This window comes from Pseudomonas pohangensis (assembly GCF_900105995.1).
Lineage (GTDB): Bacteria > Pseudomonadota > Gammaproteobacteria > Pseudomonadales > Pseudomonadaceae > Aquipseudomonas > Aquipseudomonas pohangensis.
Genome location: NZ_LT629785.1, coordinates 2160251 through 2217921 on the forward strand (window position 1 = coordinate 2160251; position 57671 = coordinate 2217921).

General features: G+C 58.9%; 50 protein-coding genes and 4 tRNA genes (1 of these 54 cut by a window edge). 36 read left to right on the plus strand and 18 right to left on the minus strand.

The genetic code is table 11. The features are described 5' to 3' along the window. Nucleotides 1–47 precede the first annotated feature (47 nt). On the minus strand, nt 48–827 hold the full coding sequence (locus tag BLT89_RS10145; RefSeq protein WP_090194700.1) for a hypothetical protein: 780 nt from the start codon (nt 825–827) through the stop codon (nt 48–50). Between the two features lie 380 nt (nt 828–1207). Between BLT89_RS10145 and BLT89_RS10150 the strand changes: the two genes are divergently transcribed. After that, entirely contained in the window at nt 1208–2035 is an 828-nt protein-coding gene (locus BLT89_RS10150; protein WP_090194701.1) for an SDR family NAD(P)-dependent oxidoreductase, read from the plus strand. Nucleotides 2036–2063: 28 nt separating this feature from the next. On the opposite strand, the gene gloA is transcribed toward BLT89_RS10150, so the two are convergent. Then, a complete protein-coding gene (gloA, locus tag BLT89_RS10155) occupies nt 2064–2456 on the minus strand; it encodes a lactoylglutathione lyase (RefSeq protein ID WP_090194702.1) in 393 nt (130 codons plus the stop codon). Between the two features lie 226 nt (nt 2457–2682). Between gloA and nifJ the strand changes: the two genes are divergently transcribed. The 4 genes from nifJ (at nt 2683) to BLT89_RS10175 (ending at nt 10005) form a co-directional block, all read left to right on the plus strand. Further along, on the plus strand, nt 2683–6297 hold the full coding sequence (gene nifJ, locus BLT89_RS10160; RefSeq protein ID WP_090194704.1) for a pyruvate:ferredoxin (flavodoxin) oxidoreductase: 3615 nt from the start codon (nt 2683–2685) through the stop codon (nt 6295–6297). Further along, nucleotides 6290–7300: a dihydroorotate dehydrogenase-like protein gene (locus BLT89_RS10165; RefSeq protein ID WP_090194705.1), complete on the plus strand. Its 1011-nt coding sequence runs from the start codon at nt 6290–6292 to the stop codon at nt 7298–7300. Before nifJ ends, BLT89_RS10165 begins: the two co-directional genes overlap by 8 nt. Nucleotides 7301–7521: 221 nt before the next feature. After that, a complete protein-coding gene (locus BLT89_RS10170) occupies nt 7522–9663 on the plus strand; it encodes an AarF/UbiB family protein (RefSeq protein ID WP_157718846.1) in 2142 nt (713 codons plus the stop codon). A gap of 132 nt (nt 9664–9795) precedes the next feature. Further along, nucleotides 9796–10005 carry a YgdI/YgdR family lipoprotein gene (locus BLT89_RS10175; RefSeq protein ID WP_090194708.1) on the plus strand — a complete coding sequence of 70 codons (210 nt, stop codon included), beginning with the start codon at nt 9796–9798 and terminating at the stop codon, nt 10003–10005. Nucleotides 10006–10086: 81 nt separating this feature from the next. Here BLT89_RS10175 and BLT89_RS10180 read toward each other — a convergent pair whose 3' ends face one another. Then, nucleotides 10087–11304 carry an argininosuccinate synthase gene (locus BLT89_RS10180; protein WP_090194710.1) on the minus strand — a complete coding sequence of 406 codons (1218 nt, stop codon included), beginning with the start codon at nt 11302–11304 and terminating at the stop codon, nt 10087–10089. Between the two features lie 239 nt (nt 11305–11543). Between BLT89_RS10180 and pyrC the strand changes: the two genes are divergently transcribed. The 4 genes from pyrC to bfr all read left to right on the plus strand — a co-directional run bounded on the left by pyrC (nt 11544) and on the right by bfr (nt 14376). Further along, on the plus strand, nt 11544–12590 hold the full coding sequence (gene pyrC, locus BLT89_RS10185; protein WP_090194712.1) for a dihydroorotase: 1047 nt from the start codon (nt 11544–11546) through the stop codon (nt 12588–12590). Continuing rightward, a complete protein-coding gene (gene rnt / locus BLT89_RS10190; protein WP_090194713.1) occupies nt 12587–13261 on the plus strand; it encodes a ribonuclease T in 675 nt (224 codons plus the stop codon). Before pyrC ends, rnt begins: the two co-directional genes overlap by 4 nt. Nucleotides 13262–13618: 357 nt before the next feature. Then, nucleotides 13619–13834: a bacterioferritin-associated ferredoxin gene (locus tag BLT89_RS10195; protein WP_090194715.1), complete on the plus strand. Its 216-nt coding sequence runs from the start codon at nt 13619–13621 to the stop codon at nt 13832–13834. 71 nt (nt 13835–13905) lie between these two features. After that, nucleotides 13906–14376, plus strand: coding sequence for a bacterioferritin (gene bfr, locus BLT89_RS10200; RefSeq protein ID WP_090198917.1), 471 nt, complete (start codon nt 13906–13908; stop codon nt 14374–14376). A gap of 60 nt (nt 14377–14436) precedes the next feature. Here bfr and grxD read toward each other — a convergent pair whose 3' ends face one another. Together grxD and BLT89_RS10210 are read right to left on the minus strand one after the other, a co-directional pair. Beyond that, nucleotides 14437–14763 carry a Grx4 family monothiol glutaredoxin gene (gene grxD / locus BLT89_RS10205; RefSeq protein WP_090194716.1) on the minus strand — a complete coding sequence of 109 codons (327 nt, stop codon included), beginning with the start codon at nt 14761–14763 and terminating at the stop codon, nt 14437–14439. Nucleotides 14764–15592: 829 nt separating this feature from the next. Continuing rightward, on the minus strand, nt 15593–17701 hold the full coding sequence (locus BLT89_RS10210; protein ID WP_090194718.1) for a molybdopterin oxidoreductase family protein: 2109 nt from the start codon (nt 17699–17701) through the stop codon (nt 15593–15595). A 320-nt stretch (nt 17702–18021) separates the two neighbouring features. Here BLT89_RS10210 and argF point away from each other — a divergent pair, with 320 nt between their 5' ends. Both argF and BLT89_RS10220 read left to right on the plus strand, forming a co-directional pair. Continuing rightward, nucleotides 18022–18939, plus strand: a complete 918-nt coding sequence (argF, locus tag BLT89_RS10215) for an ornithine carbamoyltransferase (protein WP_090194719.1) — start codon at nt 18022–18024, stop codon at nt 18937–18939. Next, entirely contained in the window at nt 18936–20018 is a 1083-nt protein-coding gene (locus BLT89_RS10220) for an ABC transporter ATP-binding protein (RefSeq protein ID WP_090194721.1), read from the plus strand. The genes argF and BLT89_RS10220 overlap by 4 nt, the downstream gene beginning before the upstream one ends. Here BLT89_RS10220 and BLT89_RS10225 read toward each other — a convergent pair. The 4 genes from BLT89_RS10225 to ybaK all read right to left on the minus strand — a co-directional run bounded on the left by BLT89_RS10225 (nt 20007) and on the right by ybaK (nt 23597). Further along, the gene (locus tag BLT89_RS10225; protein WP_090194722.1) at nt 20007–20807 is read right to left on the minus strand and encodes a PhzF family phenazine biosynthesis protein; all 801 of its coding nucleotides are present in this window, start codon (nt 20805–20807) and stop codon (nt 20007–20009) included. The two genes, BLT89_RS10220 and BLT89_RS10225, sit on opposite strands and share 12 nt — an antisense overlap. A gap of 215 nt (nt 20808–21022) precedes the next feature. Further along, entirely contained in the window at nt 21023–21394 is a 372-nt protein-coding gene (locus BLT89_RS10230) for a YkgJ family cysteine cluster protein (RefSeq protein ID WP_090194723.1), read from the minus strand. A gap of 154 nt (nt 21395–21548) precedes the next feature. Then, entirely contained in the window at nt 21549–23036 is a 1488-nt protein-coding gene (glpK, locus tag BLT89_RS10235) for a glycerol kinase GlpK (protein ID WP_090194725.1), read from the minus strand. Between the two features lie 90 nt (nt 23037–23126). Continuing rightward, complete coding sequence (gene ybaK, locus BLT89_RS10240; RefSeq protein WP_090194727.1) at nt 23127–23597, minus strand: Cys-tRNA(Pro) deacylase; 471 nt, start codon at nt 23595–23597, stop codon at nt 23127–23129. 66 nt (nt 23598–23663) lie between these two features. On the opposite strand from ybaK, the gene glpD reads away from it, so the two are divergent. The 4 genes from glpD to BLT89_RS10260 all read left to right on the plus strand — a co-directional run bounded on the left by glpD (nt 23664) and on the right by BLT89_RS10260 (nt 29252). Continuing rightward, nucleotides 23664–25172, plus strand: a complete 1509-nt coding sequence (glpD, locus tag BLT89_RS10245; protein WP_090194728.1) for a glycerol-3-phosphate dehydrogenase — start codon at nt 23664–23666, stop codon at nt 25170–25172. Nucleotides 25173–25313: 141 nt separating this feature from the next. Beyond that, complete coding sequence (locus BLT89_RS10250) at nt 25314–26690, plus strand: L-serine ammonia-lyase (protein ID WP_090194730.1); 1377 nt, start codon at nt 25314–25316, stop codon at nt 26688–26690. 316 nt (nt 26691–27006) lie between these two features. Continuing rightward, a complete protein-coding gene (locus tag BLT89_RS10255; protein ID WP_090194732.1) occupies nt 27007–28209 on the plus strand; it encodes an iron-containing alcohol dehydrogenase in 1203 nt (400 codons plus the stop codon). Nucleotides 28210–28526: 317 nt separating this feature from the next. Beyond that, nucleotides 28527–29252: a GNAT family N-acetyltransferase gene (locus BLT89_RS10260; protein WP_090194733.1), complete on the plus strand. Its 726-nt coding sequence runs from the start codon at nt 28527–28529 to the stop codon at nt 29250–29252. Between the two features lie 788 nt (nt 29253–30040). On the opposite strand, the gene metE is transcribed toward BLT89_RS10260, so the two are convergent. Next, nucleotides 30041–32356 (minus strand): 5-methyltetrahydropteroyltriglutamate--homocysteine S-methyltransferase, encoded by a 2316-nt coding sequence (gene metE / locus BLT89_RS10265; protein WP_090194734.1) that lies wholly within the window; start codon nt 32354–32356, stop codon nt 30041–30043. A 236-nt stretch (nt 32357–32592) separates the two neighbouring features. On the opposite strand from metE, the gene metR reads away from it, so the two are divergent. The 4 genes from metR to BLT89_RS10285 all read left to right on the plus strand — a co-directional run bounded on the left by metR (nt 32593) and on the right by BLT89_RS10285 (nt 36793). Further along, the gene (gene metR / locus BLT89_RS10270) at nt 32593–33510 is read left to right on the plus strand and encodes a transcriptional regulator MetR (protein WP_090194736.1); all 918 of its coding nucleotides are present in this window, start codon (nt 32593–32595) and stop codon (nt 33508–33510) included. A gap of 99 nt (nt 33511–33609) precedes the next feature. Continuing rightward, a complete protein-coding gene (locus BLT89_RS10275; protein ID WP_090194737.1) occupies nt 33610–33897 on the plus strand; it encodes an encapsulin-associated ferritin-like protein in 288 nt (95 codons plus the stop codon). A 160-nt stretch (nt 33898–34057) separates the two neighbouring features. Next, the gene (locus BLT89_RS10280; RefSeq protein ID WP_090194739.1) at nt 34058–34591 is read left to right on the plus strand and encodes a DinB family protein; all 534 of its coding nucleotides are present in this window, start codon (nt 34058–34060) and stop codon (nt 34589–34591) included. A 72-nt stretch (nt 34592–34663) separates the two neighbouring features. Further along, entirely contained in the window at nt 34664–36793 is a 2130-nt protein-coding gene (locus tag BLT89_RS10285) for an acylase (protein WP_090194741.1), read from the plus strand. A gap of 120 nt (nt 36794–36913) precedes the next feature. Here BLT89_RS10285 and BLT89_RS10290 read toward each other — a convergent pair whose 3' ends face one another. Beyond that, nucleotides 36914–37882: an integron integrase gene (locus tag BLT89_RS10290; protein WP_090194743.1), complete on the minus strand. Its 969-nt coding sequence runs from the start codon at nt 37880–37882 to the stop codon at nt 36914–36916. 200 nt (nt 37883–38082) lie between these two features. On the opposite strand from BLT89_RS10290, the gene BLT89_RS10295 reads away from it, so the two are divergent. The 12 genes from BLT89_RS10295 (at nt 38083) to BLT89_RS10335 (ending at nt 47940) form a co-directional block, all read left to right on the plus strand. After that, complete coding sequence (locus BLT89_RS10295; RefSeq protein ID WP_090194744.1) at nt 38083–39141, plus strand: alcohol dehydrogenase family protein; 1059 nt, start codon at nt 38083–38085, stop codon at nt 39139–39141. A gap of 485 nt (nt 39142–39626) precedes the next feature. Further along, complete coding sequence (locus BLT89_RS17650) at nt 39627–40085, plus strand: hypothetical protein (protein ID WP_157718847.1); 459 nt, start codon at nt 39627–39629, stop codon at nt 40083–40085. Nucleotides 40086–40216: 131 nt separating this feature from the next. Next, nucleotides 40217–40615 carry a GFA family protein gene (locus BLT89_RS10305; protein ID WP_090194746.1) on the plus strand — a complete coding sequence of 133 codons (399 nt, stop codon included), beginning with the start codon at nt 40217–40219 and terminating at the stop codon, nt 40613–40615. A 134-nt stretch (nt 40616–40749) separates the two neighbouring features. Further along, nucleotides 40750–41226 (plus strand): hypothetical protein, encoded by a 477-nt coding sequence (locus tag BLT89_RS17655; RefSeq protein ID WP_157718848.1) that lies wholly within the window; start codon nt 40750–40752, stop codon nt 41224–41226. 99 nt (nt 41227–41325) lie between these two features. Further along, nucleotides 41326–41778 carry a bleomycin resistance protein gene (locus BLT89_RS10310; RefSeq protein WP_197673502.1) on the plus strand — a complete coding sequence of 151 codons (453 nt, stop codon included), beginning with the start codon at nt 41326–41328 and terminating at the stop codon, nt 41776–41778. A 149-nt stretch (nt 41779–41927) separates the two neighbouring features. Continuing rightward, nucleotides 41928–42425, plus strand: a complete 498-nt coding sequence (locus BLT89_RS10315) for a hypothetical protein (RefSeq protein ID WP_090194747.1) — start codon at nt 41928–41930, stop codon at nt 42423–42425. Between the two features lie 195 nt (nt 42426–42620). Continuing rightward, nucleotides 42621–43046 (plus strand): hypothetical protein, encoded by a 426-nt coding sequence (locus BLT89_RS17660; RefSeq protein ID WP_157718849.1) that lies wholly within the window; start codon nt 42621–42623, stop codon nt 43044–43046. Nucleotides 43047–44448: 1402 nt separating this feature from the next. Beyond that, on the plus strand, nt 44449–44862 hold the full coding sequence (locus BLT89_RS10320) for a hypothetical protein (protein ID WP_090194749.1): 414 nt from the start codon (nt 44449–44451) through the stop codon (nt 44860–44862). An 87-nt stretch (nt 44863–44949) separates the two neighbouring features. Then, complete coding sequence (locus BLT89_RS10325; RefSeq protein WP_090194751.1) at nt 44950–46338, plus strand: ApeA N-terminal domain 1-containing protein; 1389 nt, start codon at nt 44950–44952, stop codon at nt 46336–46338. A 100-nt stretch (nt 46339–46438) separates the two neighbouring features. After that, nucleotides 46439–46735: a hypothetical protein gene (locus tag BLT89_RS10330; RefSeq protein WP_231975008.1), complete on the plus strand. Its 297-nt coding sequence runs from the start codon at nt 46439–46441 to the stop codon at nt 46733–46735. A 94-nt stretch (nt 46736–46829) separates the two neighbouring features. Further along, complete coding sequence (locus BLT89_RS17665) at nt 46830–47363, plus strand: hypothetical protein (protein WP_157718850.1); 534 nt, start codon at nt 46830–46832, stop codon at nt 47361–47363. Nucleotides 47364–47487: 124 nt separating this feature from the next. Next, nucleotides 47488–47940, plus strand: a complete 453-nt coding sequence (locus tag BLT89_RS10335) for a GNAT family N-acetyltransferase (protein WP_231975009.1) — start codon at nt 47488–47490, stop codon at nt 47938–47940. A 156-nt stretch (nt 47941–48096) separates the two neighbouring features. Here the strand turns inward: BLT89_RS10335 and BLT89_RS10340 are convergent, their stop codons facing one another. Both BLT89_RS10340 and BLT89_RS10345 read right to left on the minus strand, forming a co-directional pair. Next, nucleotides 48097–49755 carry an acetolactate synthase large subunit gene (locus tag BLT89_RS10340; protein WP_090194754.1) on the minus strand — a complete coding sequence of 553 codons (1659 nt, stop codon included), beginning with the start codon at nt 49753–49755 and terminating at the stop codon, nt 48097–48099. Between the two features lie 39 nt (nt 49756–49794). Beyond that, nucleotides 49795–51408 (minus strand): FAD-dependent oxidoreductase, encoded by a 1614-nt coding sequence (locus tag BLT89_RS10345; protein WP_231975010.1) that lies wholly within the window; start codon nt 51406–51408, stop codon nt 49795–49797. A 130-nt stretch (nt 51409–51538) separates the two neighbouring features. On the opposite strand from BLT89_RS10345, the gene BLT89_RS10350 reads away from it, so the two are divergent. The 5 genes from BLT89_RS10350 to blaOXA all read left to right on the plus strand — a co-directional run bounded on the left by BLT89_RS10350 (nt 51539) and on the right by blaOXA (nt 55659). Further along, nucleotides 51539–52588: an AraC family transcriptional regulator gene (locus tag BLT89_RS10350; protein WP_231975011.1), complete on the plus strand. Its 1050-nt coding sequence runs from the start codon at nt 51539–51541 to the stop codon at nt 52586–52588. Between the two features lie 71 nt (nt 52589–52659). Continuing rightward, on the plus strand, nt 52660–53187 hold the full coding sequence (locus BLT89_RS10355; RefSeq protein WP_090194758.1) for a GNAT family N-acetyltransferase: 528 nt from the start codon (nt 52660–52662) through the stop codon (nt 53185–53187). Further along, nucleotides 53184–53516, plus strand: coding sequence for a hypothetical protein (locus tag BLT89_RS10360; RefSeq protein ID WP_090194760.1), 333 nt, complete (start codon nt 53184–53186; stop codon nt 53514–53516). Before BLT89_RS10355 ends, BLT89_RS10360 begins: the two co-directional genes overlap by 4 nt. 129 nt (nt 53517–53645) lie before the next feature. Then, on the plus strand, nt 53646–54842 hold the full coding sequence (locus tag BLT89_RS10365) for a BaiN/RdsA family NAD(P)/FAD-dependent oxidoreductase (protein ID WP_090194761.1): 1197 nt from the start codon (nt 53646–53648) through the stop codon (nt 54840–54842). A gap of 43 nt (nt 54843–54885) precedes the next feature. Next, nucleotides 54886–55659 (plus strand): class D beta-lactamase, encoded by a 774-nt coding sequence (gene blaOXA, locus BLT89_RS10370; RefSeq protein WP_090194763.1) that lies wholly within the window; start codon nt 54886–54888, stop codon nt 55657–55659. Between the two features lie 109 nt (nt 55660–55768). Here blaOXA and BLT89_RS10375 read toward each other — a convergent pair. From BLT89_RS10375 to gltX, 5 genes are all read right to left on the minus strand, one after another. Next, nucleotides 55769–55844, minus strand: a tRNA-Glu gene (locus BLT89_RS10375). A gap of 48 nt (nt 55845–55892) precedes the next feature. Continuing rightward, nucleotides 55893–55968, minus strand: a tRNA-Ala gene (locus tag BLT89_RS10380). 49 nt (nt 55969–56017) lie between these two features. Continuing rightward, nucleotides 56018–56093, minus strand: a tRNA-Glu gene (locus BLT89_RS10385). 52 nt (nt 56094–56145) lie between these two features. Next, nucleotides 56146–56221 (minus strand) — tRNA-Ala (locus BLT89_RS10390). 107 nt (nt 56222–56328) lie between these two features. Then, nucleotides 56329–57671, minus strand: partial view of a glutamate--tRNA ligase gene (gene gltX, locus BLT89_RS10395; RefSeq protein ID WP_090194764.1) — the 3' portion only. The gene runs 139 nt beyond the window's last position; 1343 of the gene's 1482 nt are visible here — the last part of the coding sequence; its start codon lies beyond the right edge, outside the window; the stop codon is at nt 56329–56331.

The following is a 57671-nucleotide window of genomic DNA, read 5'->3' on the forward strand; positions in this document are numbered from 1 at the left end:
TCTGGCCAGTCGTTTCAATAACTGGCCAGATTCAGTTGCAAGAGCAATCAGCGATCCTGCGGATTCTCCGGATCAAGCCCCTGAGCCTCGATGGCAAGCTCGGTGCCCAGGTCATTCAGGTCAATCACCGTGCGGGTCATGTAGAACTCGGCACCACCGTTGGGCCGGCCTTTGGACTGCAGCAATTGCTTGCGCACGAAGCGGTAGTTTTTATAGGCCGGCTCGAGATAGTCAGCGTTTTGCGGACGCCTCTCCAGCAGCACCTTGAAATTTTCATCAATTTTCTTGTCCAGCATCGGCAATTGAGCCGGGTCGATACTAAAAGGCGCTTTCTCGGCTTCATCCAGCGGATAACGGCGTAGCTGATAGTCCATCAACAGGCTGGAGATGTCCTCGCCCTGATCGTTGAGCAATGTAACCGGCGATGGCGTCAAGGCCTCTTCTGCCTTGTATTGCTCACTCACTGCTGCCTGTATCTGCTTGTTCAGCTGCAGAATGCGCAGGACGCTCTCCGGGAAGATTTCCGAGTCGCGACGCTTGGTTTTCTCCAGTTTTTTGAAAATGGTGTTCATTTCCTCGTAGGCATCACGCATGGCCGGCGGGTTATCCACCTGGGTGATTTTGGTATCCATCACCACCAGCGCGCCGAAAGCGGCGGTCAGGCTTCGCTCATCCGGCGTACGATCCTTGGGGTTGAAGTAAACCATCGCACTGGCAGCAAACAGGTTGCTGTTGGTCCTGATCTCATTCAGGTGCTGAATGTTCGAAAGGTCCGCACGTGCAAAGGAACAGCAGAAGGCGAGAATCAGAAATAGCGCTGAGCGCATAACGCGTAGCTCCCAATTTTGTTCTAGTTATTTGGTTACCCAGATACCCCGAAGGGCGTTCCCCCTGAGAAAGCGGGTTTGGTGCCCAAGAATAAAGCCGTCAAGCTTGAAGCGCTACCCCCATTAACAATTGGCGCCAATCAAGTGACGGAATGCATCCGGAAGACAAGCGCAAACTGCTTGTAACCGGCGCCTTTATCCGTCGACCGGCTTTCTCGAGGTTGGTTCTTATGCCACCCCGGGTGCACTGCAACGGCACGCACAGCCGTGCCTTCCAGTTCAAGACCTGGGCATTCAGCCGGATAAATGCGCAAGCCTTAGCACAATACCTTCAAAGCGTATATTGTAAGTGCCTACAGTTTTTTCCAGGAGCAGCAACCTTGGCCATTCCCCAATTGCAAGGCAAACAGGTTCTCATCACCGGCGCCGCCTCCGGCATCGGCCGTGCCTCGGTACTGGCCTTTGCCCGCCAGGGTGCCAACATCATTGCCAGCGATCTGCACCTGGACTCCCTGCAGGGCCTGCAGCAGGAAGTACAGGCCCTTGGCGTCGACTGCCTGATCTACGCAGTTGATGTCAGTGACAACAACGCCATGGCCGCTTTTGCCAAAGAAGTGCAGCAGCAGGTTGGCGCTCCGGATGTGCTGTTCAACAATGCCGGTATTGCCTATATGGGCAAGTTCCTCGACAGCGGGCTGGAGCAGTGGCAGCGCATCATCAACGTCAACCTGATGGGTGTGGTACACGGTTGCTACCATTTCCTCCCGTTGATGCTGGCCGCCGGCGGGCCACGCCAGGTGGTCAATGTGTCGTCCACCGCCAGCTATGCCCCGTCACCATCCATGGCTTCCTATGCGGCGTCCAAATTCGCCGTTGCCGGCTTCTGCGATGTGCTGCGCATGGAGTTGCACGGCAGCCAGATCGGCGTCACCGATGTCTGCCCAGGGGTAATCAACACCGCGATCACCGCCAGCGGTGCTGCGCCTTCCATGCAGGGCGAGCAAATCCAGCGCCTGCAGGCCTATTACATCAAGGAAGGCTGTTCGCCGGACGTGGTAGCCAATGACGTGGTCAATGCCGTCATGGCCGGCAAGACCCTGGTCCTGACTGGCCCCTACTCGCGCCTGCTCTACCATCTCAAGCGGGTCTCGCGGCGCCTGCTGTTCAGGCTCACGGTGAAAACCGCACCGAAGCTGGGCTACCTCTGAAAAAGCCGGCGGGTGCTGAAGCAGCGGCCTAGTCGCTGCGTTTGGCCGACAACAGTTCGATCTTGTAACCGTCCGGGTCTTCGACAAAGGCCAGGATGGTACTGCCGTGTTTCATCGGCCCCGGCTCCCGGGTGATCTTGCCACCCAACTGGCGAATGCCTTCACAGGCCTTGTAGACATCCTCGACTTCCAGGGCGACGTGCCCATAGCCGGTGCCCTGCTCGTACTGATCGACACCCCAGTTGTAGGTCAGTTCGAGCACGCTGTTGTGTGCCTCGTCGCCATAGCCGACAAATGCCAGAGTGAACTGACCGTCCGGATAGTCATTGCGGCGCAGCAGGGTCATGCCCAGCACCTCGGTATAAAAGGCGATGGAACGGTCCATATCGCCGACGCGCAGCATGGTGTGCAGGATTCGCATGGGGCACCTCGAAAGTTCGTGAGCAGTCCCGCATTGTGCCGCCTGCCAGCACGATTAGCCATTTCCGCAGCCAGCACCACGCTGAAATTGACCCATGTCAGGCTTTGCCCAGTTAGCTGACCGACAAAGGATTCCAGCGGAAAAATCGCCCTAGAATCGAATGACAAATTCTCCTTCGGCCAACCTTGTGCGTGGTTGAACCGGTGCTTTCACTGCAGGAACTGTCATGAACCCGATGCTCACCATCGACGGCAACGAAGCGGTCGCCAACGTGGCGTTTCGCCTCTCCGAAGTCATTGCGATCTACCCGATCACGCCCTCTTCGGGCATGGGTGAACTCTCTGACGAGTGGGCCGCCCGGGGCAGGACCAATCTCTGGGGCAGCGTGCCGCGAGTGGTCGAACTGCAATCCGAAGGCGGTGCTGCCGGTACCGTGCATGGTGCCTTGCAGGGCGGTGCGCTGGCGACCACCTTCACCGCCTCCCAGGGCCTGCTGCTGATGATCCCGAACATGTACAAGATCGCCGGCGAGCTGACGCCAACGGTGTTTCATGTGGCGGCCCGCTCGGTAGCCAGCCATGCGCTGTCGATCTTCTGTGACCATTCCGATGTCATGGCCACCCGCGCCACCGGCTTTGCCCTGCTGGCCTCCAACTCGGTGCAGGAAGCCCAGGATATGGCCGCCATCGGCACCGCCGCCTCGCTAGCCGGACGCATCCCGCTACTGCACTTCTTCGACGGTTTCCGCACCTCCCACGAGGTAGCCAAGATCCATCCGCTGACCGACGAGGTGCTGCAACAACTGATTCCGCTGCAGCTGCTGGCAGAGCAGCGCCAGCGCGGCCTGTCGCCGGAACGGCCGGTGGTGCGCGGCACCTCGCAGAATCCGGATGTGTTCTTTCAGGCCCGTGAAGCACAAAACCCCTGGTTCGATGCGTTTCCCGGCATAGTGCAGCAGACCATGGATCGCTTCGGCGAACTCACCGGCCGCCATTACCGCTTGTTCGACTATGCCGGTGCAGCGGATGCCGGGCGGGTCATCGTGCTGCTGGGTTCGGGGGCGGAAACCGTCGAGGAAACCGTCGAACATCTGAACCGCCTGGGGGAAAAAGTCGGTGTGCTCAAGGTCCGCCTGTTCCGCCCGCTGGACCCGCTGGCACTGGTCGCCGCCCTGCCGGCCAGTTGCCGCAGCATTGCCGTGCTGGATCGCTGCAAGGAGCCGGGCGCTGCCGGCGAACCCCTGTACAAGGATGTGCTGACCGCACTGGCCGAGGATGCCGGCAGCGCGCAGCCGCACTTTGCCCGCCTGCCGCGGGTGACCGGTGGCCGCTACGGGCTCGGCTCCAAGGAATTCAGTCCGCCGATGGTCATGGCCACCTTCGCCGCGCTGGCCGACCCGCACAGCCAGCGGCGCTTCACCCTCGGCATCCACGACGATCTGACCGGCCTGTCACTGCCGTTTGATCCGGATCTGCGCACCGATGCTTCGAAACAGGCCTTCTGCGCGGTGTTCTATGGCCTCGGCTCGGACGGCACGGTGTCGGCCAACAAGAATTCGATCAAGATCATCGGCGACGAAACCGAACTGCATGCCCAGGGCTTCTTCGTCTATGACTCGAAGAAGGCCGGCGCCATGACCGTTTCGCACCTGCGCTTCGGCCCGCAACCGATTCATTCGGCCTACCTCACCGGTAACGGCGATGCGCGCTTTGTCGCCTGCCACCAGCCGAACTTTATCGACAGCCATGACCTGTTGGCCCATGCCGCGCCGGGCGCCGTGTTCCTGCTCAACAGCAGCCTGCCGACCGCACAAGTGTGGGCCAGCCTGCCACCAGCCATGCAACAGCAGATGCTCGACAAGCAGATCCGCTTCTTTGTTATCGACGCCTACCGGGTGGCGCAGGACGCCGGCATGGGCCGGCGCATCAACACGGTGATGCAGACCTGTTTCTTCGCCATTTCCGGCATCCTGCCGCAGGACCAGGCGCTTGCCGCAATCAAGCATGCCGTGGAAAAAACCTACGGGCGCAAGGGCCGGCGCATCGCCGAACTGAACTACCGGGCCATTGACCAGGCCCTGGGCAACCTGCAGCAGGTCGAATTGCCGCAAACCCTGGAGCAAGCACCATCGGCAACGGCGGAGATCCCGCTGCTGGATGTCACCGACTTCGTCCGTGAGCTGACCCTGCCGATGATCGCCGGCCACGGTGACCGCCTGCCGGTGTCGCTGTTCCCCGCCGATGGCACCTGGCCAAGCGGTACCGCAAAGTACGAGAAACGCAATCTGGCGCTGCAGATACCGGTGCTGGAAACCGACCTGTGTACCCAGTGCGGCAAGTGCGTGTTCGTCTGTCCGCATGCGGCGATTCGCGCCAAGGTCTACCCGGCCGAGCTGGCGCAACAGGCTCCGGCCAGCTTCAAGTCCATGGCCACGCGCAGCAAGGATTACCCGCCGGGCCTGCTGATGAGCTACCAGGTGGCACCGGAAGATTGCACCGGCTGCACCCTGTGCGTGGATGTCTGCCCGATCCGCGACAAGTCGAATGTCTCGCGCAAGGCGCTGAACATGGCCGACCAGCCCCCCTTGCGCGAGCAGGAAGCGGCCAACTGGCAATTCTTCCTCGGCTTGCCCGAGTACGACCGCCGGCAGCTCAAGCACAGCACCATTCCCGGCTCGATGCTGCTCGAGCCGCTGTTCGAGTTCTCCGGTGCCTGTGTCGGCTGCGGTGAAACCCCCTACATCCGCCTGGCCACCCAGCTGTTCGGCGAACGCATGCTGGTCGCCAATGCCACCGGCTGCTCGTCGATCTATGGCGGCAACCTGCCCACCACCCCCTACAGCAAGAATGCCGAGGGCCGGGGGCCGGCGTGGAACAACTCGCTGTTCGAAGACAACGCCGAGTTCGGCCTCGGCCTGCGTCTGGCCAGCAGCCAGCTGGCCACCGCTGCGACTACCCAGCTGCAGGCAATGGCCGGACAAATCGACGCCAGCCTGGTGGATGCGCTGTTGGGTGCCGACCAAAGCGACGAGGCCGGTATCCAGGAGCAACGCGAACGGGTTGCCAGTCTCAAGGCACGCCTGGCCGAACTCGCCACACCGGCCGCACAAGCCCTGGCGGCCTGTGCCGACAGCCTGATCCGGCGCAGTGTTTGGATCATCGGCGGCGACGGCTGGGCCTATGACATCGGCTTCGGCGGCCTTGATCATGTACTGAGCAGCGGCGAAGACGTGAATATCCTGGTGCTGGATACCGAGGTCTACTCCAATACCGGCGGCCAGAATTCCAAGGCCACACCACTGGGTGCCGTGGCCAAGTTTGCCGCCGGCGGCAAGCCCAATCACAAGAAGGACCTGGCGCGCATCGCCATGGACTACGAGAACGTCTACGTCGCCCAGGTCGCTTACGGGGCCAAGGATACCCATACCCTGCGCGCCTTCCTCGATGCCGAAAGCTATCCCGGAGTATCGATCATCATTGCCTACAGCCCGTGTATCGCCCACGGCATCGATCTGGCGCACAATCTCAGCCAGCAGGATCTGGCGGTAAAAACCGGTCACTGGCCGCTGCTGCGCTACGACCCGCGCCGACGCGAACGCGGCCTCAACCCGCTGACGGTCGACAGCGCCGCACCGAGCCTGCCGTTCCATGCGTTTGCCGGCAACGAAGCGCGCTTCAGCGTGCTCGAACGCCAGCACCCCGAGGCCGCCGCGCACTTCATGGCAGAGTCCGGGCGGGCGGCGCGCCTGCGCCATCAGGAATACGTTGATCTGGCCGGGCTGGCCCTGCCCGAATCCGTACTGGATGCGCCCGGCCCAACCGAGGGAGAAGAACATGCCTGATTTATCCACCAGCTATCTCGGACTGCAGCTGAAAAATCCGCTGGTGCCCTCCTCCAGCCCGCTCAGCTACAAGCTTGACGCCTTGCTGCATCTGGAGGACGCCGGCGCGGCGGCAATTGTCATGCACTCGCTGTTCGAGGAGGACGTACGCAACGAAGAGCAGATGCTCGATCGCTTTCTGATCAACCCCGATGCGTTTGGCGAGTCCTCCGGGCACTTGCCGCGACACGCCAACTACCAGAGCAAACTCGACGCCTACCTGGAGCAGATCAGCCTGCTCAAGCAGCGCCTGTCCATCCCGCTGGTGGCCAGCCTGAATGGCACTACAACCGGTGGCTGGCTGCAGCTGGGCAAGGAAATCCAGGATGCCGGCGCCGATGCGCTGGAGCTCAACAGCTGGTTCGTGCCTACCGACCCGCATATCAGCAGCAGCGCCCAGGAAGAACAGTATCTGGCGCTGCTGCGCGAGCTGAAGGCGGTGGTGTGCATTCCCGTGTGCATGAAGCTGAGCCCGTTCTTCAGCTCCCTGCCGCACTTCGTCTGTCAGGCGGAAGCGGCCGGTGCTGCCGGCGTATCGCTGTTCAACCGGTTTTTCCAGCCGGATATCGACCTCGAACACCTGCGCATCATTGATCATGCCCAGCTGACCAGCTCTGCCGATACCATGCTGGCGATGCGCTGGATCGCCATCCTGCGTGGCCGCAGCGGTCTCAGTCTGGCCGCCACCGGCGGCGTGCACCAGCCGGCAGACGCGCTGAAGATGCTGCTTGCCGGCGCCGACGTGGTGCATATGGCCAGCGCCCTGCTGCAACGCGGCCCACAGGCCCTGCGCGAGGTACTCGAGGGTATGCATGACTGGATGGAACAGCATGAGTACGACTCGGTCGGGCAGCTCAAGGGCGCCATGAGCCAGCAAAACCTGCCGGATCCGGGCGGGTTTGCGCGGGCAGCCTATCTGAATGCGCTGAACTCCTTCAGCCCGCCGGCCGGAGTGCGCTATTAGGGCGCAGCAAGCGCCCGGGTCGCACAGCGCTGTCTCTCTCAGCACGCTGCCGGCCTGCCCGGCGGCGGCAGCGCAACGCACCCCGAAAGAGTCGCCCAAGGCCGCCAGCTGCGGCTGCGCGAGCAACCGTCGGCTCGTATCTACTGCCGATTTATCAACAAGATAGCTGCACTTTGCGGAATTTCGGGCCAGACCCTACAGACCGACAAACGGACTGATCAGTGGCCCTTACTTTTATCCGCCGCATGGGTGAAAATGCGCGCCCTTCTGGTTTTACCGGCGCCAATCTGCTGCTTGGCTCTGCCTGTCACTTCCCGGATACCCTGATGCCCCGTGCCCCCAAGCCCACCCCTGTAGAATCATCGCTGAGCTTTGGAGAGTTGCTTCCCGCCCTGAAAGACCGCACCCAGTGGGCGCTGCGCTCTACCGGCGAGCTGACGGTTGGCCTGGCGCGCATCATCAAGTCTCTCGGCCCGCTGATCGACCTGCTCAACAGCAACGAGGACATCAACGAAGCCCAGCTGCATGCCGTACTCGACAACCTGTTCGACAGCATTGCCCAGCACCCGCTGGTGGGCCAGCTACGGGTGCTCACCGAACGCATGCGCGAACGGCGCATGTTGCCCAACGAAAGCACCACCGAAGACCTGATCCGTTTTCTCGTCGACCAGGTGCACAAGCGCAGCCTGATCAACATTCCCAAGGAAGTTACCGAGGAATTCTGGCGTTTCTTCGACGAACTGATGAGCGAGCCGGAGTTGCGCGGCCTCGGCGAAGTCAGTCTGGACGTGGTGCGCATCCTGGTCAGTGCCTATGAGCCCTTGCTGGTATCGCTGATCAACCAGCTCAAGGCCCTGCGCAAGGTCAACGACCGCAAGCTGCGCGACATTGCCCTGAGCGCCCGCGTGGTGCGCGATGACCTGCTGATCTTCCGCCGGCAGATCCGTGCCCTGCGTTTTGTCCGGCAGTTCTTCGAAGTCGATCCGGAAGACCTCCAGGGCCAGGCCGAAGTGGTTGCGCAGATGGTCCGCGAGTTCGGCCCGCTGTTTATCAAGATGGCCCAGGTAGCGGCCTCCAATTCGGACTTCCTGCCGCAGGAAATGGCTGATGCGCTGGCAGTGTTCCGCGAGGACGTCGATCCGATGACGCCATCGGAAGTGGAACAGGCGTTCATCGAGTGCTTCGGCGAATCGCCGCGCGACCGCTATTTCGGTTTCGACGCCAGCAAACCGCTGAAATCCGGCTCGATTGCCTCGGTCTATCTGGCGCAGAAGCCGATGAAGCCCACGCGCAAGGGCCAGCGCCATCTGGTGCCGGTGGTGGTCAAGGTCGGCCGGCACAACCTGGCGCGGGAATTCCTCATCGGCAAAACCGTGATCAAACTGGCCATCGTCAGCAGTCACTACTGGGCGCCGCACTCCAAGCTGGCACCCTTCTTCAACTCCTGGCTGGACCAGATCGACGTGTTTGTCGAAGGTTTCAACTGCGAACTGGACTTCGAAGCCGAAGCGCAGAACCAGACGCGTTTTGCCCGGCGCATCCGCCCAGGCGATGACTGGTATGTGCCGGAAGTGTTCGTCAGTTCACGGCGCATCATCGAAATGGAACTGGTGGACAACGCCCAGTGCCTGTCCAGCGCGTTCCAGATCGGCTCGCCGCTGCGGCGCAAGAAGATCCGGCGCAAGGTCGGCCGCTCCTTCCTGCAGGCCATGCTCACCCAGATGCTGGTCTATCGGGAATTCCATGGCGACCTGCACGCCGGCAATGTGCTGGTGGACCCGGCCGGCAAGCTGCATTTCATCGACTGGGGCAATACCGTGCCGCTGGAAGGTATCTGGAAGCCGGCACTGCGCTATCTGCAGGGCGTGCTGTCCGGCGATAGTGATGCGGTGGTGACTGCCGTGATCGAGATGAGCGTGGCCGGCAATGTCAGCGCCAAGGAGCGCAAGGAAATCGAAGCCAGCGTGATCAAGGCCTTTGCCGCTTCGGACATGACGCCACTTGGCTACGACTTTGCCCGCACACTCTATGAAGAAGGCACTGAAGGATTAATCGAGCGCGTTGACCTGGCCATGCGTCTGGCCAGCGGCTTCACTCGTCAGGGCCTGATAATCAAGGGTGAATACATGCATCTGTCACGCTCGGTGACGGCCATGATCGGCTCGTACATGGCGATCTACAGCGGGCTGCCGCGCAGTGCGATGGTGCTGGATGCACTGGAAGTGAGCTGGCGCTTTCCGCTGTCGATTGGCCGTCTCGGCTTCGACACGGCACGCAAGCGTGTGCTGCAGCACCTTCTCGGCATGGCAGCGAACAAGAAGATGCTGGCCCTGTTGCCGCAGGCTGAACTCCCAACCGACTGACCATCCGCCTGTGCACAACGACTATCGATCAGAGGTAAAGTTTGACCCAAATCAGCTGCAGGCTGGCTGCGACTGGTTAGCCTGCACCATTACTTCCCGGCCCAAGGCTGTTTCTCAATGAGGACAAGTACCATGCGTAAAATAATTCTGGCCACCTGCTGCCTGCTCAGCCTGGCAGGCTGCTCAAGCGAATACATCGTTGCTACCAAGGATGGCCAGCTGATCACTACCAGTGACGAGCCAAAACTGGATAAAAATACCGGCATGTACGAGTTTGAAGACAGCGAAGGGCGTGAACAGCAGATCCAGAAGGACTCGGTAACGCAGATTCTCGAACGCTGAACCCCCCGCAAGAAGCAATGCCGGATCCAGACGAAAACGCCCTGCAAGTGCAGGGCGTTTTCAGTTCGGCAATACCACCACTCAGAACAGCTTGCGGCCCTTGATCGCCGCGATGCGCATGCGCAACGCATTGAGCTTGATGAAGCCGCCGGCATCGACCTGATCGTAGGCGCCGCCATCTTCCTCGAAGGTCGCAATACCCGAATCGAACAGCGAGTCATCGGACTTGCGGCCGGTGACGATGACATTGCCCTTGTACAGCTTGAGCCGCACCACGCCATTCACGTTGGCCTGCGAGGCGTCGATCATCTGCTGCAGCATCAGACGCTCAGGACTCCACCAGAAGCCGTTGTAGATCATGCTGGCGTACTTGGGCATCAGTTCGTCTTTCAGATGTGCCACTTCGCGGTCGAGGGTGATCGACTCGATGGCACGGTGTGCCTTGAGCATGATGCTGCCGCCGGGGGTCTCGTAGCAGCCACGCGACTTCATGCCGACATAGCGGTTCTCGACGATATCCAGACGACCGATGCCGTTCAGTCCGCCGATGCGGTTCAGTTCGGTCAATACCGTGGCCGGACTCATCTCCACACCGTCGATGGCAACGATATCGCCCTTGCGATAGGTCAGCTCGATCCAGGTCGGAACGTCAGGCGCCTTTTGCGGGCAGACGGTCCACTTCCACATGTCTTCTTCGTGCTCGGTCCAGGTGTCTTCCAGCGGGCCGCCTTCGTAGGAGATGTGCAGCAGGTTGGCGTCCATGGAGTACGGCGATTTCTTCTTGCCGTGGCGCTCGATCGGGATGCCGTGGGTTTCGGCATAGTCCATCAGCTTCTCGCGCGACAGCAGGTCCCACTCGCGCCAGGGCGCAATCACCTTGACGCCCGGCTTGAGGGCATAGGCGCCCAGCTCGAAACGCACCTGGTCGTTACCCTTGCCGGTCGCACCGTGGGAGATCGCATCGGCGCCGGTTTCATTGGCGATTTCGATCAGGCGCTTGGCAATCAGCGGACGGGCAATCGACGTGCCCAGCAGGTATTCACCTTCGTAAATGGTATTGGCACGGAACATCGGGAATACGAAGTCACGCACGAACTCTTCACGCAGGTCATCAATGTAGATTTCCTTGACGCCCATGGCCTTGGCCTTGGCGCGCGCCGGCTCGACTTCTTCGCCCTGACCCAGGTCCGCGGTAAAAGTCACCACTTCGCAGTGGTATTCGTCTTGCAGCCACTTGAGGATTACCGAGGTATCCAGACCACCGGAATACGCCAGGACAACCTTTTTTACGTCCGTCATTGCTTTACTCCACGCGCTTGTACGGCAAAGCCGGTAATTCTACCGGCCGCGACGGCCGATTTACAGTAGCCAGACTGCGCATGGCGACCAAGCACCCGCATATATCGGTATAGACCTGCAGTTTTCCGTGGTTTCAGCCGGATCAGCGGGGCATCTGCCTGCTGGCACAGCAGTCGGGATGCCGCTGCAGCGCTTTTCCGGTAGCATGCACGGCCAGATTTCCCGCCTGGAAACACCCCATGTCCGATCGCATTACCCTGCTGCGCCCCGATGACTGGCATATCCATTTGCGTGATGGCGCTGTGCTGCAGCATACGGTGGCCGATGTGGCGCGCAGCTTTGCCCGCGCCATTGTCATGCCCAATCTGGTGCCACCGGTACGCAACGCCGAACAGGCGGCTGCCTATCGCCAGCGCATCCTCGCCGTGCGTCCCGACGGCAGCCAGTTCCAGCCGCTGATGGTGCTCTATCTCACCGACCGCACCACCGCTGAAGAAATCCGCACAGCCAAAGCCAGCGGCTTTGTGCATGCAGCGAAGCTCTATCCGGCCGGCGCCACCACCAACTCGGACTCGGGCGTTACCTCCATCGACGGCATCTTCCCGGTGCTCGAAGCCATGGCCGAAGTCGGCTTGCCGCTGCTGGTGCACGGCGAAGTCACGCGCAATGAAATCGACGTGTTCGATCGCGAAAAAGCCTTTATCGACGAACATCTGCTACGTGTGGTCGAGCGCTTCCCCACGCTGAAAGTGGTGCTCGAACACATCACCACCGCTGATGCCGTGCAGTTTGTCAGCTCGGCAGCGGCCAATGTCGGCGCCACCATCACCGCCCACCATTTGCTGTACAACCGCAACCACATGCTGGTTGGCGGTATTCGCCCGCACCTTTACTGCCTGCCGATCCTCAAACGCGGCAGCCATCAACAGGCCCTGCTGGCTGCGGCCACCAGCGGCAATCCGAAGTTTTTCCTCGGCACCGACTCGGCACCCCATGCGCAACATGCCAAGGAAGCCGCCTGCGGCTGTGCCGGCTGCTACAGCGCGCACGCCGCCATCGAGCTGTATGCCGAAGCCTTTGACCAGCAGCAGGCGCTGGACAAGCTGGAAGCCTTCGCCAGCCACTTCGGTGCGGACTTCTACGGTCTGCCGCGCAATACCGACCGCATTACCCTGGCCCGTGAAGACTGGGTCGGCCCTACCGAACTGCCGCTGGGCGAGCAGACGGTCATTCCCCTGCGCGCCGGTGAAAAACTGCGCTGGCGGCTGCTGGAGAATCAAGCGTGAGTGAAGACAACTACGAAGACGAAAGCGAAGGCAATCTGCCCAGCGGCCCGCGCCACCCGATGGCCGCACGCTTTCGCGGCTACCTGCCGGTAGTCGTGGATGTCGAGACCGGCGGTTTCAACTGTGCCACCGACGCCCTGCTGGAAATCGCCGCAACCACCGTCGGCATCGATGAAAGCGGCATGCTGTACGCCGAGCACACCCAGTTTTTCCGCGTCGAACCGTTTGCCGGCGCCAATATCGAACAGGCGGCCCTGGAGTTCACCGGGATCAAGCTCGATCACCCGCTGCGCATGGCGGTCAGCGAGGAGCACGCGCTGAACGAGATTTTTCGCAGCCTGCGCAAGTCGCTGAAAGCCAACGGCTGCAAGCGCGCTATCCTGGTCGGCCACAACAGCAGCTTCGACCTCGGTTTCCTGAACGCCGCCGTGGCCCGTTGCGGCATCAAGCGCAACCCGTTCCACCCGTTTTCCAGCTTCGACACCGCCACCCTCGCCGGCCTGGCTTACGGCCAGACCGTGCTGGCCCGTGCCTGCCAGGCTGCCGGCATCCCTTTCGACGGCAAGGAAGCGCACTCCGCCCGTTATGACACCGAAAAGACTGCCGAGCTGTTCTGCGGCATCGTCAATCGCTGGAAGGAAATGGGCGGCTGGGACGAATTCGACGACTGAGAAATACCGTTCTGCGCCCAATAAAAAACCCCGGCAAACCGGGGTTTTTTATTGTCTAAACCCTAGGGTGGGCTTCAGCCCACCAAGGCCCGCATTCGGCGGCGGTGGGCTTCAGCCCACCCTACGCAACACCGCCTGCAACACATGAAGCAATCAGCCTTACAGGTTGCCGGCATTCTCGCTCAGGTAAGCCGGCACACCGTCCGGTGTGGCAGTATTGATTGGTCATCATACAGCTGCCTTTTGCTCCTCGTAGCAGCGCCATCGGGTGCGCTGAATCCTGATTGCACGCAATTGACAATCGTTATCATTAAGATTAAGTTATCCGCACTTCAACAACTTTCCGAGCCTACCGAAATGTACGTTTGTCTCTGCAAAGGCATCACTGACGGGCAAATTCGCGATGCAATCTATGAAGGCTGCTGCAGCTTCCGCGAGGTTCGTGACACCCTCGGCGTGGCTACCCAGTGCGGCAAATGTGCCTGCCTGGCCAAGCAAGTAGTCAGCACCACCATTGGTGATCTGCACAACGCCCAGGCGGCACTCGCCTACCCTGCGAGCCTGCCCGGCTAAGTATCCGTTTTGACACTTGCGCGCGCGCCGGCCAAACTGCAAGCCCCGACTCTCCAATGGCAGGCTTCGACATGAAAGGCGACAAGACAGTTATCCAGCACCTGAACAAGATCCTGGCCAACGAGCTGGTGGCGATCAACCAGTACTTCCTGCACGCGCGCATGTATGACGACTGGGGCCTGAAAAAGCTCGGCGAGCACGAGTATCACGAGTCAATTGACGAGATGAAGCACGCCGACCAGCTGATCAAGCGCATCCTGTTTCTCGAAGGGCTACCCAATGTGCAGGATCTGGGCAAACTGCATATCGGTGAAAACACCGCCGAAATGCTCGCCTGCGACCTGAAGATCGAACACAAGGCACACGTTGACCTGAAAGAGGCGATTGCCTACTGCGAAAGCATCGCCGACTACGCTTCACGCGATCTGCTGCGCGAAATCCTCTGCTCCGAAGAAGAACATATCGACTGGCTGGAAACCCAGTTGGGCCTGATCGACAAGGTCGGACTGGCCAACTACCTGCAGTCACAGATCGAAGAATAAGCAGTCAGCAAAAACAACAGACCCCGCACTTGGCGGGGTCTTTTTTTTGCAACAGCCCGATCAGGCGTTGGCTTTGCTGGCTGCTTCCTTGATCAGGGCCTGCAGCTCACCCTTCTCGAACATTTCCAGCATGATGTCGCTACCGCCAACCAGTTCACCAGCGACCCACAGCTGCGGGAAGGTCGGCCAGTTGGCGTACTTGGGCAGGTTGGCGCGGATTTCCGGGTTCTGCAGGATGTCGACAAAAGCGAATTTCTCGCCACAACCCATGACTGCCTGGGCCGCCTTGGCCGAGAAGCCGCACTGCGGTGCGTTCGGCGAACCCTTCATGTACAGCAGGATGGTGTTTTTTTCGATCTGGTCTTTGATGGTTTCGATGATATCCATGGGGCACCTCGGCTTAATTGCACCGACTCCAGGTCGGCTGGATGGCGCCATTGTAACGGAAGGCCGAGCGTGATGCTTGGTCTTTGCCACAGAGAAATGCACACAGCAACGCTGACAGGGGTTGCCGGGTGTTTCCGCGTGACGGATTGGTAATCCGCTGCTGACTTTATTGGTTTGGCATTGGCTGTGAGCCAGAGCGCCACGCTTTCCCCGGATTGAAACTACAGGTTGCGCCTTGCACGGCGCCTCACTTTCTCTTTGTTTGCGCAAAGAGAAAGTAAGCAAAGAGAAAGCGCACCCGGCATACGGCCCATCACTTCGCTACGCTACGTTCCGGGTACGTTCGCTCCATCGGCATTCCAGGGGCACGCTGCGAAGGGCCATCCCTGGCCCATCGCAGCTCTCGCGGCATCCCTGCCGCTCAACCCCTTCCACACCGATTCCGCTCACCCTGCTGACGGGACTTTCAGTCCGTGCAGGCAGGTAGCATTTGACTTGTGGTTTTGGTGGTTCGGCTGGCGACTATTTCCCTATCAGGAGGCCGAACGGAGGTGCCGTGTAGAGGGGCATTTGGCATGGATGCCAAATGAGGAACGATGGGCCATGGATGGCCCTTCGAGACGACCCTCGGAACGGTGCCGCAGTGAGGGAAGTCGTGCGCAGCGCGACCCGGATGCCGGGGTGTGTTTCTTTTGCTTACTTTGCTTTGCACAAGCAAAGAAAAGTGAGGCGCCCGGCGGGGCGCAACAGAAACGCCCAGTCAGCCTCGATAATCAGCCAGGTAAGATGCAAATAAAACACCAGCGGATTACCAATCCGCTACAACTCCTCAAGCCGCCGCCACCTGCACCGTCACCCCGTTCAATGCCGCATTACCCGACAGTGCATCGATGAAGCGCTCATCGGTCAGGTCGTTGGCACTGACACCCGGTTGCTTGCTGGCAATATCCATCTGCACACCCTGACGTCCATGGCCCCAGCCATGGGGCAGGCTGACCACGCCGGGCATCATCTCGTCGCTGAGCGCGACCTCCACCTCGACCATGCCAACCCGCGACTGCACGCGCACCCGCTGACCATCAGCCAGCCCGCGCGCGGCCAGATCCTGCGGGTGCATCAGCAGCTGGTGGCGCGGCTTGCCCTTCACCAGACGGTGGTAGTTGTGCATCCAGGAGTTGTTGCTGCGCACATGCCGCCTACCGATCAGTAGCAGCTCACCGGCTGCCGGTCTGGCCTGTTCGGCAAAGCGTTGCAGATCACCGAGCAGCAGAGTCGGCGCAGCCTGCACCTGCTTGTCGGCCGTTTTCAGGCGCTCGGCCAGATTGCTCTGCAACGGCCCCAGATCAATACCGTGGGGATGTTCACGCAGTTTGGCGAGCGACAACTTCTGCCCGGAACGGTCACCATAGGGGCCGTAACGCAGGCCCATGTCGATCATCTGCTCGGGGGCCATGGTCGGTTTCAGCTCGACGCCGCTATGCGCGGCAAACGCCTTGGCCAGGCCGACAAAAATCTCCCAGTCATGCAGCGCCCCCTGTGGCCGGGGCAGGATCGCCTCGTTGAAGCGGGTGACGTTGCGCACCGCCAGCAGATTGAAGCTGGTGTCGTAATGGTCGTGCTCCAGCGGTGCGGTCGGCGGCAGGATCAGGTCGGCATGGCGGGTGGTTTCATTGATGTACATGTCCACACTGAGCATGAACTCCAGCCCTTCCAGCGCCTGATCCAGCTGGCGGCCATTGGGCGTGGACAGCACCGGATTGCCGGCCACCGTGACCAGCGCGCGAATCTGCCCTTCACCGGGGGTGAGCATCTCTTCGGCCAGCGCCGCCACCGGTAATTCGCCACCGTATTCGGGCAGTCCGGAAACCCGACTCTGCCAGCGGTTGAAGTGCGCGCCGTTGGTGGAATTGACCACATCCACCGCGGCCACGGTACACAGCGCGCCACCGACCCGGTCGAGATTGCCGCTGACCAGGTTGATCAATTGCACCAGCCACTGGCAAAGGGTGCCGAATACCTGGGTGGAAACCCCCATGCGGCCATAGCACACCGCCTTGTCGGCAGCCGCGAAATCACGCGCCAGCTGACGGATGAGGTTCTCGCTGATCCCACAACGCTCGGCCATGGCCGCCACGCTGAAGCCGCTCAGGGCTGCACGCACCTGATCCAGACCTGCCACCGGCAACGGGCTGCTGCGCCCGAGGGCTTCCTCGAACAGAGTATTGAGGATGCCGATCAGCAGCGCCGCGTCCTGGCCGGGGCGAATGAACAGATGCTGGTCGGCGATGGCCGCGGTTTCACTGCGCCGTGGATCGACCACCACCAGCTTGCCGCCACGTTTCTGGATGGCCTTGAGGCGCTTTTCCACATCCGGCACGGTCATCAGGCTGCCGTTGGAGGCCAGCGGGTTGCCGCCGAGTATCAGCATGAAGTCGGTGGCGTCGATATCCGGGATCGGCAGCAACATGCCGTGCCCGTACATCTGCATGCTCACCAGATGATGGGGCAGCTGGTCGACCGAGGTGGCGGAAAAGCGGTTGCGGGTTTTCAGCAAACCGAGAAAGTAGTTGCTGTGGGTCATCAGCCCGTAGTTGTGCACGCTCGGGTTGCCCTGATAAATGCCCACGGCATTCTTGCCATGCTCGGCCTGGATCGCTGCCAGCCGTTCGCTGACCAGTGCAAAAGCCGCGTCCCAGCCGATGGGCTGCCAGTCGCTGCCAACCCGCCGCATCGGCTGGCGCAGGCGATCCGGATCATTCTGGATGTCCTGCAGGGCCACCGCCTTGGGGCAGATATGGCCGCGGCTGAAGCTGTCCTGGTGATCGCCCTTGATCGACTGAATGGCCATCGAGCCATCGGCAGCAGTCGAGGTTTCGATGCTCAGGCCGCAGATGGCCTCACACAGATGACAGGCGCGATGGTGCAGTTGCTTGGCCATGGATACCCCTCTGACCCGGATGTACAGCACCGCCACTCAAGGGCGGTGCAGGAATGGGAATGGCTGCTCGCCCGGCGGCAGTCTGACTGCTGCCGACTATGGCCGGCAGGACTGACAGTTTCCAGTCTAGCTGCCATGCTGAATCGGGCAGTATCAGGCGGATGGCTGGATAGCGCGCGGGCAATTTGCGCCGATGCGAGCTTTCCTTATAAGATTCGCCCCCTTCCCTTTCTGTCGCAGCACGCGGCTTTTGCCGTGAGTACAGGCGTTTTCCAGGAAAACCCCACGCTCCGGCCTGATGGACTCGTTAAGGTCATAGCATGAGCACAAGGCACTTTCTCTCCCTGATGGACTGCAGCCCGGACGAGCTGGCCGGACTGATCACCCGCGCCATCGAACTGAAGGCGCTGCGCCGCGATGGCGTGCCCCATGATTCGCTGCGCAATCGTGTACTCGGCATGATTTTCGAAAAAGCCTCGACCCGCACCCGCCTGTCCTTCGAGGCCGGCATGATCCAGCTCGGCGGCCAGGCCATTTTTCTCTCGCCACGCGATACCCAGCTGGGTCGCGGCGAGCCGGTTGGCGACAGCGCCATCGTCATTTCGCGCATGCTCGATGCCGTGATGATCCGCACCTTTGCCCACAGCATGATCGAGGAATTTGCCGCCAACTCGCAGGTGCCGGTAATCAACGGCCTGTCCGATGACCTGCACCCCTGCCAGTTGCTGGCCGACATGCAGACCTTTACCGAGCATCGCGGCCCGATCAGGGGCAAGACCGTGGCCTGGATCGGCGACGGCAACAACATGTGCAACAGCTACCTGCTGGCATCGGTGCAGTTCGACTTCCAGCTGAATATTGCCTGCCCCGAAGGTTACGAGCCGCAGGCGCGCTTCCTCGCCCAGGCCGGTGACCGGGTCAAGCTGTTCCGCGACCCGCGTGAGGCGGTCAAGGGCGCCCATCTGGTCAGCACCGACGTATGGACCTCGATGGGCCAGGAAGAGGAAACCGCCCGGCGCCTGAAGCTGTTCCAGCCCTATCAGGTCAATCAGGCACTGCTGGATATGGCCGCCGAGGACGTGATCTTTCTGCATTGCCTGCCGGCCCATCGTGGCGAAGAAATCAGCCTCGACCTGCTCGAAGACCCGCGCTCCAAGGCCTGGGATCAGGCGGAAAACCGCCTGCATGCACAGAAAGCCCTGCTCGAATTCCTTATCCCCAGCGCCCGGGCGTCATGAGCCAGCCGCTGCTGCTCAACCTGCACGGCGTCAGCTGTGGCTTTGCGCAGCAGCCGGTGGTGCAGGATCTCAGCCTGCACCTGAACTCCGGCGACATCGCCTGCCTGCTCGGCCCTTCCGGCTGTGGCAAGACCACCAGCCTGCGCGCGATTGCCGGCTTCGAGCCGCTGCAGGCGGGCGAGATCAGCCTGAATGGCAAGGTCATCTCCCGACAGGGGTTCACCCTGCCGCCGGAGCAGCGGCGCATCGGCATGGTGTTTCAGGACTACGCGCTGTTTCCGCACCTGACCGTGGCGCAGAACGTGGCTTTCGGCATTCGCCAGCATCCGCGCCGCGAGCAGCTGACGGCCGAACTGCTGGAACTGGTCAAGCTGAGCGAACTGGGCAAACGCTACCCCCACGAACTCTCCGGCGGCCAGCAACAGCGGGTGGCCCTGGCCCGGGCGCTGGCTCCGGAACCGCTACTGCTGCTGCTCGACGAGCCGTTCTCCAATCTGGATGGCGAACTGCGCCGGCGCCTGAGCATGGAGGTCCGCGACATCCTCAAGGCGCGCGGCACCAGCGCCATTCTGGTTACCCATGACCAGGAAGAAGCCTTTGCCGTGAGTGACCACGTCGGCGTGTTCCAACAGGGCCGGCTGCAGCAATGGGATACCCCGTTCAACCTCTACCACGAGCCACTGACGCCGTTTGTCGCCAGTTTCATCGGCCAGGGTTACTTCATTCGCGGGCAGTTGCTCAGCCCGGACACGGTACAGACCGAACTGGGTATCCTCAGGGGCAATCGCGCCTACAGCTGGCCGATCGGCAGTGCGGTGGATGTGCTGCTGCGCCCGGACGATATCGTCCCCGATGCTGCCGGCACCCTGCAGGCACGCGTCAGCGGCAAGACTTTCCTCGGCGCCGCCACCCTGTACCGCCTGCAACTGGCGACCGGCAGCCAGCTTGAAGCCCTGTTTCCCAGCCATGCCGAACACCAGCCGGGCGAGATGGTCGGCATCCGCATCGACGCCGATCATCTGGTGCTGTTTCCTGCCACCGGCAGCCAGCCAACCCGCGAAGCCCTGCTACCGCTCTGAGCCGGCTGGTTCCAGCCACAGGCGACCGCTGGCCACCAGACGCGCCTGACCACCGATCATCACCCGTTCGCCTTCCAGCCGGCACTGCAACTCGCCGCCGCGGGCAGAACACTGGTAAGCGCTGAGCATGGATTTCTTCAGGCGCTGCGCCCAGTACGGAATCAGGCTGCAATGGGCCGAGCCGGTCACCGGATCCTCGTTTACGCCAATCGCCGGGGCAAAGAAGCGCGAAACAAAGTCGTGGGCCTCGCCACGGGCGGTGATGATCACCCCCGACCACGGCAGCCGGGCCAGGGCCGCGAAGTCCGGGTTGCAGGCGCGCACGCTCTGCTCGGAATCAAGCACCACCAGCAACTTGTCGGCCAGCATGGCACTGATCACGCTGACCCCCAGCGCCTGCTCCAGCTCCAGACTGACCGCCAGCGGTTGCACGCTCAATGCGGGAAAATCCAGCACCAGCAGCTCATCCTCACGACTGACGGCCAGCACCCCGGACTTGCAGATGAATTCGATACGCTGGCCCGGCTCGTCATACAGCTCAAACAGCACCTTGGCTGCCGCCAGCGTGGCATGCCCGCACAGTGCCACTTCAGCGCCCGGGGTAAACCAGCGAATATGCCAGCGACTGCCCTCGCGGACCATGAAGGCGGTTTCGGAAAGGTTGTGCTCGGCGGCGATGTGCTGCATCAACTCATCGGCCAGCCAGGCGTCGAGGCGATAGACCATTGCCGGATTGCCGGCAAACGGCTGGCTGGAGAAGGCATCGACCTGATGAAAATCGAGATTCACACGAACCTCCGCAGTTGTCTCTACACGGCAATGCGGAAAAGTGTAGTCGCTGCGGCAAGTGCAGGCTTGGAAATGCCGGCCGCTCAGGCCAGCGGCACTGCAGCTACCCCTTCCGGCCGGGAAAATATAGTTTTAATTCAATCGGTTCGGATGAAACGCTATAGCAAAGCCGGAAAAATCAGGACATACAACAGTCTCCACCGGCAGTCCCCGATTCAAGCCACCCGCTCCGGACTGACGCTGGGCACCTCCGGGGGCTGCAGCGGTGGCAGACCATGGGCTGCACGCGCCGCATCACACTCGGGGTTGTGCTGGCCATCGCTCCAGCTGGCCTGAAACTCGCGGCAGGTACTTGAGCGCTGCTCGTACAGGGTGCAGCGCACGGCACTGCCGACGTCACCCAGCAAACCCGTACAGCGGGCCGGTTTCTGGTTGGTACCGAGCATGGCTACCCGCTGGGGAGTAATCAGTTCAACCTGGTGATCCGGCACGCTGCCACCGGCAGACTGGCACTCTCCCCAGAAAAACGACACACGAAAGTGCGCGCAGCACGCACCACAATTGAGGCAAGGACTGGTATCGGACATCAAGCATATCTACGGGAACCGGCAGGCGGCACGGCGGCCATTCTAGGCTTCGCCGGGCCGTTGGGAAGCCCCCGGCGAAAAGATAAATCTGCCGCGGACCCGACACCCTCATGTCAGCGCTGTCGGACCCCGACAATACCGGCCTGCAGCCCGCTCAGGCCTCGCTGCGCACCCGGCTGACCGCATTCAGCCAGCCCTGGTAAAGCGCCTCGCGATGGGCTTCATCCATGCGCGGTTCGAAGCGCTGCTCGCGATGCCAGTGGCTGGCAATCTGCTCCAGGCTGGCAAACAGGCCCAGCTGCAGGCCGGCCAGATAGGCCACTCCCAGGGCCGTGGTCTCGGTGACCTGCGGACGCTCTACCGGCACGCCGAGGATGTCGGCAAGAAACTGCATGACCCAGTTGTTCACCACCATGCCGCCATCCACACGCAGTGCGCTGGGCGCGCTGGCGCCGTCCCGACGCATGGCCTCGAGCAGATCACGGGTCTGGTAGCAGACCGCCTGCAGCCCGGCGGTGACGATTTCCTTGATGCCGGTATCACGGGTCAGGCCGAAGATCGCGCCACGGGCTTTCGGGTCCCAGTAGGGTGCCCCCAGCCCGGTGAAAGCCGGCACCAGATAGACACCGCAGGCATTGCCGGTCTGCTCGGCCAGGGCTTCGCTGTCGCTGGCATGGTTGATCAGCTTGATGCCATCGCGCAGCCACTGCACCGCCGCTCCGGCAACAAAGATGCTGCCCTCCACCGCATAACTGACCTTGCCGTTCAGCCGGTAACCGACGGTGGTGAGCAGGCGGTTCTGCGAACTCACCGGCTGCGCGCCGGTGTTCTGGATCATGAAACAGCCAGTGCCATAGGTGCTCTTGACCATGCCACTGCTGAAACAGGCCTGGCCGACCAGCGCCGCCTGCTGGTCACCAGCCATGGCCAGCAGCGGAATCGCCGCGCCGAGCAACTGCGCATCGGTCACGCCAAATTCAGCGGCGCAATCGAGCACCTCCGGCAACAGGCTGCGCGGAATCTCGAACAGTTTGAGCAGCTCCTCGTCCCACTGCTGGCTGTGGATGTTGAACAGCAGCGTGCGCGAGGCATTGGTGGCGTCGGTCCTGTGCGAACGCCCGCCGGTCAGGCGCCAGAGCAGAAAGCTGTCCACCGTACCGAAGCGCAGCTCACCGCGTTCGGCGCGCTCGCGGGCGCCGGGCACCTGGTCGAGAATCCAGCGAATCTTGGTCGCGGAAAAATACGGATCGATCAGCAGCCCGGTACGTGCTGCCACGTCTGCTTCGTGCCCCGCCGCTTTCAGCTCGGCGCAGTAGTCGGCGGTACGCCGGTCCTGCCAGACAATCGCCCGATGGATCAGTTCGCCGCTCGCCGCATCCCACACCAGGGTGGTTTCGCGCTGGTTGGTGATACCGATGGCCGCCACTTCACTGGCCGGCAAGCCATGCTCTTGCAGCACCTGACGGCAGACCTGCAGGGTGCTCTGCCAGATTTCCTCGCCGTCGTGCTCGACCCAGCCGTCGTCGGGAAAGTACTGGCGGAACTCCTGCTGGGCAGTGGCCAGCGGCACACCCTGATCGCTGAAGATGATCGCCCGGCTGCTGGTGGTGCCCTGGTCGATGGCGAGAATGTGCTTGGACATGGGTTGTTCCTTGTTCTTGTAATGACCGGGTTATCCGGAATAACCGCAGGGTGGTAGGAAGAAGCGTCAGCGCCGCTGCGCAATACGCATCTAGGCACGCCCCAGATCGGCAAAACTGGCGCTGGTTTGCTCTGCCAGCGTAGCTGCCGCAAGCTCCACTTCCAGCCCGCGGCGGCCGGCACTGACGTAGATGCTCGGCTGCGCCCGGGCGCTGCTGTCGATGAAGGTGCGCAGACGCTTCTTCTGCCCCAGCGGGCTGATGCCGCCCAGCAGGTAGCCGGTGCTGCGCTGCGCCGCCTGCGGATCGGCCATCTCGGCCTTCTTCACCCCGGCTGCCTGGGCCAGTGCCTTCAGATCGAGACTGCCGGCCACCGGCACCACGGCCACCAGCAACTCGCCTTTTTCACTGGCGGCGAGCAGCGTCTTGAACACCTGTGCCGGGTTCAGCCCGAGCTTCTCGGCGGCTTCCAGACCATAGGAAGCGGCTTTCGGGTCGTGTGCGTAACTGTGTACGTGATATTCGGCACGGGCCTTTTTCAATAAATCGATTGCTGGCGTCATGATGGCAAGGCAAGAATCAGGCAGAGGGAAAGCTGCAATGTACCGGCAATCAACTTCAGGAACGATATGAACGCGCAGAAAATCGTCGATGCGCCACACAGCACCGTATACGACATCGCCGTGATCGGCGGCGGCATCAATGGCGCGGGGATTGCCGCGGATGCCGCCGGACGCGGTTTGTCGGTGTTTCTCTGCGAAATGCATGACCTGGCGGCACACACCTCCTCGGCCAGCAGCAAGCTGATACACGGCGGTCTGCGCTATCTGGAGCACTACGAGTTCCGCCTGGTGCGCGAGGCGCTGGCCGAACGCGAAGTGCTGCTGGCCAAGGCGCCGCATATCGTCCGCCCGTTGCAGTTCATCCTGCCGCACCGCCCGCACTTGCGCCCGGCATGGATGATCCGCGCCGGGCTGTTTCTTTACGACCATCTGGGCAAGCGTGAAAAGCTGCCGGCTTCGCGCAGCCTGGTGTTCGGCGCGGACAGCCCGCTCAAGGCGGAAATCACCCGCGGCTTCGAATATGCCGATTGCTGGGTTGACGATGCCCGGCTGGTCGTGCTCAACGCACTGGCCGCACACGAACTGGGCGCGCGCATTGCCACCCGCACACGCTGCCTGGGCGCGCAACGGCTGGACGGCCACTGGCAACTGCAACTGCAACATGCCGATGGCCGCAACGAGACGCTGCGGGCGCGGGCGCTGGTAAACGCCAGCGGGCCCTGGGTGGCCGGTTTCATCCAGCAAGGTCTGCAAGAGAAGCCACCCTACGGCGTGCGCCTGATCCAGGGCAGCCATCTGATCGTGCCACGCCTGCATGACGGCGAGCAGGCCTACATCCTGCAGAACGAGGACCGCCGCATCGTCTTCGTCATCCCCTATCTGGAACGTTTCAGCATGATCGGCACCACCGACCGCGAGTACCACGGCGACCCGGCCAGCGTCGCGATCACCGATGGTGAAATCGACTACCTGCTGAATGTGGTGAATGCGCATTTCCGCCGGCCCGTGCAGCGCAGCGATATCCTGCACAGCTTCTCCGGGGTGCGTCCGCTGTGCGATGACGAGTCGGATGACCCTTCGGCGGTGACCCGTGATTACACCCTGGCACTGAGCGGCAAATCTGATGAAGCACCGCTGCTGTCGGTGTTCGGCGGCAAACTGACCACCTACCGCAAACTTGCTGAAGCAGCCCTGGAGCAGTTGCAACCCTGGTTCCCCGACATGGCGGACTGCTGGACCGAACATGCCAGCCTGCCCGGCGGCGAAAAGATGGACAGCCCGGACCAGCTGGCGCGCCACCTGACCCGCCACAGTCCCTGGCTGCCAGCGCCACTGGCGCGGCGCTGGGCGCACAGCTACGGCAGCCGCAGCGGGCAGCTGATGGAGGGCGTGGCAAAGCTCGAGCAACTGGGTGAACACTTCGGCAGCGATCTCTACCAGCGCGAAGTGGATTACCTGTGCCGGGTGGAATGGGCACAAACCGCCGAGGACATTCTCTGGCGCCGCAGCAAGCTCGGCCTGTTCCTCGACACCGGCCAGCAGGCCCGCCTGCAGGACTATCTGGACACACGCTAGCAGGAGCCAGCTGGCTGGCGATCAAGTGCGCAAAGAGCATCGCCAGCAAGCTGGCTCCTAGACAAAATCGAGCAATTTCCGGGGGTCGAATCGATTGCGACTAAGCTAGGGGAAGACCCACTGGCGCAAACGGCGATCCCCATGGCACTCAGCGTATTCGACCTGTTCAAGATCGGCATCGGCCCCTCCAGCTCGCACACCGTGGGCCCGATGCTGGCGGCGGCGCGCTTCGTGCTGGGCTTGCAGCGCGACCAGTTGCTGGCTGCCACTGAAAGTGTCCGGGTAGAACTGCACGGTTCGCTGGGCGCCACCGGCAAGGGCCACGGCAGCGACAAGGCGGTGATCTTCGGCCTGCTTGGCGAATTGCCGGAGAGCATCGATACCACCAGCATCGACAGCCGCCTGGCGGCGATTCGCAGTGCTGGCGAGCTCGCACTGCTGGGTGAGAAAACCGTGCGCTTTGTCGAAAGCGAACATCTGGCGCTGATCCGCAAACCACTGGAATACCACCCCAACGGCATGATCTTCCGCGCTTTCGACAGCGCCGGTTTACAAGTGCGCAGCCGCGAATACTATTCCGTCGGTGGTGGCTTTGTGGTCGAGGAACAGGCCGCCGGCGCCGACCGTCTGGTCGAGGACCAGCGCCAGCTGACCTACCCCTTCACCACCTCGAAGCAACTGCTGGCCCATTGCAGCGAGCAAGGCTTGTCCATCAGCCAGCTGATGCTGGCCAACGAAACGGCCTGGCGCCCTGAAGCAGAAACCCGCAGCCGCCTGCTGGCGATCTGGCAGGTGATGCAGGATTGCGTCAGCGCCGGCTGCCGCCACGAAGGCATCATGCCCGGCGGGCTGAAGGTCAAACGCCGCGCCGCCGCCCTGCACCGGCAACTCTGCCAGCACCCGGAAGCCGCCATGCGCGATGCCTTGACAGTACTGGACTGGGTCAATCTGTATGCCCTGGCGGTGAACGAGGAAAACGCCTGCGGCGGCCGTGTGGTCACCGCCCCGACCAATGGCGCCGCCGGTATCGTGCCGGCGCTGCTGCACTACTACGTGCGCTTCATTCCCGGCGCCAACGAAGATGGTGTGGTGCGTTTTCTGCTCACCGCGGCCGCCATCGGCATCCTGTACAAGGAAAACGCCTCGATCTCCGGTGCCGAAGTCGGCTGTCAGGGCGAAGTCGGCGTGGCCTGCTCGATGGCTGCCGGCGCTTTGTGCGAAGTGCTCGGCGGCAGCGTGCAGCAGGTGGAAAACGCCGCCGAGATCGGCATGGAGCACAACCTCGGCCTGACCTGCGACCCCATCGGCGGCCTGGTGCAGGTGCCGTGTATCGAGCGCAATGCGATGGGCGCGGTGAAGGCAATCAACGCCGCGCGCATGGCCCTGCGTGGCGACGGCCAACACTTTGTCTCCCTCGACAAGGTGATCCGCACCATGCGCCAGACCGGCGCCGACATGAAGAGCAAATACAAGGAAACCGCCCGTGGCGGCCTGGCGGTCAACATCATCGAGTGCTGAGTGTCAGGGGGCAGACGCTGGAACGTCGAGGGCGGCATTCCCACGCTGGAGCGTGGGAACCATCACTGTGCTGAACGCCCTTTGCAGGCTTTTGCCGGAGCGGGCTTGCCCGCGATAGGCCATCAAGCACCGCATCGCGGGCAAGCCCGCTCCTACGCCGGGACATGACCGGCAAATCCGCCCCGATACGGGAAAACTGCCAAAACACGGACGTTTTGTATCCCGTTCGTCATCCGGCAACAACTCAAGGTATCCTTCAGAGCCCTTGCCCTGTCCAACAGGCCTCCCGATAACCAGTAGCAGAAGGCGTCGCTTGATGAACCTGATTAGCACTATCCGCACCCGTATCAATGGCAGGGTCCTGCCGATGATCAACATGCCCAAGCCGTTTTCCTTCGTCGGCGCCGGCTCGGCGTTGTCGCTGTGTCGCGAAATCGCCGGCACCGGGGTCAAGCGCGTCCTGCTGATCACCGATGGCCCGCTGTTCAAGATGGGTCTGGTTGATCCGATCGTCGCCAGCCTGAAAGACAGCGGTCTGACGGTCGAGGTCTACAGCGACGTGGTGCCCGATCCGGGCTTTGATGTGGTGATGGCCGGCGTCGACAAGCTCAAGGCCTTCAAGGCCGATGCAGTACTGGCAGTGGGTGGCGGCTCGTCGATCGACTGCGCCAAGGCCATCCTCATGTGCCATGCCAACAACGCCCATCCCTCGACGCTGACCGGCATCTGGCTGTATGCCCGGCCGCGCAAGAAGATCCTGCCGTTCTTTGCCATTCCGACCACCGCCGGTACCGGCTCGGAAGTGACCATCGCCGCCGTGGTATCCGACAAGGTCGCGCAGATGAAGTACGCCATGGTCGACCCGAAGATGGTGCCATCGATGGTCGCCCTTGATCCGGAATTGATGGTCGGCCTGCCGCCCTTCATCACCGCGCCGACCGGTATGGACGCCCTGACCCACGCGGTGGAAGCCTACATCTCGACCATGGCCACCGCGGAAACCGATGAACTGGCGCGCATGGCCACCGCCAGCGTGATGCGCAACCTGCTCGAAGCCTACAACAACGGCAGCAACATACAGGTTCGTGAAGCCATGGCCGTGGCCTCGAGCATGGCCGGCCTGGCTTTCACCCGTGCCGGTGTCGGTTACGTGCATGCCTTCGCCCACCAGATGGGTGGCCTGTACCACGTGCCGCATGGCCTGGCCAACGCCATCATCCTGCCGCTGGTGCTGGAATTCTCCAAGATCAAGTGCGCCCATCGTCTGGCCGATCTGGCTCGGGTCAGCGGCATTGGCAAAAGCGGTGCTTCGGACAGCCAGCTGGCCGATGCGTTTATCGCGAAGATTCGCGAGATGAACGCGGCGATGGACATTCCACAGACCATCAAGGAGCTCAAGCGCGAGGATTTCGCCAAGATCATCGACCGTGCCCTCGCCGAAGCCCACGGCACCTATGGCGTACCGCGCTACATGTCGCGTGAAGACTCCAGCGAGATGCTGACCAAGCTATTGGCCTGATCGCTCGACTTGGCTGTACTGTGGGAGCGGGCTTGCCCGCGATAGGCTGCCGCACCAGACATCGCGGGCAAGCCCGCTCCTACAAAGACACTACGCAGCCGGTATCCGTGAAGTTGATCGTTCCCATGCTCTGCGTGGGAACGCCGCGCCGAGCCAATCCGTGCCGACGGGACGCAGAGCGTCCCCCGAGTAGTTCCCACGCGGGAGCATCGGCAGCATCCGGTTCGCATCAACCAGACGGGCACTAACCCCTTGCCCATGGACGCGTTCCGAGCCAATACGCTAGCCTCAAAGCTCTTCCAGCGGAGCGAGCCGGCATGCGCGAGATACTCAACCATTCAGGGCAACCTGTCGGTTTTCCAGTTAATGACTGGCAACCCCCGAGTGCGCCAGCACGCAAGGTATTAACCGGCCACTATTGCCGGCTGGAACCGCTGGAGCCGCAGCGCCACGCGGCCGACCTGTTCGCCGCCAACGCACTGGATGAGCAGGGTCTGAACTGGACCTATCTGCCCTACGGCCCCTTTGCTTCACTCACGGCTTATCGCGACTGGCTGGAGGAAAAGGCGCGAACCAGCGACCCGCTATTTTTCGCCGTCATCGACACCGCCAGCAACCAGGCCGTCGGCCTCGCCGCCTACCTGCGCATTGACCCTGCCAATGGCTCGATCGAGGTCGGTCATCTGTGCTTTTCACCCTTGTTGCAACGCACCGCCGCTGCCACCGAGGCCATGTGGCTGATGATGAACGAAGCCTTTGCCCTGGGTTATCGCCGCTACGAATGGAAATGCAACGCGTTGAACCAGCCCTCGCGGGACGCGGCGCAACGCCTGGGCATGTCCTTTGAAGGAGTGTTCCGCCAGGCCGCCGTGGTCAAGGGGCAGAACCGCGATACCGCCTGGTACGCCGTGATTGACCAGGAATGGCCGGCACTCGATCAAGCCTTCCGCACCTGGCTCGCGCCAGACAACTTTGCCCCTGACGGGACGCAACGCCTGTCGCTTTCGACCCTCACCCGGCCGCTGCTTTACCGCTGCGGCTAGCCGCACAAACGCAACCCCTGTAGGAGCGGGCTTGCCCGCGATGCCTTGTGCGCAGCCCTGTCGCGGGCAAGCCCGCTCCTACAAAGGCACGACGCAGCCAGTGGCCGTGAGCGTGGGAACGCCGCGCCGAGCCAATCCGTGCCGACGGAACGCAGAGCGTCCCCCGAGTGGTTCCCACGCGGGAGCATGGGAACCATCAAACGGGAGCCATGAAAAACACAACCTGCAGGAGCGGGCTTGCCCGCGATGCCTTGTACGCAGCCCTGTCGCGGGCAAGCCCGCTCCTACAAAGGCACGACGCAGCCAGTGGCCGTGAGCGTGGGAACGCCGCGCCGAGCCAATCCGTGCCGACGGAACGCAGAGCGTCCCCCGAGTGGTTCCCACGCGAGAGCATGGGAACCATCAAACGGGAGCCATGAAAAACACAACCTGTAGGAGCGAGCTTGCCCGCGATGCCTTGTGCGCAGCCCTGTCGCGGGCAAGCCCGCTCCTACAAAGGCACGACGCAGCCAGTGGCCGTGAGCGTGGGAACGCCGCGCCGAGCCAATCCGTGCCGACGGAACGCAGAGCGTCCCCGGAACAGTTCCCACGCGGGAGCATGGGAACCATCAAACGGGAGCCATGAAAAACACAACCTGTAGGAGCGGGCTTGCCCGCGATGCCTTGTGCGCAGCCCTATCGCGGGCAAGCCCGCTCCTACAAAGGCACGACACAGCCAGTGGCCGTGAAGTTGATGGTTCCCACGCGGGAGCGTGGGAACCATCAGAGCAAAAGCAAAGCCCTCACACTCAGGCCAGTTCTGTCCGCAATTGCCGGGCGGCTGTCACCATCTGCACCAGCGCGGCTTCGGTCTCCGCCCAGCCACGGGTTTTCAGTCCGCAATCGGGGTTGACCCACAACCGCTCCGGGGCAATCCGCTGTGCCGCCTTGCGCAACAGCTTGAGCATTTCCTGGGCATCCGGCACCCGTGGTGAGTGGATGTCATACACGCCAGGACCGATGTCGTTGGGGTAGTCGAAGGCTTCGAAAGCATCCAGCAACTCCATGTCCGAACGCGAGGTTTCGATGGTGATGACGTCGGCGTCCATCGCCGCAATCGACTCGATCACATCGTTGAATTCGCTGTAGCACATATGGGTATGGATTTGCGTGGCATCCTGCACCCCCGAGGCACACAGGCGGAACGCTTCGCTGGCCCAGTCCAGGTACTCGCGCCACTGCGCACGGCGCAGCGGCAGGCCTTCGCGAAACGCCGCTTCGTCGATCTGGATGATGCGGATACCGGCCGCTTCCAGGTCATTCACCTCATCGCGGATAGCCAGTGCCAGCTGCCGCGCCTGCTGCTCGCGACTGATGTCGTCACGTGCAAACGACCACATCAGCATGGTCACCGGGCCGGTCAGCATGCCCTTCATCACCTTGCCGGTAAGACCCTGTGCATAGCCAATCCAGTCCACCGTCATCGGCTGCGGTCGGCTCAGATCACCATAGATCACCGCCGGTTTGACGCAGCGCGAGCCGTAGCTCTGCACCCAGCCAAAACGGGTGAACAGGTAGCCGTCGAGCTGCTCGGCAAAGTACTCGACCATGTCATTGCGTTCGGCCTCGCCATGCACCAGCACATCCAGCCCGAGCTTTTCCTGCAGCGCCACGGCATGACGAATTTCGCTGTGCATGGCCTCGGTGTATTCGGCGCTCGACAGCTTGCCCTGCTTGAATGCCTGACGTGCCAGACGAATGGCGGTGGTCTGCGGGAAGGAGCCGATGGTGGTGGTCGGGAAAGCCGGTAACTGCAAGCGGCTGCGCTGCTGCTCGATGCGCAGGGCGAAGGGCGACAGGCGCTGACTGTGCGCTGCGCTGATCGAGGCCACCCGCGCCTGCACTGCCGGTTTATGGATGCGCGCGGAACTCGCCCGGCTCGCCTGCACCGCCTGGCTTGCCGCCAACGCAGCCTGCACTTCAGCGTTCTGCGGGTCATTCAACGCCGCCGCCAGCACTGCCACCTCCGCGCACTTCTGCACGGCGAACGCCAGCCAGCTGCGCAACTCGGCATCCAGCTGATCCTCACGCGCCAGGTCTACCGGGCTGTGCAGCAGCGAACAGCTGGGGGCAATCCACAGCCGCTCGCCCAGCCGCTCATCGGCTTGCTGCAGCACCTCCAGCACCCTGACCAGATCCGTGCGCCAGATATTGCGGCCGTTGACCACACCGAGGGACAGCACCTTGTACGCCGGCAGCCGGTCGAGCACCGCCGGGAACTGTTGCGGCGCGCGCACCAGATCAATGTGCAGGCCGTCCACCGGCAGGTTGGCGGCCAGCCCGAGGCAGTCCTCCAGCCCGCCGAAGTAAGTCGCCAGCAGCTTTTTGCAGGGTGCCCGCTGCAGGATGTTGTAGGCGCGCTCAAAGGCATTTTTCCAGTCCTGCGGCAAATCCAGCGCCAGGATCGGCTCATCGATCTGCACCCACTCCACACCCTGCCCGGCCAGCCGCTGGAGAATCTGCTCATACAGCGGCAGCAGACGTTCGAGCAGTTCCAGCTTGTCGAACGCGGCGCCCTTGACCTTGCCCAGCCACAGATACGTCAGCGGGCCGATCAATACCGGCTTGAGACGATGGCCCAGCGCATGGCCCTCCTCCACCTCCTCGAACAGCTGCGTCCAGCTCAGCTGGAACTGCTGATCGGCAGTCAGTTCAGGCACCAGATAGTGGTAATTGCTGTCGAACCACTTGGTCAGCTCTTGTGCAACAGCAGGTTGCGCATGCGCACCGCAACAGCCGGAACTGCTGCTGTTTCCAACGGCTCCGCGCGCCATGGCGAATAGTGTATCCAGCGTCGGCGCACCGGCAGCCGGCCTGAAGCGATTGGGGATCACGCCGAACATCAGCGAGTGCGTGAGGACCTGGTCGTACCAGGCAAAGTCGCCGACCGGCAACAGATCGATACCGGCGTCTTTCTGCAACTGCCAGTGCTGCGCCCGCAAGTCGCGGCCGACGCTGCGCAAGCCAGCGACGTCGAGATCACCCTTCCAGTGGGCTTCAAGGGCTTTCTTCAGTTCGCGGTCGCCACCGATGCGCGGAAAACCGAGGTTGTGGGCCAATGCCATGTGTCCATCTCCTTGTCTGTGGATGGCTGGCATTGTCGACAGCCAGCACCACATGAGACAAACTCAACATATTCGTCTTCATGTACAGTTCTGCTCATGTTCATTCCGGCAAACGAATTGTAGGAGCGAGCTTGCTCGCGATGCTCTTAACCAGGCTGATCGCGAGCAAGCTCGCTCCTGCGCCAATCCAAAGCCAAAACTGAACCGCGCATTACCCTGACAAGTCCGAGGTGCCCATGCTGGAAATCCGCCATCTGAAAACCCTGCACGCCCTGCGCGAGTCCGACAGTCTGGTCGAGGCCGCCGAGCGCCTGCACCTGACCCAGTCGGCGCTGTCCCACCAGTTCAGGGAACTGGAAGAACGCCTCGGCCTGCCGCTGTTCGTGCGCAAGACCAAGCCGCTGCGCTTCACCAGTGCCGGCCTGCGCCTGTTGCAACTGGCCGACAGCCTGCTGCCGCAGCTGCGCAGCGCCGAGCGGGATCTGGCGCGCCTGAGTGGCGGCACCGCCGGCCGTCTGCACATGGCCATCGAATGCCACAGCTGCTTCCAGTGGCTGATGCCGACCATCGACCAGTTCCGCGATGCCTGGCCGGAAGTCGAACTGGACCTGGCCTCGGGCTTCTCCTTCGCCCCGCTGCCGGCGCTGGCGCGTGGCGACCTCGATCTGGTGGTGACCGCCGACCCGGTGGAAATCAGCGGCATCACCTATGTGCCGCTGTTCACCTATGAGGCGCTGCTCGCGGTGGCCAACCAGCACTCGCTGGCCGGCAAGCCGTATATCGTGCCGGAGGATCTGGCGAAGGAAACCCTGATTACCTACCCGGTCGAGCGCGACCGTCTGGACATCTTCACCCGCTTCCTCGAACCGGCCGATGTCGAGCCAGCCCAGGTGCGCATCGCCGAGATGACCATGATGATGATGCAGCTGGTGGCCAGCGGTCGTGGCGTCTGCTGCCTGCCCAACTGGGCGCTGCATGAATACAGCTCGCGCGGCTACGTAACGGCCAAACGCCTGGGCGAGAAATCCCTCTATGCCACCCTGTACGCCGGCATTCGCAGCGACATGCTGGATGCGCCGTTCATGCGAGACTTTCTGCTCACCGCCAAGGACACCTCGTTTGCCACACTGGAAGGCGTCAGCGCGGCGCGTTAGGGTAGAGCCTGTAGTGTCTGCCCCAAAGCATGCAAAGCCGGGAGCTGGCATCTACAGCAAACAGACAAAGCGGAATTCAAACTTTAGCGGAGAGCGAAAATGTCCAACGAAGGCTACCACGAGCCCATTGCCGAATTGAGCGATGAAACGCGCGACATGCACCGGGCGATCACCTCACTGATGGAGGAATTTGAAGCCGTTGACTGGTACAACCAGCGCGTTGATGCCTGCAAGGACGAAGCCCTCAAAGCCATACTGGCGCACAACCGCGACGAAGAAAAAGAACATGCCGCCATGCTCCTGGAGTGGATAAGAAGAAAGGATCCGGCCATGGACAAGGAGCTGAAAGACTATCTGTTTACCGAGAAACCGATAGCCCATAAATAGACCTCAACCAGCAAGGCAGCGGGTATGGGACGGCGCAATCCATGCCCTGCCCTGTACCGCTCGTACCCACGCTTGTGCGTGGGAATGCCGGCTCACTATTGGCTGCGCGCCGCCGCGCAGCGCGCTTGACACACCATCCAGGCCCGAAGGAAACAGCCCCATGCTTCTGAAAGATCACGTTTACCTGATGGCCGACTACAACCAGTGGATGAACCAGAAGATTTACGAGGCCGCCGGCACCCTTGCGGAACCGCTGCTACACGAAAACAAAGGGGCTTTCTTTGGTTCGATATTCGGCACGCTGAATCATATTGTCGTGGCCGACACCCTCTGGCTGCAGCGCTTTGCCAAGGTTTTACCGGCACACCAGGCACTTATCCAGATCGCTGAATTACCGCCACCTGCGGCACTGGACACACCAGTCTGTGAAACCTTCATGCAGCTGAAAGTTCGTCGCCAGTTGCTGGATGAAAGCCTGTCAGAACTGGCAGAAGAGCTAACCGACGCAGAGCTTTCCCAGGCTATCAACTTCAAAAACACCAAGGGAATCGAGGCCAGCAAGAATCTTTTCAGCCTGCTGATGCATGTGTTCAATCACCAGACCCATCACCGCGGCCAGGTCACCACACTGCTCAGCCAGTCCGGCGTGGATGTGGGTATAACAGATCTGGCCTTTATCATTCCGAATATGTAATTAACGGTCCGTCCCATAACCCTCTCCCCCCAGGGGGGCGCGGGCATAACAACAACGACACCGGAGCCTTGCATGACTCGCCGTTCAATCACCTTTCGCCTGTTGCGCGCGCTGCTGGTTCTGCTCGCGCTGACCGTTACTGCCCTGCTCACCGCCAGCTTCTGGCAACAGCGCGAGCGCGTCAGTACGGCTGAACTTGTAGAACGGGCCAAAGCCCATGATGTGCGCATCGTGCGTGACAGCTGGGGCGTGCCGCATATCTTCGGCGCCAAGGACAGCGACGTAGCTTTCGGTATCGGCTATGCCCATGCCGAGGACGACTACGCGACCATCCAGGACGTGACGCTGGCGATTCGCGGCCGCCTGGCCATGAGCAAGGGCAGCGAGGCGGCGCCCGGCGATTACGTGGTCAGCCTGCTGAATATCTGGCCCAGCGTGGAGCAGCGTTACCTGCGTGATCTGCCGGAGGATGTACGCGCAGTGATGGAAGCCTATGCCGATGGCGTCAACCTGTATGGCGCCGAGCACCCCGATCAGGTCGCGCCATCGGCCCTGCCCTTTACCGGGCAGGACGTAGCCGCCGGCTTCCTGTTCAAGATGCCGTTCTTCTACGGCCTGGATAAAACCCTCAAGCAGGTGTTCGAAGGCAAGGCCGAACTGGTCAAGACGCCAACCGGCTCCAATGGCGTCGCCGTGGCGCCGGTGCGTTCCAGCGACGGCGCCACACGGCTGCTGGTCAATTCGCATCAGCCCTACACCGGCGCGGTGGCCTGGTACGAAGCCGTACTGGAGAGTGACGAAGGCTGGCATGTTGCCGGCGGTTTCTTCCCCGGCTCGCCGTTCATGCTGCACGGGCACAACGAACATCTGGGCTGGGCCAACACGGTCAACGCACCGGATCTGGTGGACGTCTATCAACTGACCATCAATCCGGACAACCCTGACCAGTACCGCCTCGACGGCCAGTGGCGCGACCTCGAGCAATCCACCGCCTGGCTGTGGGTCAAGCTCTGGGGGCCATTGCTGCTGCCGGTGCCGCAGACCGTGTACCGCTCCGAACACGGCCCGGTGCTGCGCACCGAACAGGGTGACTTCGCCATTCGTTACGCCGGCATGGACGAGATCCGTGGCGGCCTGCAGGTCTACCGGCTGAACAAGGCGCGCAATCTGCAGGAATGGCAGGCGGCCATGGCGCTGCAGGCGGTGCCCGCGCTCAACTACATCTACGCCGATGAGCGCGGCAATATCGGCTACGTGTACAACGGCATGTTCCCTGATCGCCAGGCCGGCAGCGACTGGCGCGGCACGCTGCCCGGTGACCGCAGCGAGCTGATCTGGACCGGCTACCTGCCGCCCGAACGCACGCCGCAGCTGTGGAATCCACCCTCCGGTCTGGTATTCAACGCCAACGCCACGCCCTTCCATGCCAGCGAGCCGCAGGACGATCTGCAGCCTGCCGACTTCGCGCCGAGCATGGGCATGCAGACCAACATGACCAACCGCGCCCAGCGCCTGCAGGAAACCTACGGCGCTGACCGTTCGATCAGCCGCGACGAATTCCGCACCTACAAGTACGACCTGACCTACAGCGAGCGTTCCGCGCTGGTCGCCACCGTGCAGCAGATGCTCGCCCTCGACGCGCAAGATGATGCCGTGCTGCAAGCGGCGCAAGCACAGCTGCAACAATGGGATCAGCGTAGCGACCGGCCCAACCGCATTGGCGCACTGGCCGTGCTGGCAGCCATGCCGGTAGTGCGCGCCAGCGAGCAGCAACTGCCAGCGGTTGATCTGCGCGAATCACTGCTCAAGGCCGCAGCCAATCTACAACAGCACTTCGGCCGCCTCGACCCCGAATGGGGTGAAGTCAACCGCATCATGCGCGGCAAGGAAGATCTGGCCATCGACGGCTCCTACGACACCCTGCGCTCGGTATGGGGTGAAGAACAGCCCGATGGCCGCCTGAAAGCCGTGGCTGGCGATACCTACATCCTGTTCGTCGAATGGGACAAGCAAGGCCACCTGAGCAGCGACAGCATCCACCAGTTCGGCAGCGCCACCCTCGACCCGGCCTCGCCGCACTACGCCGACCAGCTACCGTTGTTTGTCGAGAAGAAAACCAAACCGGTGTGGTTCACCGAAGCCCAACTTGCCGGGCATATCGAGCGCGAGTACCGGCCGGGAGAAGTGACGCTGGGCAAGTAATCGCCGCTGAGACTGAGTAACACTGGCCAAGTAGGGTGGAAAACGGCACCAGCCTTTTCCACCTGCCAGCGCAAGCAGAAACTCGCAGAGCGGGATGACCAGCCTGCGCGACAAACAACTTCAAACCGTTCGATCCAGCGGGCTCAACACCGCCAGCCCGCCACGATTGAGCACATGCGTGTAGATCATCGTGGTCTTCACGTCGGCATGCCCAAGCAACTCCTGCACCGTGCGAATATCCTGCCCGCTCTCCAGCAGATGCGTAGCAAAGCAATGGCGCAAGGTGTGTGGCGTGGCCAATTTGAGAATCCCGGCAGCCTCAACCGCACGTTTGAATGAGCGCTGCACGCGCTTCTCGTCTACATGGTGCCGGCGCACTGCGCCACTGCGCGAATCAACCGACAAGCTGCTGGCCGGAAACACGTATTGCCAGCCCCACTCGCGCGGCGCGTTCGGATACTTCTTCTCCAGCGCAAACGGCAGGTAAACATCGCCGCGGCCAGCGTCCAGTTCCAACTGATGCCGCGCACGCACCGCTATCAGATGCTGCTTCAAAGGTTGTTGCAGACGCTGCGGCAACACCGTGATGCGATCCTTCATGCCCTTGCCATCTCGAATCAAAATGGCCTGCCGGGCAAAATCCACATCCTTGACGCGCAAGCGCAGCACCTCCATCAGGCGCATTCCGGAACCGTACAGCAGGCTGGCAATCAGCCAGATATCACCCTGCAACTGCGCCAGCAACTGCTGCACCTCACTGACACTGAGCACCACCGGCAAACGCACCGGCTTTTTTGCACGCACTACTTCGCCCAGCCAGGGTAGATCCAGCTTGAGCACGTGCTTGTAGAGAAACAACAAAGCTGCCAGCGCCTGATTCTGCGTGGAGGCGGACACATGGCGACGCACTGCAAGGTCAGACAGGAACGCTTCCACTTCTGCCGCACCCATTTCAGCAGGGTGCCGGTACAGATGAAACCGTATGAACCGCTTTACCCATTCGCAATAGACTTGCTCAGTACGAATCGAGTAGTGTTTGAGACGAATCTGCTCGCGCATCTGCACAAGCAACCGTGGCTTTCCATCCATGGCGCATAACTCCCTTATACAGTCATCCTGACCGCTGCAACCCCCAGCCTAGACAGGGATAGCAAAGAGGACAAGGAATGTTATCCACCAAGCCCGTGAAAGCGTTATCACCCCATTTTGGGTCTATTTGTAGTTATGCAGTCAACCATCTGGTCCTGTGTTAATATTCAGGCTGAATTTGTCTTAGATTGAGGAGTACCATGCAACAAATACCAAGTGTTATGAAGGGTATCATCCTCAGTGGACATGGGGATTATGACAAACTTCATTATAAAGAAGATTTACCAGTACCATCACCTGACGATAATGAGGTTCTGATTAAAGTTAATGCTGCAGGTGTTAATAACACGGATATTAATACAAGAATTGCATGGTATTCTAAATCAGAGTCTTCTGCTAGAGATGCTAGCTGGAGTGGTCAAGCCTTGAGTTTTCCACGCATTCAAGGTGCAGATGTCTGTGGCATGATTGTTCGTGTAGGCAAAAATGTTAACCCTGATAGAGTTGGTGAAAGAGTTTTAATCGAGCCTTGTATTAGAGAAGCTAACGGAAAGAGATTACTTCAACCATGGTATTTTGGTTCTGAATGCGACGGTGGCTTTTCTGAATATACTGTGGTGTCTTCGAATCACGCTCATAAAATTAATAGTACACTTTCTGATATAGAACTAGCTTCATTTCCATGTTCATACTCTACAGCTGAAAATCTCCTCACGAAATCTAATGTAAAATCTGGTGAAACCGTACTAATCACTGGTGCATCCGGTGGTGTCGGATCTGCAGCAGTCCAACTCGCAAAAGCAAGAGGGGCAATTGTCGTTGCTATAACAAGTGCAACAAAATCAAACGAAATACTGAAACTTGGTGCTTCAAAAACAATATCTCGCAATGACAGTATTACTGATGCTTTAGGTGTTAACTCAGTTGATGTAGTGATTGATATGGTTGCAGGTGAAAGTTGGCCTGAATTTCTCGACATCCTCAGACCGGGAGGTCGCTATGCTGTTGCCGGAGCCATTGCTGGACCTATTGTAGAACTAGACATAAGAACACTGTATTTAAAAGATTTAAGCTTTTTTGGCTGCACTGTATTGGAACCTAACGTATTCTCCAGTCTCATACACCATATTGAGAACGACAACATTAAACCTATTATTGCTAAAAGTTTTAAATTAAAAAACATCGTGGATGCACAAAAAATGTTTTTACAAAAGAAGCATATTGGTAAAATTGTATTGTCAGTAACCCCAAATAGCTAAAAAACATTATCGCCCGCATAACAAGTAGCAGCATAGGACAACAACAAATGCGGCCAAAGAGAAAAAGCTGGCCGTTTTTGTTGTTGCCCATGTGCAAGGCGTTAGTTTCTCAAATTATGAAATGGACGTTTAGGTATTTAGTAGCATTAATTCCCGCGATATTCTTTCCAATTTGGGCGGAGGTAGCAGAGTGGGCCTATGTATATTTTGATTGCCAAGGTCACCTGAAAGCATTGCAGCCTTGCTTTGTTAGTACCTTTGATATTATGCCATTGGTAGAGTTTGGCTTGTTCTGGTGTAAAATACTTTGGATTCCAGCTTTATTTATATCCGGATGGCTTGTAAATAAAACCTACCAAAAACAAACGGCAATCAAACAAAATGAAAACTAACAAGGCAATCAAAGATCGCCCACAAAAAACGTGGGCTGGACCGTCGCTGCGCTCCGGCCCTTTATTGCGGCGTTACACGTAAATAGGAAGTTTATGTTTAAGAAGTTTTTAAAAGTTATAGGGTCATTTTTTCTAGTACTCATAATCATATTTGCTTGTGTATTTATCTGGTTTGGTACCAATTCATCTAAATATACAGATGAAGCTCAACCATATTTAGATTCAAATATACCGATAGCACTTAATTGGGATTTTGAGCAGCTGAAGCCACTACTAACAGCTGACTCTCTTGAGGCATTCGAAACCGAGCGAGGCCAAAAAGTATATAGAATGTTTTCTAAGCTTGGTGCTTTACAGTCAATTGAAGACCCACAATTTTTAAATGCAAAAACAGGAGTTACAACTAGCTCGGGTGCATTTGATGTTGTTAACTTTAGTATGCTTGCACACTTTGAAGCTGGAGATGCGCAAGTTACTGTAACATTGGCCATAGTCGATGATGGGTATAAAATACATTACCTACATATAAATTCAGATGCATTCTTGGAATAAGCGTGTAACAAGTGCATCTTGCAAGGACTTGGGTAAACTGTCACCTTTTTCGCGCTGCGCTGCAAAAAAGCCGCCAGTTCACCCAAGCCGCAAATGCAGGCGTTATGCTCTAAAAGTAAATCGAGGATAGTATGATAAAAGGAAGTTGTCTCTGTGAAGAGGTTAAGTATCAATACGATGGTTCAATCAATGAAGTTGCAGTTTGCCATTGCAACCAATGTAAGCGAGCACAGGGAACACCGTTCGTCACCAATGCTCCAATAGAGCTTGAAAAATTTACTTTTACCAATGGTTCTAGTTCTTTAAAAACGTTCTTCTCAAGTCCAAATAAAAAACGTGTATTTTGTGGTAACTGTGGCAGTCCGTTGTATAGCCAAAGAGCTGACATGCCTGAAACAATAAGGTTAAGGCTTGGTACAGTAACGGAGGGTCATATACCTGAGCCAAACTACGAAATATATTGTGAATCAAAATCAGGCTGGTTTAGTACAAATACTGAAAGACCAAACTATGAACAAAATAAAGCATAACCAATAGCTCAATAGGACAAATATTCGCTGTCACTTTTTGTGCAAAAACACGCACAAAAACCGCCATCAAACATTTGCCCATTAGCAAAGCGTTAGGCGGCAACATAAAGTAAAGCCATTGGAGGGCGGCAAACGTGTACATAATCACACTGCTTTTAGGCGCAATATTGTTCTTACCAAACTATGCAATCGCTCTTGAAGAGTGCTTGCAGTCTGAGAAAATATTTGAGCCACTTAAAGTCGCTAAAAACCTTAATAAGTCCACAAAAGCTAGTAAGCCGCTGGCGTTTTTTGGCGCAGCGCTTTGCGGCGCCGCAGTGGTTTTATTCATCACAAGCGGTGCGTTACCTCCTTTGTCCTATCAGGACCAAATCAAAATCGCGTCCGTTCCTTTGTTACTTTGGGCTGCTCTTATTTCAGGCCATCTAAGGGCGCAGGAATTGTCTACAGACAATCCACCTGTAAATTTCAATTTGAAAATACTATTCAGGTCTACGGGCGTCGCGTGGCGAAACGCCTTTACGTGCTCACTAAAAGAGTTGAGTTACATTATTGCTTTAGCATTTTCCATATTATTTTTTTCAAAGGCCAAGTCGTGGCTTGGCTTATGACTCCGGTACAACGCCTAACAAGGCGCTTAAATCGCTCGCTTCGCTCACTAGGACCGGCTAAAGCCGGCCCCTTAGCTTAATCGTTATACGGTATGAGTCATGGCCAGCATCGACATATTTCCTCCGTTAACACCAGAACTAAATGTTCGGTGCATTAAAAAATCGTTGAGCTTTTATACGGAACTGCTTGGCTTCACGATTTGCTTCGAACGCCCCGAGGATGGCTTTGCAACCATCGCACTTGACGGCGCCGTTCTCATGCTTGAACAGATAGAAGAATTGGCGCCACAAAATGATCCATGGATTACGGCAGAACTTGAATACCCCTTTGGCCGAGGTATAAATTTCCAAATAACTGTTAAAAATCTTGATGGTATATACAGTCGTCTAATGGAGAACGACTATCCAATCCAGCTGCCGCTAGAGCAAAAAACATATCGGGTTGGTGGTAAGTTCGTCAGCGTTAGACAATTTATGATCATTGACCCAGATGGCTACTTACTCAGGCTAAACAGCCTTGCCAATGTAAACACTGGCGTGGCCCAGGTATAACAATTGGTTCAAATCGTTCGCTTCGCTCACTGGGACGGGCTAAAGCCCGCCCCTTAACCAAACGTTAGGCCTCATGAATCGACATCTCATATAGCTTGAACAATCATGCAGGCAGAAAATATTTATTATTTAAAATAAGGTTGCATGAAATGTCTTGTGATAACGGCTGGATGAATTTTATTGTTAGCGTGAGAGCGAGAAGACCGGCTCACATTTTTCTTGCCAAGCTTGCTAGTTTTATTTATCCGTACAGCACTGCTTTTGGCGTCATGGTCGGGTTATTTTTGGTATTACTTCCTGCTATATCGAAGAGCTGGGAGCTTATAGTTATCCAAAATCCAGTTTCTGAGATTTTGTATAAAGAGTTTTCTTTTTTTGGAAAATTTTCCAGCTATGCCTTGTTTTTTCTATTAATCTTAACGGCAATTGTTAGCGGCTTATCTGGAAAGCTTTCTAGTTCGTGGGATATGAAAAAGGAGATTTTTCTTCCTACGGCTAAGCAGGTATTTGAGCTTGGCATTTATCCAGACACAGCAATTGGGGAATTTGTTTTTTATTCTATAATTTGCATTTATTTTTTAAGTTTTTTTGTTTGGATTTATTTGCCTGTTGGTTGGGTGGTTTTTCTACTAAGGAGTGGTGCTTAAATTAGCAATCTAGGAACTGTTGAGCGTGGCTACGCTACAGAGGCCAAAGGCACAGAGGACAACCTCTGGATTCAAAAAAAAAATTTAGAATGCGAGCTAACCGTATGCCTGAACCCTAACTAGTGGTTCAAGTCGCTCGCTTCGCTCACTGGGACGGGCTAAAGCCCGCCACTTAACCAAACGTTAGAGATAGTCATGAACAAACGCGTTCTTGCCTTAGGGCTATTCATAGCAGTTCTAGCCAGCGCAATTTCGCAAGCCTTACTGCATGGCCAAAAAGCAATTGCTACCGATGTGGTCTTGCACACTCCATATTTCCTATCACCTATTTTCAGCATGCTTATACAAGCCACATCCATGCTGGCATGGGCCGTGCCTGGGCTGTATGTAGGTTATTCATGTAAAAACAAACCAGTGCAGCATGGTGCAATCGTGGGAGCAGCCTATGCAGTAATACTTGGAGCAGATGTTTTCGCAATGCAATCTTCAAAATTAATCGACACTGACTCCTTGCTAGTGTTGGCAGTATTTGCTTTAACGGAAATAGCAAAATACTCAGTACTCTTCGCACTAGTCGCACCAGCCGGTTATCTTCTTGCCACTAACCGTGCAAATCTCTAACAAGTGGTTCAAACCGTTCGCTGCGCTCACTGGGACGGGCTAAAGCCCGCCCCTTAACCAAACGTTAGCCAAATCGTGTCTTGCTTGGTTGGTTTTGTACCGTGTGAATCCGCAACACCGCTCCGCAGCTTCAGGTTTCACACGTCGTTGAAAATGCATTTACTGAACGTCCGCCGCTACCATCGGGGCACGGTCAAAAACGCGGTCAGTCAGCAGCATCGTCACAATGAATTTGGCGCGGCTTTTCAGGCTCACCGCGCAGCAGTTAAAAAGCAGGATGTTGGTAGTTTTAAACCGCGAACAGCAGGTAGGCTAACAATGCGCTCAAGTCGTTCGCTCCGCTCACTGGGACAGGCTAAAGCCTGCCCCTTAGCTTAGTCGTTAGGCGTCACGCAAAAGCAAAATCAACAGCAGGTGGAACATGGACGTTTTGCATTCAAATAACAATTTACGTAGTCCATCTGGCGCTTTGCGTCGGCCGTTCAAATCCGGCCCGCACTTCTCGCATTCGGTAACCCGCTCATTTATTTCTTCACAGCAATTCGAGTTGTTTTTCGCCTGTTCAATTTTTCCAGCTCTTACGTCTGATGCTCCGCGTCGCGAGCGCAAATCCAAACCGAAATTCGCGCATTCGGTAACCAATATCGGCACGCATTCACAGCTTCAACGCGCAAGCGTCCGTTCCACTTTACAAGCGCTTCAGTCTGAAAGTCGGTACGCGTATGCTCGCGCTTGTTCCGGCATCGGCGAACAATTACGTTCCGTTTCCGGCGAGCCATTTAGGGTTGGCCTAACTAGGCGCTCAAGTCGCTCGTTTCACTCGCTGGGACCGGCTAAAGCCGGCCCCTTAGCTTAATCGTTAGGCATTACTGAATGAACCATCCATATCGCACACCAACCTCGAGCTTGCACACAGGCACTCTTGGTGGTGGCTACCTTAGCGGAAGCAAGCCACTTTGGAAGGCATTTTGGCTTGTATATATTCTAGGCTTTCTAATTTTCTACATAGTGCAAATAGTAGGTATGCGCTCAGGGTGGTCTACAGATCTAATTATAAATATTCGTGACATCATGGGTTTTAATACAAGAACGGCCACCTACATCACAGTTTTACTACCACTTTTTGTCTACTTAATATTTTGCTGGATTTCCGTTTGGAAATGCTCAAAAAACACAGGAAGAAAATACTGGGCACACCTTGCTAAAATTGTGATTATTTTGCACGCACTGTGGTTAGTCACAAAAACACTGTCCTTTGCTCCATGGCTTAACTCGTGAGCATAATCGAAATACAGAAAATCATACTCAATCCGTGTCGAAGCCTAACAAGTGGTTCAAATCGTTCGCTTCGCTCACTGGGACAGGCTAAAGCCTGCCCCTTAACCAAACGTTAGGAAGCATCATGGTGTTTCGTGCTGGTTTCAAAGCCATACAAGCGCTTGTACTCCTTGCCATAGGAGCAATAGTAATTTTTATTTTCGCTCTGACATGGAGTTACTATTTTGATGTGGCATCGGATGCGGAACCATTCAGCTCATCAAACTGGGTAGAGCTTTCTAATCCGTACAAAATCACGAATGACCCTGGCTGCGTGCGCGGCGGAATGGCATTGGATTTAATTCAAAAAGAAATTTTAAAAAGCAAAACCAAAGAACAGGTCTCTGAAATCCTCGGAAACCCAGATAAAATTTCTGATTCAACATTTTCATATGAGCTAGGGCAGTGCTCCGGCTTAGGCTGGCACAGCTCTATACTGGTAATTAAATTCATGAACAACTCCGTTCACAATCTAAACATCGTGCGAGATGCCTCCTAACAACTGGTTCAAGTCGTTCGCTTCGCTCACTCGGGACCGGCTAAAGCCGGCCCCTTAACCAAACGTTAGCTTTCACAAGGAGTCACCGTGCGACTCAAAGAGGAATATAAAAAATCTGGTTACTTCTGGCTTCCTGGTAACGAGGATAAAAAAATTCCGGGGACCCTGACCATATCTGATGGTGGAGATATCGAGTTAGAAGTTGTTGGGTTATTTGACGAAAGCATTAAGGGGCTTAATGGAGAGGACGACCTAAACAGAATTATTGGCCACGTGGAAAAAGATGGGTTTGTAACTCTAGATAACTGCTTCTACAAAAAGAAAAATTATGCTTTTTTTGGAATTGCTAAATCATTAATACATGTCAATCAGGCTCTGAGCGGAGTTGCTTACGAACAAGATGAAAAGGTTACATTTCATACAGTATCTTTCTCAATTGAAGGGCTAAATGAGTGGGTTGGGATTTCTGGCATTAGCGTCGCATATGGAGATGATTATAGAACGGCTACTATAAACTACACCCCACAAGATGAAATCATATATAACTTGATAAACGAATTTAAACTACACATATTTTTTGGTTACACCCTGCCGGGACTTCCCGCCACAACTGAAGCAAAAATAACTCACAAGACATATTTAAAATTATCATCTGAAAAAGCCAGAGAGCTCCCAGAGTTCATCTATGCTCTCCACCAAATAACATACTTACTCTGCTTTGCCGTTGATGCAACGGTCGCCATTAGCGATGTATCGGCTACATCAAACGAAATAGTGATGCAAATTACAGAGAATAAAAGCAGGCCTGTAAATATAAAAATATTTTATCCAAGCCTGCCCTTCCCCAAAGAGCATCCCAAAATAGATTTCCACCGAATGCTATTCAGATTTGCACACATTCGCGAAAACGCTGAAGAAATATTTAATAACTGGCTGAATGCTTACTCTGTGATAAGCCCGGCTATTGGCTTATATTTTTCAGCAGTATCAGGTTCTCATAAATATTTAGATGGGAAGTTTTTGGCGCTGGCGCAAGGGTTAGAGACTTATCATAGGAGAACCTCATCAGAAACCCTGATGGATAGGTCTGAGTTCAGATCAATGATGGCCAAATTACTTTGGATGTGCCCAAAAGAGAATAGGCGCTGGCTAAGAGGGCGGCTTCGGTACGGTAATGAAATCAATCTTGGCCAGAGAATAAAAAAGATTATCGAGCCGTATAAATCTTATATTGGAAATGGTAAGCAGCGAAGCAAGATCATCAGGGGCGTTGTAAACACAAGAAACTATCTCACTCATTACAGTGAAGAGCTTAAGGATGAGTCTGTAAAAGGGGCCAACCTATGGGTACTGTGTCAAAAAATGGAAGCAATTTTTCAATTGCACTTACTTCAGCAGCTTGGTTTTACAGTTTCTGAAATACAAGAAATCCTTGCCAGCAACTATAAACTTCAACAGAAGTTCAGTGAAATCTAACTAGTGGTTCAAACCGTTCGCTACGCTCTCTGGGACGGGCTAAAGTCTGCCCCTTAACCAAACGTTATACGCAGAGGCTATCCCTAACATGGAAGTGACCGTGAAAATCTTCGAGAACCGGATGGTTCTAACTGCAAACGGAAATACCGTTGACGTTGCACCATCGAAGCCGTTCACCAGTACACGCCTGCTAGTTGGCACATTTATGCCAGCCGTCGAGTGCTTGAAAGAAGGCCTGGCAAAGGTAGGCGCAACGGGTTTCCTCAAAGGTAAACCCAAGCTCCTAGTCCTTCCTCAAGCCATGACCGAAGGAGGTCTATCCGAAATAGAGGAACGTTGCTTACTCGAAGTCGGCCTTTCTGCCGGGGCCGGAAAAGTCGAAATCCGTATAACTTAGAATGTATAAAAGTGGTTGAGGTCGTTCACCTCGCTCACTGGGGATAACTAATGCCAGCCCCTAAACCAAGGCCCATATTCCACAGAAAACAATAATGACCACTCAAACCAAGTCACTGCAACCTGGCAAAGCAATCACCAAGGTCATCATTGCAAATTGCATAATTATTATTACATTTATGCTTACCCCATATACTGAAATACTTGATGAAGTATCAGACTTTCTTCAATACAAAATATCAAGTATTTGTAGCGCCGGGCCATGGTTTACACCACGCCAGGCACTGTCAGTAACAGCCAGCATGACTTTCAGTATTCTGGTTTCTATTTTTTTTGCTTTTTTTGGTGCATTTAACAAAGAAGAAATGAAACGACAGAGAAATGGTATGAGTGTTATTTTTGTCTTAACATTAGCACTGGCATTCGCATTTTATATTGTTGTGTTTTACATACCTTGCGGCTTACACATTCACAACGAGGCAACCCAAGGAAAGGCCAGACTTGGCGAAGCCATCTTCTACTACGTCAGAACCAATAATTTTATTTTTACAATATTTGTATCATTTGTTTGCGGCTTCTTTTCCTACGGAGCTGCACTGGCATTAAAGTTAATCTCAAGCACAAAATGAAATTCAGTAAGTAGCATGTCAGGAATTTCGCTGCATTCCTGACTAGTGGTTCAAACCGTTCGCTACGCTCATTGGACCAGGTTAAAGCCCGCCCCATAACCAAACGTCAGGCAACAGGATGAGCATGTCGCTATTGATCCGGGAAGTTCCTGCTACAGACATCCCAATGGAACTCCTTCTGCTCGCGGACCCTTCGGAAACCAGAGTTCGTACGTACCTTTCGGTATCTAGGTGCTTCGTGGCTTCAAGCGGTGGCACTGTGGTTGGTGCATGCGTTGTCCAGCCACGCGGTACAGACGCACACGAGCTAATGGCTATTGCTGTGCACCCGGCCCATCAGCAATCCGGCTACGGCTTACGGCTCTTGAAATGGGTTATTGAATTCTTCCGCAATGCTGGCGCACGCCAACTAGAGGTGGGCACCGGCACGTTTGGGTATCAACTCGCCTTCTACCAGCGCCATGGCTTTCGGGTGACAAGCATCGACCATGACTTCTTCCTGAAGAATTATCCCGAACCCATCTTCGAGGACGGGATACAGATCTTTGACATGCTGCGTCTCACGTTGAGGTATTGAGGTGCTGTTGCTAAACCCGTCACTCAACCGGATTTGGCCAGCAACACCTCTGCACTTCCTCTCTCCCCGGCGCCTACACAGGACTTACATTCAGCGGCTTGCCTGATCAAGGCTTGCCGCTGCCGGATCAAGCCCGACAGCTTTGCCAATCCGGACTCAGGGCGCCAGCTTGCGCTTGAGTGCATTGGCCAACGGCTGTGGCAACTTGGGCATGGCGCGCAGCAGATACGGCAGGATCTTGCGCTTGGTGGCGTTGAGCGACTCGGGCACCACCGCTTCGATCAGGTGCGGGCCGGGATTGGCAAAGGCATATTCCATGGCCTTCACCAGTTCCTCAGAGGTGGTCACGCGCACCGAATGCACACCCATGCCCTGAGCGAGCTGGGCGAAGTTCAGCACCGGGCCGCGCAGGTCGAGTTGCGACTTGGCCTTGGGACCGGCCTCCTCCGCGCCGACCCGCTCCAGCTCGACATTGAGCACCGAATAGGACGCATTGTTAAAGATGATCGAGGTGACGTTGAGCTGCTCGCGCGCCATGGTCCACAGCGCCTGGATGGTGTACATCGAGGAGCCGTCGCCGATCAGCGCCAGCACCGGCCGGTCCGGGCAGGCAATGGCCGCGCCGGTGGCACTCGGCAAGCCCTGGCCGATGGCGCCACCGGTCAGGGTGATGAGGTCGTGGCGCGGTGCGCCGGCGGTCATCAGCGAGAGCATCAGCCCGGAGGTGATCGCCTCGTCGACCAGGATGGCGTTTTCCGGCAGCAGCTGGCCCACGGCCCGGCAGACTTTGGCCGCGCTCAGCTTGCCGCGCGGAAGACCGGGGCGCCGGGCCGGTTGCAACTGCGGCTGGGCCTTGTCTGCGCCGAGGGCGGCGGCGAGTTTTTCCAGACTGGCCGTGGTGTTCTGCTCGGGGGTAGCCAGGGTCTGCACGTTGCAGCCATCGGGCACCAGATAGCTCTGCTTGCCCGGGTAGGCGAAGAAGGACACCGGCGCCTTGGCGTCGACCAGGATCAGTTCTTCAATCTCGGCCAGCTGCACTCCGGCCATCTCGGCCATGTAGGCGACCCGCTCGACGGCCGGCAGGCCGGCACCACGCTGCATGCGGGTCGGGAAGACTTCGGCCAGCAGCTTGACGCCGCTGTGTGCGGCAATACGCGCGGCAGCCAGCAAGTCCGGCTCGCGCAGGGAGCGCCCGCCAAGCAGCAGCGCGGTCTTGCGACCCGAGCGCACCGCCGCGACAACCGCCGCCACCACGGCGTCATCCGCCACTGCCGGGTTGGGTGCGGGCGGCGGCGGGCAAGCCACGGCGCCCTCGCCCCAGGACACATCCGCCGGCAGGATCAGCGTGGCGACCTGCCCCGGGTAGCCGCGCGCAGCGACAATGGCATCCACCGTGTCGCGGCACAGTTCGGCGGTGCTGGCGGACGTACGCACGAAACCCGGCGAGACGTTGCGCGCCACGGTCTCGATGTCCGACTGCAACTGGGCGTCATATTGCGTGTGGTAGGTGGCGTGGTCGCCGACGATATTGACGATCGGCACCTTGCCCTTGCGCGCGTTGTGCAGGTTGGCCAGACCGTTGCCCAGGCCGCAGCCCAGGTGCAGCAACGTGGCAGCCGGCTTGTCCGCCATGCGCGCGTAACCATCGGCGGCACCGGTGGCCACGCCTTCAAACAGGGCGAGCACGGCGCGCATGCGCGGCTCGCTGTCGAGCGCCGCGACGAAGTGCATTTCGCTGGTCCCCGGGTTGGAGAAGCAGACTTCGATGCCGGCATCGGCGAGGGTCTTCATCAGGGCTTGAGCGCCATTGGGCATGGGATTTTCCTTTTATAAAATCTGGACAGTAAGAATGGATCAGCCGGCGTTGAACGAACGCGCGGCGGCACGGGCGGTAAGAATGCAACCGGGCAGGAAGGTGCCCTCCAGCGAACGCTTGCCGCTGGCACCTCCGCCACCAAAACCGGCGGCCTCGCCCACGCAGTACAGGCCATCGACCGGCTGGCCGGTGGCATCCAGCACGCGGCTGTGCAGATCGGTCTGCAAACCGCCGAGACTCTTGCGGGTAATCAGTTGCATATGGATGGCAATGTATGGCCCGGCACCGGGCTTCTGCAGCGGCGCCGGCTTGCAGGTCCGCAGGCGGTCCGGCCCCCATTGGCGGGCGTGCAGGATGCGGCGCAGCTGGTCGTCATTGTGCAGGCGGGAGCCGCCGGCAAAGTTGGCGTCAAAGGCATCGGCAGTGGCTTGCAGCACACCGGGGGCGATGTCGTGCGAACAGGTCAGTGCATTCATTTTTGCCGCCAGTCCGGCCAGCGTGTCATCGACCAGAAAGTGCGGGCTTTCGCTCTGCATCTGCCGGATCAGGCGATGGTTGCCCAGCAGGGTTTCCTTGAGAAACGCAGGGAACTGCATGTCGCGGATGCGCTGGTTATGCTCGGCGCCGGAAATGGCGAATTCCTTGACCGCGATGCGCCAGTTCAACAGGTGCCAGGTCCAGGGTTTTTCCTGCTCGGCCACGCGCTGGCACAGCCAGTGGGTGTCAAAGCCGGTGACCAGCGGTTCCGGGCCGATGCGCCGGCCACGGTGATCAAGCCACAGCGCCGACTTGCACGGAATGATCGACAGGCCATGGCCGGCGAAGTGCGGATAGGGATGCGGGAAACCGGCAGCGTAGTTCCACATCTCGCCGGCATGGGTGATCTGCCCGTCCATTTCATCGGCCACCCAGTGATGCAGCTTGCCGTCGGCATGGGGATGGGCGCCGTTGAGCATGCTCGCGGGCATCGGTCGGTGCGCGGGCCAGTTGGCTCGTGTCTGTGCATGGCTGCCGTTGATGCCGCCCATGGCCAGCACCACCACCGGCGCTTGCAGGCGCACTTCGGCCGCAGTCTCTTCGCAAACGGCCAAGGCTCCATTAAGCTGCCCGGCCTGGTGCTCCAGCGCCGTGATGCGGTGCCGGTGCATCAGCTTCAACCGGCCGCCACTGTCGGCAGCGTGCAGGGCCGAGATCATCCGCCGCACCAGCTCGCGGGCGGTGCCCCAGACAATGTGATAGCGCGGCAGGCTGTTGCCGTCGCCCTGCATCCCGCGCTCGACCCAGTTCACCGCCGGCATGAACTTCACGCCTTCACCAAGCAGCCAGTCATACACCTGGGCGGCGGAATGTTCGGCGTAGTAACGCGCCCACTGCTGCGGATAGTGATCGTCCGCGGCCATTTCGCCAAAGCGCAGCCAGTCGCGCAGCGCCACTTCCGGAGTATCGGGAATCTTCATGCGCGCCTGCAGGGCGGTGCCCACCAGCGCCATGCCGCCGAAGGCCCACAGCGCCAGGCCGCCAAGCCGCTCAGGGCTGTCGCGATCCACCAGCGTCACGCGCTTGCCGGCACGCAGGGCTTCGAGCGCCGTGACTAATCCGGCCAGCCCGCCACCCACTACCAGCACATCCGATTGCACTGTTGTCGTTGCCAACCTGAGTCTCCTCACCCGCACTGCCTGCGCAGGAATCATGCGCATTGTCACAGGCAACAATAGCTGCATATCATCCACCTACACTTGACTTTACAGGCCACGCCAATTGACTTTACAGGCCACCGTCTCCATGAGCTGGGTCAACACCGTCCTCAGCGCCGCGCAGCGTCTGGGCGTCACCCAGGAGGCGTTGCTCGCCGCAGCGGGCATAGCCCCCGCCGAGCTGCGCGAGGAACGCTGGCCCATCGACCACATCACCCGGCTGTGGCGCGCTGCCGCAAAGCTTACCGGCGATCCGGGCTTCGGCCTCAAGGCTGGCGCACTGGTCGGCCCGGCCAGCTTCAACGTGGTCAGCTACCTGTTGCAGTCGGCACCGACGCTGCGCGAGTCGATCGCGGTAGTGCAGAAGTACCAGCGCCTGATCAGCGACGGCGGGCGCCTGCAGATGATCGCCGGAACCCAGTCGAGCTGGCTGGTCTATCACCCGCGCCAGGGGCTGCTGCCGTTCAGTCCGCAGCAGATCGAGGCGGTGCTGGCGGCCATGGTGGCCTTTGCCCGGTGGGTGTCGGGCAGTGCCTTGCAACCGCTGAAGGTGCAGTTCAGCCAGTCCCCGATCGGACCACCGGGCGGCTACCATGCCGTGTTCCGCTGTCCGGTCGAGTTCGATCAGGCGTTTAGCGGCGTGCTGCTGGACAACGCCTGGCTCGACGCACCCTTGCCCCAGGCCGATGCACAACTGGCGCGGGTCCATCAGCAGTATGCCGCTACCCGTCTGGCCGCACTCTCTCCGCCCGAGACCCTGGCACAGGACCTGCGCCGCTGGATCGACACCCAGCTGCATAGCCGGGTCCCCAGTCGTGCCAGTGCCGCCCAGGCCCTCGGGCTAAGCCCGCGCACCCTGGCGCGGCGCATGCAGAGTCAGCAGCTGGACTTCTCCAGCCTGCTCGACCAGGCCCGCCGTGACGCCGCCCTGCACACCGTCGCCAACACCCGGCAAGCCCTGACGGATATCGGCCAGAGCCTGGGCTTCGCCGAGCCCAGCACCTTCTGGCGCGCTTTCAAACGCTGGACCGGTCAGACCCCAGCACAGTGGCGCCTGCAGAACGCGGCTATTGCCACTTCGGCCAGTCTTGCCGCGCCAAACCATGACAGCGAAATCCGGGAAAGCGGCTTTGAGTAATGCAGCAAAGTCTGTAACGTCCGATTCCATCGAGCACTTCACAGCATCCAAACCACAACCGACACCTGACCATGACGACGATTCGAGAATTCAACCAAGCTGACTGGCCGCAGGTCTGGCAGATCCTCGAGCCGGTATTTCGCGCCGGGGATACCTACAGCTTCCCGCCCGACATCAGCGAACAGGAGGCCTTCAGGGCCTGGGTCGAACTGCCGGCTGCCACCTTCGTCGCCGCAGATGAACAGGGGCAACTGCTCGGCAGTTACTACCTGAAAGCCAACCAGCCCGGCCAGGGCGCCCATGTGTGCAACTGCGGCTATGTGGTTGGCGCGGCGGCACGCGGCAAGGGCATCGCGTCGGCCATGTGCGAGCACTCGCAACAGGAAGCCATCCGCATGGGTTTCCGTGCCATGCAATATAACCTGGTGGTATCCACCAATAGCGGCGCCGTACGGCTCTGGCAAAAACACGGCTTTGCTATAGTCGGGACACTGCCGCAGGCCTTTTTGCATCCCTCTGCCGGCTATGTAGATGCCTTTGTCATGTACAAAAGTCTGGCGGTTCGCCCATCTGCAAACAGCACCGAGGATCAACCATGACTTCCGTCCGCCTACTGCTACTCACTGCCTTGCTGGCCAGCAGCGCATCTGCCGCCACCTTCGAGGCGGATAAACAGGCCACGCTGCAACGTCAGGCCGAACTCGACCAGGCCTGCGAGGCCGCACGCACAGCCAAGCTCGAGCCACTGCGCCAACAGCTATTCAACGAGTGCATGAGTTCGAAAAAAACCGCCAATAGCGAGCAGGACTGCAAGCGCCAATCGGCTGAATACAACGGTAACCGCTCCGGAGCCGCACCGATGTTTTACGACCTGCCCGCCTGCGTCACCGCCTTTGAGTTCAAGAAGGCCAATCCGGTCAACCAGTAATCCTGCAGCTGCTGAAGCAGGCAGGTGCTGACAGCAATTGTCCTTGCCTGCTTCACGCTACTCCGGCAGGTAATCAGCGCCAGCCTGTGCCAGAATTCGCGCCCTTAATTCAACCCGGGAGCTGAGCGCGTGACCTCCTACGACGTGATCATCATCGGCGGCGGCGCCTCCGGCCTGATGTGCGCCCTGCAGGCCGGGCAGCGCGGCCGGCGGGTACTGGTGCTGGACCGCAGCAACAAGGTCGGCAAGAAGATCCTCATGTCCGGCGGCGGTCGCTGCAACTTCATGAATCTGGACGTGACGCCGGACAACTTCCTTTCGGACAACCCGCACTTCAGCATTTCCGCGCTCAAGCGCTACACCCAGTGGGATTTTCTCGCGCTGGTGGACAAGCACGGCATTGCCTGGCACGAACGCAAGCATGGGCAGCTGTTCTGCAACGAGTCGGCGAAAGACATCCTCAACATGCTGCTGGCTGAATGCGCCGATGCCGGCGTGGAGATTCGCACCAGCTGCGAGATCACCGGCGTCAAGGCAACGGCCGATAGTGGCCAGCGCTTTCTGATCGACAGCAGTCTGGGGAAATTCACTGGCGAGTCGCTGGTGGTGGCTACCGGCGGGCTGTCGATTCCGACCATGGGCGCCAGCGGTTTCGGTTACGACCTGGCCCGGCAGTTTGGCCACAGCGTGCTGCCGACCCGTGCCGGACTGGTGCCGTTCATGTTCAGTGACGGCTTCAAGGCGATATCAGAGCGGCTGTCCGGACTGGCTCATGAAGTGCTGATGGATAACCCGCGTGCCAGCTTCAGGGAAAACATCCTCTTCACCCATCGCGGTCTGTCCGGCCCTGCGGTGCTGCAGCTGTCCAATTACTGGCTGCCCGGCGAGCCGGTGACGGTGAACCTGTTTCCCGACGAGGACATGCAACACGGCTTGCTCGCACGCAAGAAAAGTCATCCGCGTTCACTGCTGCGCACCCTGCTGGCCGAACAGCTGGCGCGCAGTCTGGTCGATGAATTGCAGGCGCTGTTGTGGCCGGCCTATGCGGAAACACCGCTGGCCGAAATACCCGATGCGCAGTTGCTGCAGATTGCCGACGGGCTGCATGGCTGGGTGCTGCGCCCGTCAAGCACCGAGGGCTATCGTACTGCCGAGGTCACCCTGGGCGGCGTCAGTTGCGACGAGGTCTCGTCGAAAACCATGGAAAGCAAACGCCAGCCGGGGCTGTACTTCATCGGCGAAGTGCTGGATGTCACCGGGCATCTGGGCGGCTTCAACTTCCAGTGGGCCTGGTCATCGGGGCACGCGGCCGGACTGGTGGTCTGAGGGGCATGCTGCGCCAGCTGAATCGCATTGGAGAAACCCGGCCATGTTGAAAAATCTGCTGCTTCTGGCGTTGTTCTTTGCCTTGCCGGCTATGGCCGAAGACCAGACGCTTGCCGCGCTGCTGGCGCGCCAGCAGGTGCAGGGCAGCATGGTTATCGCTTCGCTGAAATCGGGCCAGACCTTCGTGCATGACGATGTCCGCGCCGGGCAGCGCTTCAGCGCGGCATCCACCTTCAAGATCCTCAACACGCTGATCGCCCTGCAGGAAGGCGTGGTTGCCGGCAAGGACAGTCCCTTCAAGTGGGATGGTCAGGTCCGTTCAGTGGCCAACTGGAATCAGGACCAGACGCTGGAAAGCGCCTTCCAGCGCTCCTGTGTCTGGTGTTACCAGCAACTGGCGGCGAAAGTCGGTGCGCAGAAGTACCGCGAGTATCTGCACGACATCGGTTTCGGCCAATTACAGGAACCGTTCAACACCACCACCTTCTGGCTGGACGGCTCCCTGCAAGTCAGTGCCAGGGAACAGGTGGCATTTCTCGGGCAACTTTACCAGCGCCGCCTGCCCTTCAGCCCGGCGGCCTATGACACCTTGCAGGCGATCATGCTGGTTGAGAAAACGGCCGACTACGCCCTGTATGCCAAGACCGGACTGGCCGCAGATTCGACAGCGAAAATCGGCTGGTATGTCGGCTACGTAGTCACGAGCGACGATGTCTGGCTGTTTGCCACCAATCTGGACATCCATACCGACAGCCAGCTGCCGCTGCGGCTGTCGCTGACCCGCGCTGCCCTGCAGGCCAAGGGTGTGCTGCCATAAAGGCGCAGGGCCTGTGCTGTGCAGGTCAGGACCGCCCACAAAAAACACGCGGCATAAAAAAAGGGTCATCCGTAGATGACCCTTGAACCGGAAAACCCGGATTTGAAAATGGCGTCCCCTAGGGGACTCGAACCCCTGTTACCGCCGTGAAAGGGCGGTGTCCTAGGCCACTAGACGAAGGGGACAAAACCTTCGAAAAACAAGGCCAGCTTTGCAGCTGGCCTGTTAGTGTTTGGTGGAGATAAACGGGATCGAACCGTTGACCTCTTGCATGCCATGCAAGCGCTCTCCCAGCTGAGCTATACCCCCGGATTTAATGTCTCCCGACCCGCATCACTATAGCACTGCGGTTTGCAACTGGCGTCCCCTAGGGGACTCGAACCCCTGTTACCGCCGTGAAAGGGCGGTGTCCTAGGCCACTAGACGAAGGGGACATAAACCTTCGTGCAATTCGCCTACCGCTTATATTGCGAATTGCTGGAAATTTGGTGGAGCTAAACGGGATCGAACCGTTGACCTCTTGCATGCCATGCAAGCGCTCTCCCAGCTGAGCTATAGCCCCGTCACTAAGACGGGGCGCATATTATTAGCCACCCCTGTGCCTGTCAACCTGATTTTCGCCACCTGCAGCCTTTCTTTCTGCAGCCAGAACAACTACTTAACCGGTGCTCAGGCGATGGCTGCGAGCAGCTTTTCCCACTCCTTGGTTTCCTTCTTGGACACGCCACCCAGCAGCTCTATGGCCTGACGCAGACGGAAGCGGGTCAGGTCCGGGCCAAGGATTTCCATGGCATCCAGTACCGATACCGAATTGGCATGCCCGGTTATGGCGGCGAACATCAACGGCATGGCATCGCGCAGCTTGAGCTCAAGATGCTCGACCACCGCCTGGATGCAGCCGGTAATCCGCTCCTTGTCCCACTGCCGCAGCGCTTCGAGCTTCCACAGAATCAGCTGCATGACCTGCCGCACCTGCTCGGCGGACAGTTTCTTGTGCGCGAACAGGCTGGCATCCGGCGATACGCCGCCCATGAAGAACATGCCGGCCAACGGCGCGATCTGGCTGAAGGTTTCCACCCGCCCCTGCACATGCGGCGCTATCTGCATCAGGTACTGCGGGTTGAACGCCCACTTCTGCACCTCGGCAGCAAAACGTTCCACCGGCAACTCGCGCAGCCACTGGCCGTTGAGCCAGGAAAGTTTTTCCAGATCGAAGATCGGCCCGCCGAGGGAAACCCGCGACAGGTCGAAGTGCTCGATCATCTCGGCCAGGGAGAACTTCTCGCGCTCATCCGGCATAGACCAGCCCATGCGCCCCAGATAGTTGAGCATGGCTTCGGGCAGATAGCCCATGCGCTCGTAAAAGGTCACCGAGGTCGGGTTCTTGCGCTTGGACAGCTTGCTCTTGTCCGGATTGCGCAGCAGCGGCATGTAGCACAGCGCCGGTTGCTCCCAGCCGAAGTATTCGTACAGCTTGATCAGCTTGGGTGCTGACGGTAGCCATTCTTCGCCGCGCAGCACATGGGTGATGCCCATCAGGTGATCGTCGACCACGTTGGCGAGGAAGTAAGTGGGCAGGCCATCGGCTTTCATCAGCACCTGCATGTCCATGCGATCCCAGGGAATCTCGACGTTGCCGCGCAACATGTCCGGCACCGTGCAGATGCCTGTGTCCGGCACCTTCATGCGCACCACATGGGACTCGCCAGCGGCTACCCGCTGCTGAGCCTGAGCCGGATCCAGCTGCATGCAGTGGCCGTCGTAGCGCGGAGTTTCCTTGTTGGCCATCTGCTGCGCGCGCACTGCATCGAGGCGCTCGGCCGAGCAGAAACACGGGAAGGCATGGCCCTTGTCGACCAGTTCCGCCGAGTATTTTTTGTAGATGTCGCCGCGCTCGCTCTGCCGGTACGGCCCGTGTGGCCCGCCGACATCCGGACCCTCGTCCCACTCGATGCCCAGCCAGCGCAGGGCATCGTAAATCTGCTGCTCGGACTCGCGGGTCGAACGCAGCT

Coding starts and splice junctions, on each gene's coding strand:
- BLT89_RS10145 (WP_090194700.1), bottom strand. CDS start 827: ATGCGCTCAGCGCTATTTCTGATTCTCGCCTTCTGCTGTTCCTTTGCA.
- gloA (WP_090194702.1), bottom strand. CDS start 2,456: ATGCGAATCCTGCACACCATGCTGCGCGTCGGCGATATGGACCGTTCC.
- nifJ (WP_090194704.1), top strand. CDS start 2,683: ATGAACCCGATGCTCACCATCGACGGCAACGAAGCGGTCGCCAACGTG.
- BLT89_RS10165 (WP_090194705.1), top strand. CDS start 6,290: ATGCCTGATTTATCCACCAGCTATCTCGGACTGCAGCTGAAAAATCCG.
- BLT89_RS10175 (WP_090194708.1), top strand. CDS start 9,796: ATGCGTAAAATAATTCTGGCCACCTGCTGCCTGCTCAGCCTGGCAGGC.
- BLT89_RS10180 (WP_090194710.1), bottom strand. CDS start 11,304: ATGACGGACGTAAAAAAGGTTGTCCTGGCGTATTCCGGTGGTCTGGAT.
- pyrC (WP_090194712.1), top strand. CDS start 11,544: ATGTCCGATCGCATTACCCTGCTGCGCCCCGATGACTGGCATATCCAT.
- BLT89_RS10195 (WP_090194715.1), top strand. CDS start 13,619: ATGTACGTTTGTCTCTGCAAAGGCATCACTGACGGGCAAATTCGCGAT.
- bfr (WP_090198917.1), top strand. CDS start 13,906: ATGAAAGGCGACAAGACAGTTATCCAGCACCTGAACAAGATCCTGGCC.
- grxD (WP_090194716.1), bottom strand. CDS start 14,763: ATGGATATCATCGAAACCATCAAAGACCAGATCGAAAAAAACACCATC.
- BLT89_RS10210 (WP_090194718.1), bottom strand. CDS start 17,701: ATGGCCAAGCAACTGCACCATCGCGCCTGTCATCTGTGTGAGGCCATC.
- argF (WP_090194719.1), top strand. CDS start 18,022: ATGAGCACAAGGCACTTTCTCTCCCTGATGGACTGCAGCCCGGACGAG.
- BLT89_RS10220 (WP_090194721.1), top strand. CDS start 18,936: ATGAGCCAGCCGCTGCTGCTCAACCTGCACGGCGTCAGCTGTGGCTTT.
- BLT89_RS10230 (WP_090194723.1), bottom strand. CDS start 21,394: ATGTCCGATACCAGTCCTTGCCTCAATTGTGGTGCGTGCTGCGCGCAC.
- glpK (WP_090194725.1), bottom strand. CDS start 23,036: ATGTCCAAGCACATTCTCGCCATCGACCAGGGCACCACCAGCAGCCGG.
- ybaK (WP_090194727.1), bottom strand. CDS start 23,597: ATGACGCCAGCAATCGATTTATTGAAAAAGGCCCGTGCCGAATATCAC.
- glpD (WP_090194728.1), top strand. CDS start 23,664: ATGAACGCGCAGAAAATCGTCGATGCGCCACACAGCACCGTATACGAC.
- BLT89_RS10250 (WP_090194730.1), top strand. CDS start 25,314: ATGGCACTCAGCGTATTCGACCTGTTCAAGATCGGCATCGGCCCCTCC.
- BLT89_RS10255 (WP_090194732.1), top strand. CDS start 27,007: ATGAACCTGATTAGCACTATCCGCACCCGTATCAATGGCAGGGTCCTG.
- BLT89_RS10260 (WP_090194733.1), top strand. CDS start 28,527: ATGCGCGAGATACTCAACCATTCAGGGCAACCTGTCGGTTTTCCAGTT.
- metE (WP_090194734.1), bottom strand. CDS start 32,356: ATGGCATTGGCCCACAACCTCGGTTTTCCGCGCATCGGTGGCGACCGC.
- metR (WP_090194736.1), top strand. CDS start 32,593: ATGCTGGAAATCCGCCATCTGAAAACCCTGCACGCCCTGCGCGAGTCC.
- BLT89_RS10275 (WP_090194737.1), top strand. CDS start 33,610: ATGTCCAACGAAGGCTACCACGAGCCCATTGCCGAATTGAGCGATGAA.
- BLT89_RS10280 (WP_090194739.1), top strand. CDS start 34,058: ATGCTTCTGAAAGATCACGTTTACCTGATGGCCGACTACAACCAGTGG.
- BLT89_RS10285 (WP_090194741.1), top strand. CDS start 34,664: ATGACTCGCCGTTCAATCACCTTTCGCCTGTTGCGCGCGCTGCTGGTT.
- BLT89_RS10290 (WP_090194743.1), bottom strand. CDS start 37,882: ATGGATGGAAAGCCACGGTTGCTTGTGCAGATGCGCGAGCAGATTCGT.
- BLT89_RS10295 (WP_090194744.1), top strand. CDS start 38,083: ATGCAACAAATACCAAGTGTTATGAAGGGTATCATCCTCAGTGGACAT.
- BLT89_RS17650 (WP_157718847.1), top strand. CDS start 39,627: ATGTTTAAGAAGTTTTTAAAAGTTATAGGGTCATTTTTTCTAGTACTC.
- BLT89_RS10305 (WP_090194746.1), top strand. CDS start 40,217: ATGATAAAAGGAAGTTGTCTCTGTGAAGAGGTTAAGTATCAATACGAT.
- BLT89_RS10310 (WP_197673502.1), top strand. CDS start 41,326: ATGGCCAGCATCGACATATTTCCTCCGTTAACACCAGAACTAAATGTT.
- BLT89_RS10315 (WP_090194747.1), top strand. CDS start 41,928: ATGTCTTGTGATAACGGCTGGATGAATTTTATTGTTAGCGTGAGAGCG.
- BLT89_RS17660 (WP_157718849.1), top strand. CDS start 42,621: ATGAACAAACGCGTTCTTGCCTTAGGGCTATTCATAGCAGTTCTAGCC.
- BLT89_RS10320 (WP_090194749.1), top strand. CDS start 44,449: ATGGTGTTTCGTGCTGGTTTCAAAGCCATACAAGCGCTTGTACTCCTT.
- BLT89_RS17665 (WP_157718850.1), top strand. CDS start 46,830: ATGACCACTCAAACCAAGTCACTGCAACCTGGCAAAGCAATCACCAAG.
- BLT89_RS10335 (WP_231975009.1), top strand. CDS start 47,488: ATGTCGCTATTGATCCGGGAAGTTCCTGCTACAGACATCCCAATGGAA.
- BLT89_RS10340 (WP_090194754.1), bottom strand. CDS start 49,755: ATGCCCAATGGCGCTCAAGCCCTGATGAAGACCCTCGCCGATGCCGGC.
- BLT89_RS10350 (WP_231975011.1), top strand. CDS start 51,539: ATGAGCTGGGTCAACACCGTCCTCAGCGCCGCGCAGCGTCTGGGCGTC.
- BLT89_RS10355 (WP_090194758.1), top strand. CDS start 52,660: ATGACGACGATTCGAGAATTCAACCAAGCTGACTGGCCGCAGGTCTGG.
- BLT89_RS10360 (WP_090194760.1), top strand. CDS start 53,184: ATGACTTCCGTCCGCCTACTGCTACTCACTGCCTTGCTGGCCAGCAGC.
- blaOXA (WP_090194763.1), top strand. CDS start 54,886: ATGTTGAAAAATCTGCTGCTTCTGGCGTTGTTCTTTGCCTTGCCGGCT.